The 57,671-nt window shown below is 58.0% G+C and carries 43 protein-coding genes and 5 tRNA genes (2 of these 48 cut by a window edge); 25 read left to right on the top strand and 23 right to left on the bottom strand.

The window, feature by feature from the left end; genetic code table 11:
* From XX99_RS04380 to XX99_RS04355, 6 genes are all read left to right on the top strand, one after another.
* A protein-coding gene (locus XX99_RS04380; RefSeq protein WP_050058179.1) for a M1 family metallopeptidase crosses the window boundary here: on the top strand, positions 1-2,340 show its 3' portion. The gene continues 258 nt to the left of window position 1, outside the view; 2,340 of the gene's 2,598 nt are visible here — the last part of the coding sequence; its start codon lies beyond the left edge, outside the window; its stop codon occupies positions 2,338-2,340.
* Between the two features lie 112 nt (positions 2,341-2,452).
* Complete coding sequence (locus tag XX99_RS04375; RefSeq protein ID WP_156185792.1) at positions 2,453-3,190, top strand: YggS family pyridoxal phosphate-dependent enzyme; 738 nt, start codon at positions 2,453-2,455, stop codon at positions 3,188-3,190.
* 53 nt (positions 3,191-3,243) lie between these two features.
* Positions 3,244-3,549 (top strand): DUF167 domain-containing protein, encoded by a 306-nt coding sequence (locus XX99_RS26535; RefSeq protein ID WP_231581146.1) that lies wholly within the window; start codon positions 3,244-3,246, stop codon positions 3,547-3,549.
* A 37-nt stretch (positions 3,550-3,586) separates the two neighbouring features.
* A complete protein-coding gene (locus XX99_RS04365) occupies positions 3,587-5,020 on the top strand; it encodes a sodium:solute symporter family protein (protein WP_050058176.1) in 1,434 nt (477 codons plus the stop codon).
* Positions 5,021-5,083: 63 nt separating this feature from the next.
* Positions 5,084-5,329, top strand: coding sequence for a type II toxin-antitoxin system ParD family antitoxin (locus tag XX99_RS04360; protein ID WP_197081826.1), 246 nt, complete (start codon positions 5,084-5,086; stop codon positions 5,327-5,329).
* Between the two features lie 5 nt (positions 5,330-5,334).
* The gene (locus tag XX99_RS04355; protein ID WP_050058174.1) at positions 5,335-5,646 is read left to right on the top strand and encodes a type II toxin-antitoxin system RelE/ParE family toxin; all 312 of its coding nucleotides are present in this window, start codon (positions 5,335-5,337) and stop codon (positions 5,644-5,646) included.
* A gap of 36 nt (positions 5,647-5,682) precedes the next feature.
* On the opposite strand, the gene XX99_RS04350 is transcribed toward XX99_RS04355, so the two are convergent.
* The gene (locus XX99_RS04350) at positions 5,683-7,872 is read right to left on the bottom strand and encodes an OPT family oligopeptide transporter (protein WP_050058173.1); all 2,190 of its coding nucleotides are present in this window, start codon (positions 7,870-7,872) and stop codon (positions 5,683-5,685) included.
* A 145-nt stretch (positions 7,873-8,017) separates the two neighbouring features.
* Here XX99_RS04350 and XX99_RS04345 point away from each other — a divergent pair, with 145 nt between their 5' ends.
* The 3 genes from XX99_RS04345 (at position 8,018) to XX99_RS04335 (ending at position 10,715) form a co-directional block, all read left to right on the top strand.
* A complete protein-coding gene (locus XX99_RS04345; RefSeq protein ID WP_050058172.1) occupies positions 8,018-8,935 on the top strand; it encodes an EamA family transporter in 918 nt (305 codons plus the stop codon).
* Positions 8,936-9,081: 146 nt separating this feature from the next.
* Positions 9,082-10,008, top strand: coding sequence for a ComF family protein (locus tag XX99_RS04340; RefSeq protein WP_050058171.1), 927 nt, complete (start codon positions 9,082-9,084; stop codon positions 10,006-10,008).
* Between the two features lie 71 nt (positions 10,009-10,079).
* Positions 10,080-10,715: an HNH endonuclease gene (locus tag XX99_RS04335; protein WP_231581145.1), complete on the top strand. Its 636-nt coding sequence runs from the start codon at positions 10,080-10,082 to the stop codon at positions 10,713-10,715.
* A 349-nt stretch (positions 10,716-11,064) separates the two neighbouring features.
* Here XX99_RS04335 and XX99_RS04330 read toward each other — a convergent pair whose 3' ends face one another.
* Complete coding sequence (locus tag XX99_RS04330) at positions 11,065-12,039, bottom strand: hypothetical protein (RefSeq protein WP_184085148.1); 975 nt, start codon at positions 12,037-12,039, stop codon at positions 11,065-11,067.
* A 161-nt stretch (positions 12,040-12,200) separates the two neighbouring features.
* Between XX99_RS04330 and XX99_RS04325 the strand changes: the two genes are divergently transcribed.
* The 12 genes from XX99_RS04325 to XX99_RS04265 all read left to right on the top strand — a co-directional run bounded on the left by XX99_RS04325 (position 12,201) and on the right by XX99_RS04265 (position 28,742).
* Positions 12,201-14,228 carry a sensor histidine kinase gene (locus XX99_RS04325; RefSeq protein WP_050058170.1) on the top strand — a complete coding sequence of 676 codons (2,028 nt, stop codon included), beginning with the start codon at positions 12,201-12,203 and terminating at the stop codon, positions 14,226-14,228.
* Positions 14,229-14,590: 362 nt separating this feature from the next.
* Positions 14,591-16,651: a dipeptidyl-peptidase 5 gene (locus tag XX99_RS04320; protein ID WP_050058169.1), complete on the top strand. Its 2,061-nt coding sequence runs from the start codon at positions 14,591-14,593 to the stop codon at positions 16,649-16,651.
* 37 nt (positions 16,652-16,688) lie between these two features.
* Entirely contained in the window at positions 16,689-16,919 is a 231-nt protein-coding gene (locus tag XX99_RS04315; protein ID WP_050058168.1) for a ribbon-helix-helix protein, CopG family, read from the top strand.
* The gene (locus tag XX99_RS04310; RefSeq protein WP_184085151.1) at positions 16,916-17,332 is read left to right on the top strand and encodes a type II toxin-antitoxin system VapC family toxin; all 417 of its coding nucleotides are present in this window, start codon (positions 16,916-16,918) and stop codon (positions 17,330-17,332) included. Before XX99_RS04315 ends, XX99_RS04310 begins: the two co-directional genes overlap by 4 nt.
* Positions 17,333-17,336: 4 nt before the next feature.
* Positions 17,337-17,894 (top strand): regulatory protein RecX, encoded by a 558-nt coding sequence (locus XX99_RS04305; RefSeq protein WP_050058166.1) that lies wholly within the window; start codon positions 17,337-17,339, stop codon positions 17,892-17,894.
* A gap of 26 nt (positions 17,895-17,920) precedes the next feature.
* Positions 17,921-20,884, top strand: a complete 2,964-nt coding sequence (gene alaS, locus XX99_RS04300; RefSeq protein ID WP_050058165.1) for an alanine--tRNA ligase — start codon at positions 17,921-17,923, stop codon at positions 20,882-20,884.
* A 225-nt stretch (positions 20,885-21,109) separates the two neighbouring features.
* Positions 21,110-23,620 (top strand): N-acetylmuramoyl-L-alanine amidase, encoded by a 2,511-nt coding sequence (locus XX99_RS04295; protein WP_184085154.1) that lies wholly within the window; start codon positions 21,110-21,112, stop codon positions 23,618-23,620.
* Positions 23,621-23,767: 147 nt separating this feature from the next.
* Positions 23,768-24,838 (top strand): DUF6599 family protein, encoded by a 1,071-nt coding sequence (locus tag XX99_RS04290; protein ID WP_184085157.1) that lies wholly within the window; start codon positions 23,768-23,770, stop codon positions 24,836-24,838.
* A gap of 444 nt (positions 24,839-25,282) precedes the next feature.
* Positions 25,283-25,358, top strand: a tRNA-Thr gene (locus XX99_RS04285).
* 199 nt (positions 25,359-25,557) lie between these two features.
* Positions 25,558-26,484: a tetratricopeptide repeat protein gene (locus tag XX99_RS04280; protein WP_050058163.1), complete on the top strand. Its 927-nt coding sequence runs from the start codon at positions 25,558-25,560 to the stop codon at positions 26,482-26,484.
* Between the two features lie 130 nt (positions 26,485-26,614).
* Positions 26,615-27,790 (top strand): acyl-CoA dehydrogenase, encoded by a 1,176-nt coding sequence (locus XX99_RS04275; RefSeq protein ID WP_050058162.1) that lies wholly within the window; start codon positions 26,615-26,617, stop codon positions 27,788-27,790.
* A 658-nt stretch (positions 27,791-28,448) separates the two neighbouring features.
* Positions 28,449-28,742, top strand: coding sequence for a hypothetical protein (locus XX99_RS04265; RefSeq protein WP_050058160.1), 294 nt, complete (start codon positions 28,449-28,451; stop codon positions 28,740-28,742).
* A 101-nt stretch (positions 28,743-28,843) separates the two neighbouring features.
* Here XX99_RS04265 and XX99_RS04260 read toward each other — a convergent pair whose 3' ends face one another.
* Complete coding sequence (locus XX99_RS04260; RefSeq protein ID WP_050058159.1) at positions 28,844-29,356, bottom strand: hypothetical protein; 513 nt, start codon at positions 29,354-29,356, stop codon at positions 28,844-28,846.
* Positions 29,357-29,824: 468 nt separating this feature from the next.
* Here XX99_RS04260 and XX99_RS04255 point away from each other — a divergent pair, with 468 nt between their 5' ends.
* Positions 29,825-30,619 (top strand): RNA polymerase sigma factor, encoded by a 795-nt coding sequence (locus XX99_RS04255; protein WP_082125247.1) that lies wholly within the window; start codon positions 29,825-29,827, stop codon positions 30,617-30,619.
* Between the two features lie 70 nt (positions 30,620-30,689).
* On the opposite strand, the gene XX99_RS04250 is transcribed toward XX99_RS04255, so the two are convergent.
* The 9 genes from XX99_RS04250 to XX99_RS04205 all read right to left on the bottom strand — a co-directional run bounded on the left by XX99_RS04250 (position 30,690) and on the right by XX99_RS04205 (position 37,421).
* Entirely contained in the window at positions 30,690-32,000 is a 1,311-nt protein-coding gene (locus XX99_RS04250; RefSeq protein WP_050058157.1) for an MFS transporter, read from the bottom strand.
* Positions 32,001-32,203: 203 nt separating this feature from the next.
* Positions 32,204-32,479 carry a zf-HC2 domain-containing protein gene (locus XX99_RS04245; RefSeq protein WP_050058156.1) on the bottom strand — a complete coding sequence of 92 codons (276 nt, stop codon included), beginning with the start codon at positions 32,477-32,479 and terminating at the stop codon, positions 32,204-32,206.
* A gap of 7 nt (positions 32,480-32,486) precedes the next feature.
* Complete coding sequence (locus tag XX99_RS04240; RefSeq protein ID WP_050058155.1) at positions 32,487-33,038, bottom strand: sigma-70 family RNA polymerase sigma factor; 552 nt, start codon at positions 33,036-33,038, stop codon at positions 32,487-32,489.
* Positions 33,039-33,460: 422 nt separating this feature from the next.
* Complete coding sequence (locus tag XX99_RS04230) at positions 33,461-34,024, bottom strand: chorismate mutase (RefSeq protein WP_260315442.1); 564 nt, start codon at positions 34,022-34,024, stop codon at positions 33,461-33,463.
* A gap of 791 nt (positions 34,025-34,815) precedes the next feature.
* Positions 34,816-34,892: transfer RNA gene (locus XX99_RS04225), tRNA-Arg, on the bottom strand.
* A complete protein-coding gene (locus XX99_RS26530) occupies positions 34,883-35,485 on the bottom strand; it encodes a hypothetical protein (protein WP_082125246.1) in 603 nt (200 codons plus the stop codon). The genes XX99_RS04225 and XX99_RS26530 overlap by 10 nt, the downstream gene beginning before the upstream one ends.
* Positions 35,475-36,551 carry a YheT family hydrolase gene (locus tag XX99_RS04215; protein ID WP_050058151.1) on the bottom strand — a complete coding sequence of 359 codons (1,077 nt, stop codon included), beginning with the start codon at positions 36,549-36,551 and terminating at the stop codon, positions 35,475-35,477. The genes XX99_RS26530 and XX99_RS04215 overlap by 11 nt, the downstream gene beginning before the upstream one ends.
* Positions 36,548-37,306, bottom strand: coding sequence for a DUF72 domain-containing protein (locus XX99_RS04210; RefSeq protein ID WP_231581144.1), 759 nt, complete (start codon positions 37,304-37,306; stop codon positions 36,548-36,550). The genes XX99_RS04215 and XX99_RS04210 overlap by 4 nt, the downstream gene beginning before the upstream one ends.
* A gap of 40 nt (positions 37,307-37,346) precedes the next feature.
* Positions 37,347-37,421, bottom strand: a tRNA-His gene (locus tag XX99_RS04205).
* Positions 37,422-37,519: 98 nt separating this feature from the next.
* On the opposite strand from XX99_RS04205, the gene XX99_RS04200 reads away from it, so the two are divergent.
* Together XX99_RS04200 and XX99_RS04195 are read left to right on the top strand one after the other, a co-directional pair.
* Positions 37,520-38,059, top strand: a complete 540-nt coding sequence (locus XX99_RS04200) for a DUF4112 domain-containing protein (protein ID WP_050058150.1) — start codon at positions 37,520-37,522, stop codon at positions 38,057-38,059.
* 85 nt (positions 38,060-38,144) lie between these two features.
* Positions 38,145-38,221, top strand: a tRNA-Pro gene (locus XX99_RS04195).
* 174 nt (positions 38,222-38,395) lie between these two features.
* On the opposite strand, the gene XX99_RS04190 is transcribed toward XX99_RS04195, so the two are convergent.
* On the bottom strand, positions 38,396-39,766 hold the full coding sequence (locus XX99_RS04190; protein ID WP_050058149.1) for a cytochrome P450: 1,371 nt from the start codon (positions 39,764-39,766) through the stop codon (positions 38,396-38,398).
* A 681-nt stretch (positions 39,767-40,447) separates the two neighbouring features.
* Here XX99_RS04190 and XX99_RS04185 point away from each other — a divergent pair.
* A complete protein-coding gene (locus tag XX99_RS04185; protein ID WP_050058148.1) occupies positions 40,448-41,197 on the top strand; it encodes an SDR family NAD(P)-dependent oxidoreductase in 750 nt (249 codons plus the stop codon).
* A gap of 131 nt (positions 41,198-41,328) precedes the next feature.
* Here the strand turns inward: XX99_RS04185 and XX99_RS04180 are convergent, their stop codons facing one another.
* From XX99_RS04180 to XX99_RS04140, 10 genes are all read right to left on the bottom strand, one after another.
* Positions 41,329-44,406 carry a sensor histidine kinase gene (locus XX99_RS04180; protein ID WP_050058147.1) on the bottom strand — a complete coding sequence of 1,026 codons (3,078 nt, stop codon included), beginning with the start codon at positions 44,404-44,406 and terminating at the stop codon, positions 41,329-41,331.
* Positions 44,407-44,831: 425 nt separating this feature from the next.
* Entirely contained in the window at positions 44,832-48,548 is a 3,717-nt protein-coding gene (locus XX99_RS04175; RefSeq protein WP_050058146.1) for an Ig-like domain repeat protein, read from the bottom strand.
* A gap of 291 nt (positions 48,549-48,839) precedes the next feature.
* On the bottom strand, positions 48,840-49,505 hold the full coding sequence (locus tag XX99_RS04170; protein WP_050058145.1) for a response regulator transcription factor: 666 nt from the start codon (positions 49,503-49,505) through the stop codon (positions 48,840-48,842).
* Complete coding sequence (locus XX99_RS04165; protein WP_184085166.1) at positions 49,459-52,344, bottom strand: sensor histidine kinase; 2,886 nt, start codon at positions 52,342-52,344, stop codon at positions 49,459-49,461. Before XX99_RS04165 ends, XX99_RS04170 begins: the two co-directional genes overlap by 47 nt.
* A 198-nt stretch (positions 52,345-52,542) precedes the next feature.
* Positions 52,543-52,617, bottom strand: a tRNA-Ser gene (locus tag XX99_RS04160).
* Complete coding sequence (lgt, locus tag XX99_RS26525) at positions 52,597-53,457, bottom strand: prolipoprotein diacylglyceryl transferase (RefSeq protein WP_156185790.1); 861 nt, start codon at positions 53,455-53,457, stop codon at positions 52,597-52,599. Before lgt ends, XX99_RS04160 begins: the two co-directional genes overlap by 21 nt.
* Positions 53,458-53,624: 167 nt before the next feature.
* On the bottom strand, positions 53,625-54,620 hold the full coding sequence (locus XX99_RS04155; RefSeq protein ID WP_050058143.1) for a zinc-dependent alcohol dehydrogenase family protein: 996 nt from the start codon (positions 54,618-54,620) through the stop codon (positions 53,625-53,627).
* Positions 54,621-55,344: 724 nt separating this feature from the next.
* Positions 55,345-55,752, bottom strand: a complete 408-nt coding sequence (locus tag XX99_RS27070) for an RNA polymerase sigma factor (RefSeq protein ID WP_156185789.1) — start codon at positions 55,750-55,752, stop codon at positions 55,345-55,347.
* Positions 55,753-56,129: 377 nt separating this feature from the next.
* Positions 56,130-56,876 (bottom strand): hypothetical protein, encoded by a 747-nt coding sequence (locus XX99_RS04145; protein WP_184085169.1) that lies wholly within the window; start codon positions 56,874-56,876, stop codon positions 56,130-56,132.
* A gap of 435 nt (positions 56,877-57,311) precedes the next feature.
* Positions 57,312-57,671, bottom strand: partial view of a sigma-70 family RNA polymerase sigma factor gene (locus XX99_RS04140; protein WP_231581142.1) — the 3' portion only. It continues 153 nt past the right edge of the window; the window shows 360 of its 513 coding nt (coding positions 154-513); its start codon lies off the right edge, out of view; its stop codon occupies positions 57,312-57,314.

Below are 57,671 nucleotides of genomic sequence, written 5' to 3'. Positions count from 1 at the left end.
AAAGAAGTCAAAGCGGATGTAACGGAAGACGCGGCCAAGGAGCAGGCCACCTTCAACTTCAATCGCACGCTGCCTGCCGGACGTCTTACCCTCACCATCGCCTACACCGGCATCCTCAACGATCAGCTTCGCGGCTTCTATCTCTCCAAAACGGCGAAGCGCAACTATGCCGTCACGCAATTCGAAGCTACCGACGCACGGCGCGCCTTCCCCTCCTTCGATGAACCCGCCTTCAAGGCAACCTTCGACGTCACGCTCATCGTGGACAAGGGCGACACGGCCATCTCGAATACCAACATCGTCTCCGATACGCCGGGGCCGGTGATCGGTGAGCATGCCATTCGCTTCGCGACCACACCGAAGATGTCGACCTATCTCGTCGCCTTCCTGGTCGGCGACTTCCAGTGCACCTCGGGATCGAGCGATGGCACGCCTATCCGCGCCTGCGCTACGCCGGACAAGGTGCAGTACACGAAGTTCGCTCTCTCCGCGGCTGAATTCGTGCTGCACTATTACGACACCTACTTCGGGATCAAGTATCCGATGCCCAAGCTCGACATGATCGCCCTGCCCGACTTCGAAGCCGGTGCGATGGAGAACTTCGGAGCCATCACCTATCGCGAGACTGATCTGCTCACCGACGAAAAGACCGCATCTCTCGGCGCCAAGAAAACTGTCGGCATAGTAGTTGCCCATGAAATGGCTCATCAGTGGTTCGGCGACATGGTCACCATGCAGTGGTGGAACAATCTCTGGCTCAATGAAGGCTTCGCAACGTGGATGGAGAATCGTCCAGTTGCGGCCTGGCATCCGGAGTGGAACATTCCCGAGGATGTCGCTACTGACCTCAACAACACGCTGAATCTCGATGCGCAGCACACCACCCGCACCATTCGCGCCGAAGCCAATACGCCGGATGAGATCAACGAGATGTTCGACGGCATCACCTACGGCAAAGCCGGAGCCATGCTGCTGATGGTCGAGAATTACGAAGGCGAGGAGACCTTCCGCAAGGGTGTGCACAACTATCTGAGCGCGCACATGTACGGGAATGCCACCGCTGAGGACTTCTGGAACGCGCAGACCGAAGTAAGTCACAAGCCGATCGACAAGATTATGGAAAGCTTTGTCGCTGAGCCTGGCGAGCCGATTCTGCACTTCGAGAATCCGCAGCCAGGCAGCGTCTCCGCCAGCCAGCAGCGCTTCTACCTGAGCCCCAGCATGAAGGCGCAGGGTGCGCAGGCATGGGCGGTGCCGGTGTGCTTTAAAGCAGACGCCAACGGCGCCGACTGCGAAGTCTTCTCTGTCGCCGAGGGTTCGATCAAGACGCCGCAAGCGCCCTTTCTCTTCGCCAACGCCAGAGGCAAGGGCTACTACCGCAGCAGTTATTCCGAAGATGTCTACACCAAGCTGGTGGCGCATGTAGAAGACGGTCTCACTCCGGAAGAGCGCATCTCCCTGCTTGGAGATCAGTGGGCTCAGGTGCGCGCGGACAAAGCATCGGTCGCGTCGTTCCTGCAGCTGGCATCCGCTGTAAAGAGCGACGATAGCTCCGCGGTCGTCGAAACAGCGCTGACCAGCGTGGGCTCCATCAGCAACCAGATCGCAGACACTCAGGAGGAACGACAAGCGCTTGCCGCATGGGTGCGCACCAACTTCAAGCCTGCGTTGGATCGCCTCGGCGCGCCATCGGCCGCCGACTCCCCTGAGAAGCGCGAACTGCGCGCAACCCTTTTCAGATCGGTTGGCAACATCGGCAAAGATCCGGATGTGATCGCGGAAGCGAAAATCATCTCAGCCAGATATCTTGCAGACCAGAGCTCCGTGGATGCAACGCTCGCTCAGCCCGCGCTATCTATCGCCGCAGCCAACGGCGACTCTGCCTTCTTCGACCAGCTTCAGACGATCGCAGAGACCTCTCCAAACCCGGAGCTCCAGGAAAGGGCGCTGAACCTGCTCGCGGCTTTCCAGGACCCAGCGCTCGAGCGGCGGGCCTTTGCCTATACCATCTCCGGGAAGGTGCGGAACCAGGACTCCCCATATCTGTTGGTCGCCATGCTGCGCGGTCCGCAAACCCGCGAGCTCGCGTGGCAGCTCATTCAGCAGAACTGGGACCAGGTGAGCGCACAGGTGACCAAGTGGTCGGGCGCGACCGTGGTCAGCGGTACGAGCAGTTTCTGTTCCGCTGAGAGGCGCGATGAAATCATCGACTTCTACTCCACGCATAAGGTCCACGCCGCAGAACGCGCCTTGTCGCGCGCGAAGGACCAGATGAACGACTGCATCGAGCTGCGCGCCTCGCAAGGGCCGAAGCTGAAGCAGTGGATCGCCGGACAATAGCCAAGCGACGAAACATTCACCAGCGGGCGGGGATTCTCCTCGCCCGTTCTTTTTTGCCTCCACTACTTATTGCACCGCTCGAAGAACATTTGCGCGCTCTAAGATAGAAGTTGTGACCAACTTTCGTGAACGATTGGCAGTCGTGGAAGACCAGATCGACGCTGCCTGCAAGCGCGCGGGACGCCCGCGCGGTGAAGTTCGCCTCATGGCGGTGTCGAAGACCCATCCCGCGAGCGCCATCGTCGAAGCGGCGCAAGCCGGAATCACGCTCTTCGGGGAAAATCGCGTGCAGGAGTTCGAACGCAAGAGTACGGAATTGACCGCCTCCGGTATCGGCATTCGAGCAGCGGCGAGCGAAACCGGCATCGAGGTTCATCTCATCGGCCATCTGCAGTCGAATAAGGCAGCCAAAGCCGCGCAGATATTTTCGGCCGTAGACACCGTCGACTCGATCCGCCTCGCCGAGCGCCTCAACGAGGCCGCGATGCGTCAGAACAGCAAGCTTTCAGCTCTTCTCGAAATCAAACTCAGCGCGGAAGAATCCAAAACCGGCCTTGATCCCGAAGGCGAAGAGCTGCGCGAGCTTCTCGATCACGCTTCCGATTGGGCTCACCTCAAAATCCGCGGACTGATGACTGTGCCTCCGCTCGACGACAACCTCGAGACCGCACGCCAATGCTTCCGGCAATTGCGCGAACTGCGCGATGCGCTCGCTCACAGACATACCGGGCTCAATCTCTCTGAGCTTTCTATGGGCATGTCCGGCGACTTCGAGACCGGCATCGAAGAAGGCTCGACCCTGATCCGCATCGGCACTGCGCTCTTCGGTAAACGGGAGGTTCGCGCCTGAGCCTTGCGCTCGCGATTCAGGATAGCCACGATTTAGACGGCCGCGACGGCGCGGTGTTTGCCGTTCGTGTCGCTCCGCGAGCTGGCAGAACGGCGATCACCGGAACCATGGGCGAGGGAGCGAATATGGTCCTCAAGATCGCGCTGGCCTCGCCTCCCGTCGATGGACGCGCCAATGAAGCCCTGATCGCTTACCTTGCCGGCATCCTCGATGTCAGCCGCGCAGATGTAGCCATCACGACTGGAGAGCGGTCGAAGAACAAACGAATCCGCATCCGAGGGCGAAGCGCCGAGCAAGTAAGACATGCGCTCGAAGAACATCTCGTCTTGCGTCTGCGGCTCTGTTGTCATTCCATGTAGACTTTCTTTTCTGTCATCCGCAGATTTTGGGAGTCGAATGTCACCACTCTACGCAGTCGTCCTGGGCGTGATCGTTGTTGTCCTCCTCGCCGTTTCACTCACGCGCGCGCGCACCGTCAAGACCAAGGCCGATTTCCTCGTCGCCGGGCGCTCGCTTCCCGCCTTCGTGCTGGTCTTCACGCTGCTCTCGTCGTGGATAGGCTCGGGATCTCTGCTGGCCGGCGCAGAAAACGCCTATCGGCATGGCTTCGCCGCGCTCTGGCAGGGCGGAGGAGGATGGGCCGGGCTGCTGCTGATTTACTTCATCGCGCCGCGCGCCCGCCGCTTCGCGCAGTTCACCATCCCCGATCTTCTCGAGGCGCGCTATAACCAGGTGGCGCGCGTGCTCGGCGTCATCGCCGTGCTCTTCGCCTATACGGCGATCACCAGCTACCAGCTCATCGGCGGGGGAGACATCCTGCACCTGCTGTTTCCCGCGGTCATCAGCGCCACGCTGGGCAAATACATCCTCGCCGTTTTCGTGATTCTCCTCACAGCCATCGCGGGCATGTCCTCAGTGGCGTATATGGATGTCGTCATCGGCCTGCTCGCCACCTTCACCATGCTCATCGCGCTTCCGGTGCTAACCCACGCCGCCGGCGGATGGAGCGCGGTGACGCATACGCTGCCTGCGTCTCACTTCCACGTGCTGGGTGACTTTTCCTTCGTTCAGGCCATGGAGCTCTTTCTGCCTACGTGCCTACTCATGCTCGGCAATCAGTCGATGTATCAGAAATTCTTCTCCGCCAAATCCGAGCGCGATGCACGCGTGGCCGTGGTCGGATGGATCATCGGAACGGTCGTCCTGGAGAGCGTCATCGTCGCACTGGCAGTGGTGGGATCGGCGCTCTTTCCCACCGGAGAGGTCGCGCAGCATCCGCGCGAAATCCTCGCCTACAGCGCGCTCCACGGCATGCCCGCATTGCTCGGCGCACTGCTCATGGGAGCCATCTTCGCCAAGGTCATCTCCACCGCGAACAACTATCTCTTCTCACCGGCAACCAATCTGATCGAAGACGTCTTCGTGCGCTACATCGCACCCAACGCGTCGAACAAACGCATCCTGATCGTTTCGCGCTTGATGGTCGTGCTGCTCGGCATCTGGGCGCTCTATCAGGCGCTGGGCACCGAATCGGTGCTGCAGAAGGCTCTGTATGCTTACACCATCTACTCCGCCGCGCTCACCCCGGTCATCCTCGCCGCTTTCTACTGGCGCAGAGCCAACGCCGCAGGAGCGGTCAGCGCCATCGCCGCCGGGACGTTCGTCACCGTCTTCTGGGACAGCGCGTTCGTCCATCAACATTTGCCGGCTATGATTGCCGAACGCGACGCGATCCTGCCGGCGCTGCTGGCGGCGCTATTGTGCCTGATCGGAGTGAGCCTGCTCACCAAACCGCCGAGACCGGAGCAGCTGGCGCAGTTCGGCAACTGATGGCAAAATTTGGCAATTTATGCCATCATCTTTGGAAGTTCAACGGAGACTGCTATGCCAACCATGAACATTTCTCTGCCCGACGTACTCAAAAATTTCGTGGAAGAGCAGGTGAGTTCGGGCAAGTATTCGAGTGCTTCGGAATATGTGCGCGAGCTGGTTCGTGCGGAACAGAAGAATCACGAGAGGGAAAAAATCGAGCTGAAGCTGCTGGAAGGACTGCATTCCGGCGAGCCTGTGGAGCTTAATCCTGACATGTGGGACGGTTTGCGCCGGAGGCTTCGTACGCGCGCAAAGAAGGCCGTCTAGCTATCATGCATCCGGCGCGATTCCGTCCTTCTGCGTGGCAGGATATTTCAGAGACGATTGAGTATCTGGAGACGCAGGGCGGGGGCGATCTGGCCGAGAGATTCCTGGATGCGGTGATGGCGAGCATGCATGCGCTCGAGAAAATGCCGCGCATGGGCGCACCCTGTCACTTCCAGCGCGCAGAACTTCACGATTTCCGGCGCTGGCCTGTGAAAGATTTTGAGCGCTGGCTGATCTTCTATCGTCTCGAAGCTGCGCACATCGATGTTGTGCGGGTTTTACACTCGGCTCTCGATATTTCCGAAATATTTGGCTGAACCTACGGTTCTGCGAAGCCCACGGCTCTTCGATCCTTACTTCAGCGGCTTCCGCGCAAAGTAATAAAGTGAAAACGCCAGGAGCGCGAACATCACCACCGAAAGCGGCTGGCGATAAAGCAGCTCATACGGAGCCGAGCCCGCAGCGAACCATAGACGCACCTCGTGTCCGCTGGCCGCGTCGTAAAGCTTCAGCGCCACGCCGAGCAGGCCCATGATGCCTCCGGCTGCAATCAGTCCACTGGCATAGAGCGATCCGGGAGAGACTTCGCTCTCCGTCTCCGACGCATCGCCACCGGCTTTGGCGACTGCACGGTCGACCATCCAGCGCATGATGCCTCCGCAGAAGATGGCCAGCGTGGTTCCAATGGACAGATACGCGCCCACGGCGAAGGACAGCGATCGCACGCCGAGCAGTTCGACCGCGATCACCAGGAAGACTCCAAGCAGCACCAGCCCCCACGGCAGTTTGCGCGTGAGAATGCCGTTGATCACCGTGGCCATCAGCCGGCCTTGCGGCGCTGCGGCCTTCTCGCTGCCGATGCCCTGCGACCATTGAATCTCGATCTTGCCCGTGGACGGGTTGTAGAGATATTTTCCGTCGGCGAGAGTGGAAGAGCCGAGCGCATTGAGCAGCACATACTTACCGCCGTCCACAAAGGTCGTGGACCTATCAGGATGGGTGAGCATGAAGCGCTGCCGCGTGAAATGCTGCTGCTGCACCTGTACGCCGCTGATCGGAGCACTCAGATCGTAGGCGATAGGCGCTTTCATCGGAGTGAACTCCTCCAATCCTTTGTTCATCGCGTTCAGCGTTAGCCCGATGGAGAAGACGGAGACAGCAACGCCGACCATCACCGCGATCTGCTGCTTCCACGGAGTCGCGCCGACCAGAAACCCTGTCTTTAAATCCTGCGATGTATCGCCGGCATTGGCGGCCGCGATGCAGACCACTCCGCCGATGGTGATGGCCAGCGCTCCGAAGGCGGGAGCGGTCCAGCCCTTCACGAGAAAGATCGCCGCGGTCGCCATCAGCGTGGCGATGGTCATACCCGAGATCGGATTCGCCGAGCTTCCGATGAGCCCGACAATTCTCGAGGACACAGTTACAAATAGAAATCCGAAGACCACCACCAGCAATGATGCGGCCAGGTTCGCGAGCCATCCCACCTGCGCGCCGGGCACCGGCTTGAAGGTGAGGAAGAGGAACATCAGCAGCACCAGCAGCACGCTGCCGCCCAGCACAATTCCCATGGGCAGATCGTGCTCGGTCCGCTTCGTTGCCGATGTCGAAACATTCTTGCCGATGGTCTTTACGCCCGCAGCCAGCGCGCCGAAGATCGTCGGCAGTGTCTTGAGCAGGGTGATAAGACCGGATGCAGCAACCGCACCTGCGCCCATGGGACGCACGTAGGTTCGCCACAGATCGCTGGGCGTCATCTGCGCAATTGGAACCGTGCCCGGATAGATCGGGCTGGCGAAATGCGCTCCGAAGAAGTGAATTGCCGGCATCAACACAAACCAGCTGAAGACGCCCCCCGCGAAGAGCACTCCGGCAACGCGCGGTCCGATGATGTAGCCCACGCCGAGATATTCCGGAGTCGCCTCCGCGCGCAACGCTGAGCCAGGCAACCACTTCGGCTCATAATTCGGCGTTCCCGGCCATGCGCCGAGCAGGTTTTCATTCTGGAAGAGTGTGTAGACCGCGCCGATGCCCAGCCCGAAGAAGACTCTGCTTGCGAAAGAGCCTCCGCGCTCGCCGGCGATCAGCACATCGGCGCAGGCTGTGCCTTCCGGATAAGTGAGGTTCTCATGCTCTTCGACGATCAACTGCCGCCGCAGCGGAATCATGAACAGCACGCCGAGCCATCCGCCCAGCAGCGCCAGAATGAAGATGCGCGAGTATTCCAGATCGAAGCCCAGGAAGATCAGCGCGGGCAGCGTAAAGATGACACCCGCGGCGATCGACTGCCCGGCGTTGCCCGTGGTCTGGACGATATTGTTTTCGAGGATCGAGGCGCGCCCCAGCGCCCGCAGCACGCTGATCGAGAGCACGGAGATGGGAATCGACGCCGCCACCGTCAGCCCGGCGCGAAGACCTACATAGACGGTGACCGCGCCGAAGAGCACTCCGAAGAGGCAGCCCAGCAGGACCGCGCGCACGGTGAACTCACGCCGGGATTCAGCGGCGGGAACAAAGGGCTGAAAATCTTGCAGACTAGCCAAACAGTGCCTCCGAAGAGCGAACGATTCCTGCGGACGCGTCCGGTCCTCAGGGCGAAGGGTGAGTGTAACAGCGCAGCCAATCTCGACAGAAGCCGTCCGGAACGGTAGACCACGAACAGCTTTTACCCTGCGATATTCTCGGGAGATGCAAGCCCGCCGGATTCTCGCCTACTTCGCTATCTACATTCTCTGGGGTGGATCTTTTTTGGGCATCCGCGAAGTGGTTTCCGTTACGCCGCCCTTTTCCGCGGCCGCGATTCGCTTCTTTCTCGCCGGGCTCATCCTCCTCACCTACGCGCAGCTCAGGGGGCTCGGCTCCATCACCCGCCGGCAGTGGCTGGGCGCGGCGCTTCTCGGCCTCATCATGTTCGCCTGCGAGTATGCCTGCCTTTTCTGGGCCGAGCAGCGCATCTCCTCGGGCATTGCTTCGGTGATCTCCGCGACTATTCCCGTCTGGATCTTCGCCGGCGAAGTCTTTCTGCTGCGCACGCAGAGGATTACCGCGAAATCGCTGGCGGGGATCGCGCTGGGCTTTCTCGGGGTGGTCATCCTCACCTGGCAATCGACACGTGCAGGCCAGGTCGGCTCCGCCTTCGCTATGGTCATCGCCCTCGTCGGAAGTTTTTGCTGGTCGGGTGGAACGTTATTGTCCCGCAGGCTCGTCCTGCCTGCTTCGCGCGTAACCAGCGCCGGCTGGCAGATGGCGACCGGCGGCTTTCTGCTCTTTCTCCTCGCCTCAGTCACTCGCGAAGGACATCGCCTGCCCGCCGCCTTTGCGCACTGGAGCCCACGCGTCATCGTCGCCATGGCCTATCTCATTCTGGCGGCATCCCTACTCGCGTTCACCGCCTACGTCTGGCTGCTCGGCCACGAGCCCATGGGACGCGTTGCGAGCTACGCGTATGTGAATCCCGTCGTAGCTCTTGCGCTGGGAGCGTGGCTGGGCAACGAACACCTGACCTTACTCCAGGTTCTCGGGTCGGTGCTGGTCCTGGCCGGAGTTTTCGCCACGCTGACCGGCAAAACATCGCTGCCTCCGGTTCCCATAACGTCAACCAATTAGGGCCCGTACTCCCTCCGCCACCCCAGTCGCAACTGGAAGTGCGCAGCCAATCGTCGTATACTCACAGGCAACGGCGGGTTTTCCACAGCTTGTGAACCCCGTCGGGAGCGAGGTGCGCCTTCAGCAGTCAAAATGACCGGCTGACGATGGATCTTCCCCAAAGCCAGACCAACGCCTGGCGAGCAGTGGTTCGCGTGCTGCGAAGTACCCAGCCTGCTCACAATCTTTTGCATAGTGTCACCTCAGTTCTTTTTCCCGCCGACTGCCAGGTCTGCGGCGAACCCCTCTGCGGATACTCTCGCGTTCCTGTCTGCGCCTCCTGCTGGAAAAGTATTCCCGAACAAGCCCGTCCGCTCTGCTCACGCTGCGGAGAGAGCCTCGGCATCTGCGATTTCGGCGAGGCGACACCGGCTGTAGAAGAAACCCAGTGCCGCCCCTGCCGGATGGCGCCGCCCGCGTTTGCCCGCGCGGTGGCCTGCGGCCCTTACAGCGGAAGCATGCGTCCTCTGCTTCACCTGCTCAAATACGACAGCCTGGAGCCGATCGCCGCGCAGCTGGGCAAGGTCATCGCAGCGGAACTGGCGTGTCATCCCGATCTGCCTGTTGCGCCTGTCGTTGTGCCTGTACCGCTCTTCCGCGAGCGGGAGAAACAGCGCGGCTTTAATCAATCCGAACTTCTGGCCCGCGCGGCGATCCGCGCCATGCGCCAACGCAAGCCCGGCTGGGGAGGGCGGCTGGCCGCAAGAGTCCTGCAGAGAAGTCGTGCAACCCAAAGCCAGGCAGGCCTGAGCCTGTCTGAGCGCCGTCGCAATCTGCGCGGCGCTTTTTTTGTCTCCGATGCCGAGACGATACACGGGCGGGATGTGCTTCTCATCGACGACATTTACACCACCGGCGCGACCGCGCGGGCATGCTCCTCGGCGCTGAAGCGTGCCGGAGCGGCAAAGATCTGGGTCGCCACCGTGGCCAGAGCGCAGCGTCACGAGGCAAAGATTCGCTATGAGTTCGCCGGCCGGGAATCGCCGCAGGAGATGAGCCGGGATGTCGCTCGGTGGAATAGCACGGTGCAGTAGCGGAAGCAACGCCGGAAGTCTGGAAAACAGAATCCGGAAAAACGGGGGAGAGGATGTCGCTCGGAAAAGCTATGATTCATGCTCGCAAGCAAAAATCGCTCGCCAAATGCCACACGTTGTCGCATGAGAGCCGCGGGTCTTATGATTCGCGCGCCGAGGAAGCCGAGACAGCGGAACCGCGCTCCCGCCCCGCCATGCAGACCCCGGTGCTCGTTCTCAACGCCTCGTACGAGCCGATCAACATCTGCGGCGCGCGCCGCGCCCTGGTGCTGGTCCTCAAAGGCGTAGCCCGCACAGAAGAGGAGCAGGGAGCCGTTCTGCACGCGGCTCGCGTGCGCATGCCCATGCCCTCGGTGATCCGCCTGCTCGAATACCGGCGCATTCCGCACCAGACCCGCGCCCTTTCGCGCAAGAACATCCTGCTGCGCGACCGCAACACCTGCCAGTACTGCGCCATCGTGCTGCACTCTTCCGAGCTCACGCTGGATCACGTCCAGCCCCGCTCTCGCGGCGGTCTTTCCACATGGGAGAATCTGGTCGCCTGCTGCCACTCCTGCAACCGGCGCAAGGGCAATCAGCTGCTCCACGAGCTGCATGACATGAAGCTGCTGCGCGAGCCGCGGCCGTTCTCGCTGCATACGAGCCGCCACATCATGCGCATGATCGGCCACTCCGACCAGAAATGGCGGAAGTACCTCTACTACTGAGTTGGTGCCATGCGGTCTTAGTGCGGTCAGCCGCTATTTCCAAAGCATGTTACGCCCCCCGTTCTCATAACGAGTACAAGTGTTCTTGCTATGAGAACGGTCTCCGAATCGCTTGGCGATCAGCTTGCATTTCTGCATGGCTGAGGCAAAATCATCCTGGATTATTGAAACCGTCTCAGTGCGATGGCTTTCGTCCTCACCGCTCCGTCGTGAGAGGCAGGCTCATTGGATCGATAGGAACCACGCAGCCCTCGCCCGCTTCATGCAGGTTGCACCCTGGCAGCAGACGGCCGAACAGTGGTCTTATGGCAATGCCGATCAATGCAGGCGCACCTGCCGGGAGTATCCCTTACTGCGGCTTCGCCTGCTGCGGAGGAGCTTGAGTTGGGGGCGCCTGAACTGGAGCTGCCTGGGCCGGTGCTTGCTGTGCAGGCTGCTGATCGGTTCCGCCATTGCCATTGCTGATATCCTGCCCCTGAAAGAGCACGCGGATCGTCGAGCTGAAGCGCTTGTAATTGGTGTACTTCAGCGTTTCGCGGATGTGGACATCTTCGCTGAGAGCTCCGTTTTGCGCGGAGAAGTGCAGAATGCCGTCGCCCTTGGTGTAGACCGGAAACCAGTATTTGCCGTCGATCTGCTGGCGGTAAGTCGTAAAGGGAGGGGAAAGATCTTCGTGTCCTTTGCGCGTATCGTCCGGAACATTTTTCCCGTTGGTCACGACGATCTGCATGTCGTGCTGATCCACCCAGAGGCGCCCCTGAAAATAGCGCTTGTTCTTTTCAATCACCTTGGGGCGCACATCGAAAACATACGTGCCTACCTCGTCGACATCCTGCTTGCCGACATAACTCAGCACATATTGCCCAACATCCTCTTTGGTAAGCACGAAGGGCAGGCGCTGCTCGATGTCCTGAAAATCAGCCGGGCTCATCTGAATGCGCTCCAGGCTGCTGGCAGGCGCGAGAACCACATGCTCGAAACGTTTGCCTTCAGGATCGAAAGAGATATCGGTGACCTGGAAATATTGACCATCGACTTTTCCGTCGTCGTTGATAGTCTCTACTTTCACGCTGCGCTCGTAGGTATAATTCGCCATCGCCTGGCGAAAAAGACTTTCCTTAGCGGTGAACTGGTCAATAATCTGTTGGGCAGGGACCGGCGGCGCGGAAGTATCAAGCGCTCCGAATCCCTGATCGAGAGGCATCGAGGTATACGAGACCTGGGCGCGCGCCGGAAATGTGCAGATCGCGAAAAGAAGTCCAGAGATGCTGACCGAAAGAATGGCTTTCGGTATTCGCACGCGGAGGGAATGGAAGGAAGGCACGCGAGACTCCTCGAGTCATATCTTAGTTCATAGACGCAAGGAGGAAGAAAAAGCCGCGCCGAGCGACTCAGGTCATCGGCATAACCGACTTAAGTTAAAGACAAACGATCGATAGCACTCTCGTAATCACTCCTGCAGTACACTTGAGCTTTCCCGATTCTATGGAAGATTACTATCGGGTCCCGACTTTGGTGCTGCTCGGCCTGCTGGTGGCCGTGTTTGCGGCCCTCTATGCGCGGTCCCGAACTCAGCGCCGTCTGCTTTGGCTCATTGGCTGGACCCTGGTCACGGCCCGACTCGCAATTCTCACAACAATTCCCGAACACAATATCGCCGGACGGGTAGCTGCCGAGTCTGCGAGAATGATGGCCGCGATCATGTTTCTCGGCGCGCTTTCGCCGGTTACCTTCGGCAACCGCATCAAAATTCCCTACGTCATCCCTTTTTCCATTCCACTTCTGTTCTTCGCCATCTCGACTGGCCTTGATCCCGCCCCCTCCGGCTTCTTGCATTTTCTGAATTTGCTGGCGGTCGTCGCCGCCATTGCCATCGCTCTCGACTGGGGCCGGCGCCGTCATCTGCTGCCCATCTGGTTCACAGTCACATGGCCCATACTGATCGGCTTTCCCTGCCTGTACCTTGCTTACATCGACAGTAATGAGATGCTCCTCCGGCTGACGCACAGCGGAGTCAGCGTCGTGACCGCCCTGCTGGTGCTTGCGGCTTACCGCCGCATGAGCCCCGGCGTCATCTTCACCGCATCCGGATTTCTTATCTGGAGCCTGCCCCTTCTTCTTGGCTTTTTTGCTTCAGGGGACGACCCAATCTGGGTTCCGGCGCTCCGCATTCTCAATCTCATGAAGGTCATGACCGCCGTGGGCATGATCGTGCTGGTTCTCGAAGACGAGGCCCGGGAGAATGAGGCCGCCCAGAAACGCGACCGCCGCGCCCGCGCCGAAATGGAGGAATACTCCAAGCTTGATCTCTCCGTCGAGCCCCATCACGACTTCGGCATCCATTACAAAGATGTCTGCCACGCCATCTCGGCGGCGTCTCCTTACCGGCAGGCCGTCATTCTTCTGCTGGATGTCGAACACCACCTGCGCGTGGCTGCCAGCTGTGGGATCAACGCAGCACTGGCGGCTGCGCTCGATTCCTTTTCTATTCACCTGCCCATCGAGGAATTGGATCGCCCCCGTTCGAAATTCCGCGATGTGGGAACTGCAAATATCCGGAGGGTGGATCTCCGGCGCTGGATCCAGACCGGCGATGAACTGGAACTACAGAATTTCACCGACGTTTCAGTCATTCCCATCGCCGCCCGCACTGGCGCACTGCAGGGAATCCTGATGCTGGCTGCGCTGAAGGACGAAGAATCGCTGCTTCCTGAAGATCTGCTCCCGCTGGAGCTCCTGGTGGCCCGAGTCGCCGCCGCCCGCGAAAATGGACTTCTGCTGAGGCGAGTAACGCGGTCGGAAAAGCTGGCCGGCATCGGGCAGCTTGCCGGTGGTGTCGCCCATGAGTTGAACAATCCACTCACCGTGGTGATGGGCTATGCCGAGCTGATCCAGGAGATATCGAGCGAAGAGAGAATTCGCCGCGACGCCTCCATCATCCGCAGCGAATCGCACCGGATGAAGCAGATCATCGAGAGCCTGGCGCGCTTCTGGAAGCCGTCCCCCAGTCCCGTCTCATCGATTGCCGTGCCCGAGCTGCTCGCCGAGGTGGAGTCCATGCGCCGGGGAGAATACGAGCGCAGAAAGATTCGCTTCGACGTAGTGTTCTCGGCGGAGCTGCCGCGCATTCACGCCAATAGCGACCAGATGCGCCAGGTCCTTTTGCAGATCCTGGATAACGCCTCTTCCTCCACCGACGAAACGCAGGCCGAGCTCGAAAAGAGGATTCGCCTGGAAGCGAAGCGAACCGACGATCGCCTGCAAATCGTAATTTCGAACAGCGGTCCCGGCTTTTCGAATCCCGATAAGATCTTCGATCCGTTCTTTACCGTGAAGCCGCCGGGCGAGGCTCCAGGCCTGGCTCTCAGCCTCTGCTACTCCATCATTCGTGAACAGGGCGGCGACATGAGCGCGTCGAATCTGCACCCCTGCGGAGCCGCCGTCGTCGTCGATCTCCCGATCGAAAGATCGCAAAATGGCGTAGCACCGCCCTCCTCTCCGCTGCCCGCATAGAACTGATTTGCTCGTGTCAACTTTGGCTTCGTATCCGGAATGGTTCCGTCTCAGCATTAGCTTCGTACCAGGGCATGACTTCAGTCATGCCATAAATGGCGCATAGCAAGAGAGCTTCAGCCCCTGAGAGACGTCTGCCCGCATTCGGATTTACCCAACCACCGCGAGTATTTTCCGCAACGCTGCAGCCCTTGAGTACCATAGGGCGCAGAGGACGACACCCGCCATCGCGCGGCACCGGACAAACCATGTTGAAAGCGAAAGACAGAATACGAGAACACGCGAGATATCTTCTCGTCGGAGTGTGTATAGCCACTGGAGCGTGCACAGCCGGCCTTGCTCAGACCGGTGCGCATCGGCCCATGACCTTTGATGACATGATGAAGATGCGCCGCCTCGGCGATATCGCCGTCTCTCCCGATGGCCGCTGGGTCATGTATTCCGCCACCGATGTGGATCTGACCAAGAACACGAGAGCCTCGCATCTCTGGATCGTGCCATCTACGGGCGGCGAGTCCCACGCGCTGCTGGCGTGGTCGGCCGGTGAGAGCCGCGGCCGCTTCGCTCCCGATGGAAAGCGCGTTCTCTTCGAGAGCACCCGCGAAGGCGGTCAGCAGATCTGGCTCGCCGACTTCGAGGCGGAGCAAGGTACGCTGGGCAGAGCAAGCAAGCTCACCTCGCTGAGCACCGAAGCCGATGGCGCGACCTGGTCGCCGGACAGCAAGCAGATTCTCTTCGCCTCCTCCGTCTATCCCGACTGCAGCGACGACAGCTGCAATCGAAGCCGCGAGGAAGAGAAGGCGCAATCGAAAGTGAAAGCGCAGGTCTTCACCCATCTGCTCTACCGGCACTGGACTGCCTTTACCGGCGACAAACGCAGCCATCTGTTTTTGATAAGCGCCGACGGTGGAACTCCGCGCGATCTGACTCCGGGCAATGTGCATGACGTGCCGCCCTTCTCGCTCGGCGGTCCCGACGGTTACGCCTTCTCCCCAGACAGCAAAGAGATCGCCTTCGAGGAGAATCTCGATCCCGTTCCGGCCATCAGCACCAACTCCGACATCTTCACGCTGCGTCTCGACGATCCCAATGCGAAACCGGTGAAGATTTCGACCGCTGCGGGTGGCGACCACTCTCCGGCATATTCGCCCGACGGCAAATACCTCGCATGGCGCTCGCAGGCGCGTGGGGGATATGAGAGCGACCGCTTCCGCCTCGTGATTTACGACCGCTCTTCGAAACAGATCAAGGAGCTACTCCCGAATTTCGATCGCTGGATCGATGAGATTGCGTGGGGGCCAGATGCGACGAAGATTTATTTCTCTGCCGGTGATGCGGGACGCGAGCCGGTCTTTTCCGTCAATCTCGATGGAAAAGATTTGGGCGAGCTCACCGAAGAAGGCGAGTACGGCGACTTGCATGTGACACCCGATGGCAAGCGAATCATCGCATCGAAGATGACCGTGCGCACGCCGTCGGAAATTGAGGCTCTCGACACGGAAAAGATTCTGAAGTTCGTCGACACCGTCAACGTGCGTGCCAAATCGGCTCCCGTAGAACCCACCTTCGTCGCGGCCGGGCATAGCATTCTTGCCGGGCAGCCGCTCACGCATCTGAACGATGCCCTCTTGAGCCAGCTCGACCTGCCTAAGATGGAGTCCTTCTGGTTCCCGTCGATCGGCCGCGTCCGCGTGCAGGGTTTCCTCATCAAGCCGCCGAACTTCGATGCGTCGAAGAAATATCCGGTGAAGTTCCTCATTCACGGCGGTCCGGAAGGCGCGTGGGGCGATAGCTGGAGCTATCGCTGGAACGCCGAGCTTCTCGCCGCCAATGGTTATGTCGTCGTCATGATCAATCCGCGCGGCTCGGTTGGCTACGGGCAGGCCTTCGTCGATGGAGTGAATGGCGACTGGGGCGGCAAGCCGTACATCGACCTGATGCGCGGCCTCGACTACGCCGAGATCCACTATCCGTTCATCGACAAGTCGCGTGAGTGCGCGCTCGGCGCGAGCTACGGCGGCTACATGGCTGACTGGATCCTTGGCCACAGCCAGCGCTTCCGCTGCATCGTGACCCACGACGGCATGTTCAATCCCGAGTCGGCATACGGCACCACCGAGGAGCTCTGGTTCAACGAGTGGGAGTTCAAGGGAACGCCGTGGTCCAATCGCGCTCTCTACCGTCGCTGGTCGCCCATGCTGGCGGAGACAAACTTCAAGACGCCGACGCTCGTCGTCCACTCGCAGCTCGACTACCGCCTCGATGTCTCGGAGGGATACCAGCTCTTCACCACGCTGCAGCGCATGGGCGTGCCGTCGAAGATGCTCTACTTCCCCGACGAAGGGCACTGGATAATGAAGCCGCAGAACTCCCAGCTCTGGTACAAGACCGTAAACGACTGGGTCGACCAGTGGACGAAGTAAATGTAATACAAATGCGAATTGGTATTACAATATCCATATGAAGACCGTCGTGCAGGCAAGGCTGGATGAGGATACCCGAAAGGACTTGGACCGGCTGGTTAGGAATCTCGGCCTCAGCGCCTCGGAAATTGTGCGGGAGGGTATTCGTCTGGTGAAGGAACAACATGCTAAGCCCCGACCCAAAAAGATTGTGGGACTGGGCCAATTTGATTCCGGCATCACCGATTTAGGCTCAAACAAGAAGCATCTGGAAGGATATGGGCGTTGACCCCTGTCCTACTGGACGCGGGGGTGATCGTTGCACTCCTCGACCGCAGAGAGAGGTTTCACGCCGAATGCGTCGATGTTGTCACGTCGCTTCAGCAGCCGCTGCTGACATGTGAATCGGTAATCAGCGAGGCGTGCTACCTGCTTCGACGATTGAACGGCACATCGGCGGCGGTACTGGCAAATGTTGAGAATGGAGCTTTTCGCATTGCATTCGATTTGTCCCGGTCTTCAGGAGTGGTCGGCGGCCTGATGCACAAGTACCGCAATGTCCCTGCCTCTCTCGCTGATGTTTGCCTCATCCACATGGCCGACGAATTCAACACCGGCGACATTCTTACCTTGGATAGCGATTTCCTCACCTACCGCTGGCGCAAGAACCGTCCATTCAATATGCTGATCCCCACGAAATAGCATCATGCCCTTCGCGCGCCCAAAAAAGAACGCCGATCCGCTCGACGAACCAGCCCTGCACGAATTTGCCGTCAAGGCGCTCGGGCGGAGGATGCGCACCGTCGCAGAACTCACGCGCCTGATGAAGCAGAAAGTTGAGCGAGAGCCCAGCGGCCAAACCAAGATCGACGCGGTACTCGCGCGCCTCAAGGAGTATGGCTACCTTAACGACGCCGACTACGCCGCCAACTACACCAGAATGCGCCAGGAGAACGCCAGCCTGGGCAAACGCCGCGTGCAGCAGGATCTCGCCGTCAAGGGCGTGCAGTCAGAACTGATCAAAACCACGCTTGAGGCCGCCTACCAGGATGTGAACGAAGAAGCGCTCGCGCGGCGTCACCTGGAACGCAAAGGCGTGAAGCAGCCGGCCAACGACAAAGAGGCAGCGCGCGTGATGCGCATGCTAGTTCGTGCGGGATTTTCAACCGGCGTGATCTTTAAAATCCTGAAAAGCTGGAAGGTCGAAGACGAAGCACTCGCCGCTCTCGAAAACATAGAAGAGACGCATGGCGACGGCGAGTAATCCCCTCTCTCCTATAAACTTGAGTTATGCAATATCGTTCAGGCTCCGACATTCGCGAGACCTTTCTGCGTTTTTTTGAGACGAAGGGGCACCGCCGCGTGCACAGCTCTTCGCTCGTGCCTGCCAATGACCCGACGCTGCTCTTCACCAACGCGGGCATGAACCAGTTCAAGGACGTCTTCCTCGGCCTCGAGCACCGCGACTACTCGCGCGCCACCACCTCGCAGAAATGCGTGCGCGCCGGCGGCAAGCACAACGACCTCGAGAACGTCGGCTTCACCCGCCGCCACCACACCTTCTTCGAAATGCTGGGCAACTTCAGCTTCGGCGACTACTTCAAGCCGGACGCCATCGCCTATGCCTGGGAATTCATAACCTCGGCGTCTTGGCTTTGTATACCTACCGACAAGCTCTACGTCACCATCTTTAAAGGTGAAAATGGCGTCCCTCGTGACGAGGAAGCCTACAACCTGTGGCTCGCTCAGGGCGTGCCCGCCGAGCGCATCCACGAATACGGCAGCAAGGATAACTTCTGGCAGATGGGCGACACCGGCCCCTGCGGGCCTTGTTCTGAAATTTTCTACGACATGGGCATCGAAGCCGCAGAGACGCCCGGAGTCGACAAACCCTTCGGCCAGGACGACGCGCGCTACGTCGAGATATGGAACCTGGTCTTCATGCAGTTCGACCGCGATGCGCAAGGCACGCTGCACCTTTTGCCCAAGCCGTCCATTGATACTGGTGCGGGACTTGAGCGCATGGCCGCCGTGCTGCAGGGTGTTCATTCAAATTTTGAAACAGATTTATTTACACCACTGATTAAGCGGGCTGCGGAGCTGTGCGGCATACGAAATACATATTTTGTCGGCGACGGACAAGGCGCAGCCCCTAGGGCCATACCGCCCGGAGAAGTCGAAAAAATTAATCTAGCTCATCTGATTCAGAACGCCTCTCTGCGTATCATTTCAGACCACGCTCGTGCCGCGACATTTCTAATCTCTGATGGGGTGCTACCTGCGAACGAAGGGCGCGGCTATGTGCTTCGTAAGATCCTGCGGCGGGGGATTCGTCACGGACGTTTGCTGGGACAAGATAAGCCCTTTATGCGGGATATGGTTTACGTTGTCCGCGATGAGATGGAGGGGGCCTTCCCTGAATTGGTCGAGAGCGCCGATAGAGTTGCGAGAGTTATCGAAGCCGAAGAGCGTCAATTTGGACGAGTTATCGAAGCTGGTTCGCAACAATTAGATACAGCGCTATCCGAGGCAGCTTATGGTCACTTTTTCAGAGTTGCATCGCAGTATTCCCAAAATCAACCGGCTCCTCGTCCCAATGCAGCTATCGAAGCATTGGCGCGCCAGTATGCAGGATTCTTTACTCGACGGCAAGAAAAGCTTGGCACTGCTAGTGAATTAGCATGGGCGGGGCTTTTCGACCCAAAAGCCGTAAGGGATCTTGTGCAACTGCTGGATTCCAGTAAACCGGTCCTGTCAGGTACAACTGCCTTCCACCTCTACGAAACATTCGGCCTACCACTCGACTTCATGATGGACGCTGCTCGCGATCAGGGCATCCACTTCGATCTCGAGGGCTTCGAGCAAGCACGCGCCGAAGAGCAGGCACGCGCGCGCGCCTCATGGAAGGGTGGTGCGAAATCGTCCGCCAGCCCCGCTTTCCGCGAGCTGCCGAAGACCGACTTCGAAGGCTACATGCACCTGCGCGTCGATGGAGCCGAGGTTCTCGCCCTTATTAAGGATGGCGTGGGCGTTCCGATAGCCAATCCCGGCGATGCTGTCGACGTTGTCCTCAATCAGACCAGCTTTTATGCCGATTCCGGCGGACAGGTGGGCGATATTGGCTGGCTCTGCTCCGACGATCACAACTCCGTGATTGCTGACGTGAGCGGATGCACCAAGCCGGTGCAGGGTGTCTTCGCCCACAAGTCGATCCTGCGCCAGCCCCTGAAGCTGGGCGATAAAGTCGATGCCGTCGTCGATGCCGATTACCGCAATGCTACGCGCCGCAATCACACGGCCACGCACCTGCTGCACGCCGCGTTGCGCGAGGTTCTGGGCACGCACGTGAAGCAGGCCGGCTCGCTCAACGATCCCAACCGGCTGCGCTTCGACTTCTCGCACTTCACGCAGATCGCCGACGAAGAGCTGCAGGATGTGGAGAACATCATTAATAAGGAAGTGCTCGGCAACACCAAGGTCGAGACCATCGTCGACGTGCCCATCGATGTTGCCGTCAACGAGTATCACGCCATGGCTCTCTTCGGCGAGAAGTACGGCGAAAAGGTACGCGTGGTGAAGATCGGCGATTTCTCGACCGAATTATGCGGCGGCACGCACACCGGCGCGACCGGTGAGATCGGCGTCGTGAAGCTGGTGAGCGAGGGATCGGTTTCGTCCGGTGTGCGCCGCGTCGAGGCCATCACCGGCCTGGGCGCGTTGAACGAATTCCGTCGCGACTTCGAAGTGGCGCAGCTGGCCGCGCAGCTCGCTCCGAGTGTCGAGTCCACGCCCGCCGAAGCTCTGCGTGCGCGCCTCGCTGCGCAGGACGAAGAGTTGAAGAAGCTGCGCCGCGAGCTCGATCAGGCGCGGATGAAATCCGCCTCGAGCTCCCTCTCGGGTGCAGCCGATCAGGCCGTTGAAGTGAAGGGTGTAAAAGTTCTCGCGCAGCGCGTCGATGCTCTCGACCGCGGACAGATGCGCACGCTCGTCGATAATCTGCGCAATAAGCTCGGCTCGGGAGTGGTCGTTCTCGGCTCGGCCGACAGCGAAGGCAAAGTGGCGCTGATCGTCGGCGTCACCAAAGACCTCACGAGCAAGGTGCAGGCCGGCAAGGTGGTGGGACAGATCGCCAAACTCGTCGGCGGCTCCGGTGGAGGCCGTCCTGACATGGCCGAAGCAGGCGGCAAAGATACAGCCCAGCTCGATGCGGCGTTAAAGACTTCGCCGCAGATCGTAGGCGAATTGCTCGCATAAAGATGAGCGAAATCCCATGTCCCAGACGCGGGACATGGGATTTCCGGCGTTCATTCGCGATGAATTCCTTCAGCTGCTCTAAGCGTTGCAGTTGAAATCCCACGGAAGTGACACAACAACAGGTTCCGATCTGGGTTCCACCGATTGATGCTGGTTTTGCGCTGAACTTATAATCGGAGTGTCTCTTGTCTCCTTATGCCGGCTACTTTCCCCTCCGCAGGGCGTATGCGCCTGCTTTCGATAGCCGGCTGCTTCCTTCTTCTGGCTCTCGGTAGCGCCGTCGTTCATGCTGCGCCGCCGCGCGGAGCCCTCGCCCTATTTCCCTACGAAAAAGCGCAGCGCATGCGCGAGGCTCTGGAAGGCCGTCCCGAACACCAGCGCACGCGCCGCGAATATGAGCGCGTGATCGAAGCCTATCGTGTCGTTTATCACGGCGATCCCGCGTCTGCGCGAGCCGACGCTTCAATTGCCGCGGTTGCCGATCTGCTCGCCGAAGAGGGCCGCGTCTTTCAGGATGACAAATCGCTGCGCGATGCCGTCGGCCAGTATGAATTCCTGCGCAAGGAGTATCCCGGCAGCCGCTATCGCTTCAGCGCGCTGCTGACTATCGGCGAAATTTATCTTCGCGATCTCAACGATCGCGAGAGTGCGCGCGCCACCTTCCAGCAGTTCCTCAAGCTCTATCCGCAGAGCCCTCTCGCCAACGAGGCGCGGCTGGAGCTGAGCAACCTGCGTCATCCCAAGCGCAACGCTCCGCAACGCTTTGCGTCCACGATAGACAGCGCCAACCCGCCTACCGAGCCGTCCGTTGCAAAATCCGACGCCGACTCCACTCCTGCAACAGCACGCCGGCGCAACAACGTGCTCACTGCCGCGGTTCAATCGCAGGCAGCGCAAAGTACATCCGGTACGACTGCTTCTGGCCCCGCGAAAAATACGGAACGGGCGAATACCCCGATTGGTCTGCAGGAGAGCGATCTGCCGCCGCCATCGGCGACACCGGCGAAGGCGGCCGACGCAGTTCCCAGCCGCCTGAGTGACGCGGCCTTGAACGCGCCGCCTCCGCCGCGTCGCGGCAAGCTGCCGCTGGTCACCGGCATCCGGCACTGGTCCACTCCGGTGTACACGCGCGTGGCCATCGATCTGCAGGATGAGGTGCAGTACGAAGCGGTGCGCGTGCCCAATCCCGACCGCATTTTCTTCGACCTGCACGGCGCGCGTCTGTCACCGGAGCTGATCGGCAAATCGGTGGAAGTGATCGACGACGGATTCCTGAAGCAGATCCGGACAGCTCAATTCTCGAATGATGTAACGCGCATCGTTCTCGACGTGAGCGACGTCAGTGAATATTCGGCCTTCTTTCTCCCCAATCCTTCGCGCCTCATCATCGATGTGCATGGCCGCAAGTCCCACGCTGCTCCGGTCGAGGTGGCCGCAGCACCGAAAGTGGAGTCCCCGAAGGCAGAAACACCCCAGCCGGCAGCCGCCAAGAAAGAAGACCGAACCTCGCGAACGACTGTGCCGGCCAAGCCAACCATCGGCATCGGACCCGAGCTTGCCGCAGTCGACAATCTCGGCACGCCGCTCGCTGCGCAGCCAGAAATCACTCCGGCGCGCAAGCACGTCGTGAATCTGGCGCCGCCGGATCACTCTGCAGATCATTCCGCTCGAACCGATCCCTCCTTCGGGGTTGTCGGAGATCGGGCTGCAGGAGATCACGCGACGCCGCAAGCCGCACCCACGGCTCTGGCTGATGTAGCAACTCTCGGCAGTCAGCCCAACCGCGTCAAAGCCACCAGGCATCCCACCACCGCGCCGGTCGCGCAGTCGGTCGCCGGAACCACTCCCGCGCCGCAGCCCGAAGACCTTGTAGCCGCGAACACCCCACCGCCCGCTGCACCCAAAACGCGATCGAAACGCAATACAGCCAGCAATGACGCACCTCCCGTAGACCTCAGCGCATCGGAAGTCCATCCCGCGCAGCCAACCGCCGATGGCCAGCGCTCGCTGGTGCGAACCCTCGGACTGAAGATCAATCGCATCGTCGTCGATGCCGGCCACGGCGGCCATGACTCCGGAACCCTAGGGCCAGGCGGCATCGAAGAAAAAGATGTCGTCCTCGACGTGGCCTTACGGCTGGGCGCGTTGCTCAAGCAGAAGCTCGGCGCCGACGTGATCTACACGCGCGATGACGACACCTTTATACCTCTCGAGACGAGAACGGCTATCGCCAACAAGGCGCAGGCCGATCTCTTCATCTCCATTCACGCGAACTCCAGCCCCGATGCCAGCGCGCGCGGCGTCGAGACCTACTACCTGAACTTCACCACCTCGGCCGATGCCCTCGAAGTGGCGGCGCGGGAGAACGCGGTCTCCGACCAGTCCATCCATCAGCTCTCCGACCTCGTGAAGAAGATCGCCTTGCAGGACAAGATCAACGAGTCGCGCGAGTTCGCCTCCGATGTCGAGCAAAGCCTGTACGGCGGATTGGAAGACGGAAATCCCGGCCTCAAAGATCGAGGAATTAAGAAGGCTCCGTTCGTGGTGCTGATCGGCGCAAACATGCCGTCTATCCTGGCGGAGATCTCTTTCCTCACCAATCCCGACGATGCCCACGAGCTGCGCGATTCGAAGTATCGCGAGCGCATTGCGGACTCCATCTACCGCGGCGTCGCGCGCTACGTCGGCAGCCTGAGCGGCGTTCGCATCGCCGATGCCTCGCACGGCACAAATTAATTTCGCCGACAGCTGATCATGACGATGTGTCTGGCTTTGCCGCTGGAGTTTCCTGCTCTCCACGCAGCCATTTCCCGCCGGTGATAGTCTCTCTCTGTAATGGTTTCTTTTGCGCGTTCGGCCGCCGTTTTGTGTCTTGGGCTTTTTGTGGCTGCACCCTTCGCGCGCCCGCAGTCACCGGCTGCGACATTTGCGCCGCTCTTGCCGCCCGCTTTTTCCGGATGGACTGCCGCCGCGTCCCCGCAGACCGGTTCCGACCCGGCCGCTGCTGACGCCGCGAATGCTTCGGTCCTGAAGGAGTACGGCCTGAAGGACTTCGCCACGGCAGAATATGGGCATGGCAGCACCAAGCTGAAGATCAAGGCCATGCACTTTGCCGATGCCACCGGAGCTTACGGGGCTTTCACCTTCTATCGCAAAGCCGAGATGCACCCGGATGATGTTGGCAAGGGTGGCGCAGTCGACAGCCATGAGGCTATCTTCTGGACCGGCACCACGCTCATCGATGCCACCGGAGATCACATCGGCGCAGAGGAGAGAGCCGCGCTGCAGTCGCTCGCCTTCACGCTGCCGCAAAATGCCGGCCCCGAAGGCGTGCCGCCGTCGCTGCCACAATATCTTCCTCAAGAGTTATTGGACAAGGCAACCGTGCACTACGCCATCGGACCGGATGCCTATGCGAAGGCCGGTGGAGTTCTACCCGCCGAGGTCATTGACTTCAGCCGCGACGCCGAGGCCGTCACCGCCCGCTATCAGACTCGCGATGGCAATGGAATCCTGACCGTCCTCGAATATCCCACGCCACAGATTGCCGGCGACCGCCTGAAGGCCATCGATGTCATCCTCAAGGGAACTCTGCCGCCGTCCCTGCAAGGCGGCAACGCCGCTGCGCTGGGCGTGAAGCGCAGCGGGACGCTGGTAGTAATCACCAGCGGTGGTTTCTCCGCTGCGGAGTCGGAGGAGCTGCGCAACGCAGTAAAGTCCCAGGCGACGCTCACCTGGAATCATCCCGAAGGCTATGGCAATCCAGTAGGAAGGGAAGTAAAGAAGACTGCGCGGCTCCTTCTCGGCATTACGTATCTCACCGGCATTCTCGGAGGGGGTGCCTTGCTCCTGGGACTGTTTCTCGGTGGCGGAAGAGCACTGATCCGCGTCCTGCGAGGAAAGCCGCCCTCCACAATGAACGACGACGACTTCATCAGCCTCAAGCTCAGATAGGCAACGACGCCTTCCCGGGTTTTGCATCGGATTTAGTGCAGAATCGAAGGTAAATATAACCAAAAAGGAGAGTTGCCAAAATATTCTACGCTGGTTACGGGAAGAAAAGGCGAAAATTTGGCGAATCATCCCTCATGACGCCATGCCGGTAACAAGCTGAATTCAAAAGAAATATCGGCGGCAGGATTTTGCCTTGACACCCCCTGCCCCCGACCATAGTATTTCGCCAGAAAGTTCTGATGGCTTTGCCTCCGTTGGAACTATTCTCCCTAAAGAAAAGGCTGCCCTGTTGCCGGGCGGCCTTTTCGTTCTTTAATTCCTCTCCTCAGAGCCCCCTCAGGCGTCCTCTGAGCCCCTTCTGAGGCTCGCCGGGGGAGCTAAGCGGCCCACGGAGGGGCGGTTGCTTTACGGCTTGCCACGCGGACGATAAAATCCAAAAAGAAGGCCGACGTAGCTCAGTTGGTAGAGCAGCCGATTCGTAATCGGCAGGTCACCGGTTCAAGTCCGGTCGTCGGCTCCAGAGAATGCGGTTCAACCGTACGGCCCCGTTCGGGGCAGAATCGAGGCCCAATCTCGATTTTCAGTCCGATCAAAATCTGCACCAAATTCGGTACCCATTTATCCACGCAAATTTCATCTTCCGCTCTTGTGCCCGCAGCGGAAGCCCCTGATAATCGCCTCAGAAGTGAGCGACGGTCCTTTTGCGAGTACACAACACTGTGACCCGGTATAGCCGTCAAGATGCTCTGCGCATCCTCCGCATCCAGCCCAAACATCTGCGGGCCTGGGAGCACGCCGGACTGCTTCCCTTCTCCGACAGCTACAGCTTCCAGGATCTGGTCCAGTTGCGGAAATTACGCGACCTGCGCGCCACCCGCCTCTCCGCAGCCAGCATCCGCGCGGGCGTCGACGCCATGCAGGCCGTCTCCGGCATGGCCAATCCGCTGGTCGAGACCGGTGCCGTGCGAAGCGGCTCGCATCTGGCCTTCCGCCATTCGGGTGCCTGGATGGAGCCCATCAGCCGCCAGTTCGTCTTCGATTTCGACGGGAAACGCCGGCTCATCGAGGTGGAAACCAGCCAGTTCACCCCAGCCCAACGGGACGGCCGCATCTCTGCCCTCTTTGTTGAAGCAGTGCGCTGCGAAGAAGCCTCGCGCACCGCTGAGGCGATCAAGCTCTACGAGTCGATCCTTGACCTCGATGCCGGCCACGCGCCGTCCGCCATCAATCTGGGAACCATCTTCTACAACCAGCGCCAGTTCCTCAAATCGGAGCAGCTCTACCGCAGGGCGACCGAGGCCGATCCTGGATACGCTCTGGCCTTCTTCGACCTGGGCAATGTGCTCGACGAATTGCAACGGCTCGACGAGGCGATTGCCGCCTATCGTACCGCCCTCCAGATCGTGCCCAAGTATGCCGACGCCCATTACAACCTGGCTCTGGCCTACGAGCGCAAGAACGAGCGCCGCAAAGCTCTGAAGCACTGGATGGCCTACCTCAAGCTCGATGCTGTCGGACCCTGGGCCAACCACGCCCGTGGGCAGGCAAAGAAGATTCTGGAGCGGGAAAAGTTATCCATTGTCTGGCGCCGGGCGAAATGTTGCACTACAGTTCCTGGCCGCAACGACCGGTGCTGCAAAGCTTAGCCTCCGGCTCGGACGCCACACTCCTGCTTGCTCTCTCGCTGCTCAGTTTGCCGCTTCCCTCCAAGGTGCTAAACTCAACGGTTTTCTACCCTTTGTTTTCACTCGTTGTTTTTACTCGTTGAGGAACCGCATGACGTTGGACGCACTGACACCACCCCTCCCCCTGACCCAATTGAACGAAGAGGAGCAGCTTTTTCGCTCCGCCGTGCACGACTTCGCCCGCCAGAGCATCGGCCCGCTCGTGCGCCAGATGGACGACGAGCAGCAATTTTCTTCCTCGCTCATTGAGGAGCTGTTTTCTTTGGGGCTGATGGGCATCGAAGTTCCCGAGGAGTATGGCGGAGCCGGCGGCACCTTCTTCCAGGCGGTCCTGGCCGTCGAGGAGATCTCGGCTGTCGATCCCTCGGTCGGGGTTCTGGTCGATGTGCAGAATACGCTGTGCGTCAACGCCCTGCTCAAATGGGGAACCGCGGAACAGAAGAAAAATTACCTGTCGCGGCTGGCCGGCGGAATGGTCGCCGCTTACGCGCTGAGCGAAGCCAGCTCCGGCTCGGACGCCTTCGCTCTCCAGACCCGCGCCGTTCGCGAGAGAGACGAGTATGTCCTCAACGGCCGCAAGCTCTGGATCAGCAACTCTCGCGAAGCCGGACTCTTCATCGTCTTCGCCACCCTCGATCCGGCCGCTGGATACAAGGGCATCACCGCCTTCCTCGTCGACCGGGATGCGCCCGGCTTCACGGTGGGTAAGAAGGAAGACAAGCTCGGCATCCGAGCCTCTTCGACCTGCGAGTTGATCTTCGACGACTGCCGCGTTCCGGCTGCGAACCTCCTCGGCGTCGAGGGCAAAGGATACAAGATCGCCATCGAAACGCTGAACGAAGGCCGCATCGGCATCGGGGCGCAGATGCTGGGGCTGGCTCAGGGCGCGTGGAATCACGCGGCAAAGTATGCTTTGGAGCGGAAACAGTTCGGCAAGCCCATCGCCGAGTTTCAGGCGGTGCAATTTTCCATCGCAGAGATGGCGACCGAGATCGAAGCCGCGCGCCTCCTCGTCTACAACGCGGCGCGACTCAAGGATGCCAAGCTGGACTTCGTCCGCGAAGCCGCGATGGCGAAGTATTTTTCGTCGATGGTGGCCGAGCGCGTGGCCAGTCTGGCCGTCGAGATCCACGGCGGCTACGGCTTCGTCAAAGACTATCCGGTCGAGAAGTATTATCGTGACGCCAAGATCGGAAAGATCTACGAGGGAACTTCCAACATGCAGTTGGCGACGATTGCGAAGCTCGTCTTGCGAAACCTGGCCTAGGCGATAACGCGAATCTTCCGATCCGCTAAGCACCCGGACAAACTTGTCATCCCGACCGAAGCGTCGCGAAGTGGAGACACCTGCAGTTTCTTCGCGCCATCACAACTGCAGCGCCCGCCGCTATTTCACTCACCCTCACCCGGCTGCGAGCTTGAATTGGCACCCGGAAGAAAAGCTGGCCCAATTGGTTTGATATGCCCGGGCTCCGATTTTCCCGGCCACTCCCGAACCTTGCCTTTCGTTTCTGTCTCTTTCTTCTTCGTCTCGCTCTCCGGAATCTGGTTTTCGCCCGAAGGATCCGTCGATTCTCCCTGTATGCCTGAAGCTGCGTTCATGTTGTCCATAACTGCTCCTTCTCAACTGCTTTACAACCTGCTCGTCCGGGTAGATGAGATGCCCGGAGGGCTCCGAGATGTCTCCACACATGACCCGATGGCTCCTGGTTTATTCCCTGGCACATGCCGGAGTTTCTCCTCAACCCGAAGAAAGTTCTCACTCTTAGAAAGGTTGCTTGGCCTAACTCCAGTCCCATCATCATTTTTGTTTGGATATACTCGTGCAGATAATTTTGCCGGCATAGACGCAGCACCTCTGGAGTGGCTTGCATCCTAAGTCAGCGAGGGAACGGGTGGCAATAGAGGAGAAACGGAGCCCGCACATGAAAAAACCGATCGTCACCATCGAAAACTGGGCAGTAGTTCGAACTGGTTCCTACCTTGCCTATCAGGAATTGGAGCCGGGGAACATCCTGGTTGGCCGCGTCTTCGGGCACGCCAAGCTGTCCGATGCGAAATCCATCTTTACGTCTCCCATCGTCAGCGTCGATCTCGACAAGCGGCAGGTGGAGACGAAAAATACAATTTATTCTCTCGGCAAGCCAAGTGAAGACTATTGCGACAGCCGGGAATATAAAGAGTGGAACCCGCAGCAGGACACGCAGGAAGTCGCCTGAACTCCACCTGTATCGGGGACAGTGGACGAGACAGAAATTGAATTCATTCCGCGGCCTGAAGCTCCACACGGACCACAACCATTAACTAACCACGGCCGCACCTAATCTTGGCGCCGTAACACCAGAATCGCTAATGCCGCGCCCTGCGGAGTAGTCGAGCGGTCTCGGATGGTCATCGTTCTACCATCTCTGGAAATCGTCACTACATCAAGTTTTGTCTCACCGTGCCCAAGATCGCTCAGGCGAATCAGCGCGTTCTTCTTCCACCGATAGGCATCGGATCCCTCCGTACCGATCAGAGGTTTCATAGAGCCGTCAATTTGCCCTGCCCATGAAAATGTCAGTGTCTGTCCATGGATGGTTGCGTCTGAAGTCCACGCCAACGCCGTGGTGGTGACCTGCGTGAAGGTTAGAGTCCAGGCGTCGAACTGTTCGTAGGGATCAGAACCGAGCGAAGACTTCTTGAGATCAAGCACCCACTTACCGATGAGAATTTCCGGGTGATGCCCATTAAACTGCTCCGCACCCGCTGCCCGAGCGGTTCCCTGAACGGAGAATATCGTGAGCAAGCAGACCGCTGCCCCAATCGCGCATATCTTCAAAGTCTTTATCATCGTCAGCTAGCTGCTCCTCTACAAAATCGGATCCTATGCCGAATTGCCACATTCATCATCGCATCCAGAGTGCCACAACATAAATGACCTCGATTCGCATCAGTTGCAGCAATACGTCATTGTAGCTTTAGAAAATCTCTTCGCATCGTAGACGGCAGGAGCAGCTCTCTGCGGACGGCGAATCCGCTATGGATGTCCCTCACTGGCGAGAGTTCATCACGACTCGTCGATATCTCGACAGAGAATGCGGTGGATATCGCCCCACGACGATGGGCAACGCTCGATTGTTGCGTCCCTCTCGATGTGAGACGACGTTTGTTGTGGCAGGAACCCGCCAGTGGCGGCGAACAGTCATAAATCTGTCACACGAGACTTCATAGATCTTCGCGCCTGAAAGTCTTGTTGCCTACACCTCATGAAGACTTACGCATTCATTACCTCGTCATTCGTTGATGAATCGCTTTTGGCATGTTGCTTGCTATTGGCCTAGCGGACACTTGCTTACTCGATTTTTCTGTAACGCCTTTTCACTCTCCAGCTTTGCAAGCGTCGCTAACCGCAACTGCTTGCTCAATTACCAGTAGTGAGGCCAAAAGTATGTATGACGTGGGGCTGTTGCACCCCTCCAATCGGTCGCAAGAGCATCGCCAGGCCGACGATGATTCCCTCGTGATTGCCGCTCAGTCCGGATGCGAATCGGCATTCGGAGAGTTGTGCCTGCGTAACGCAGGACGTGTCTTCCGATCTATATCGCGAGTAACCAGAGATCACGCCGACGCAGAAGACGCGCTTCAGGATTCGCTGATACGAGCTTTTGTTCACATTCGGCAGTTCAACAGAGCGTCGAGCTTTTCAAGCTGGCTGACTCGAATCGGAATCAATTCCGCGCTCATGGTCCTGCGGAAAAAGCGCAGGAGCGGCGAAACGCCACTTTGTTCTGTAGATAGCGATGAAAACATGAGGCAGCTATTGGATGTTGCCGACCCCGCCGCAAATCCTGAGGAAGATTGCCTCTTCAAGGACAGCAGGCGAATCATGGACTACGCGATTCGCCGGCTGCCCTTGCAACTTCGCATCGTGGCGGAGTTGAGGCTGGTTAGAAACTTTTCCATGCAAGAGATCGCTGCAACCTTGAATATCTCGGTTCCTGCCGCCAAGTCGCGTCTACTTAGGGCAAAGCGTCGAATTGCAAGAACGCTTCAAAGGCACACGACGTCAAAGCACGCAGGAAAGCACATAAGCGATAAAGCTAAGGCCGGATGAGCATCAAGCGAAGAGGGGAGCTTCGGCCAGTTCAATATGAGCGGACGTGCGATTGAAACATCGGCCCTGCTTATCTGGTTGTTTCCGCCTTCGCAGAGCGAGTGAGGTAGTTCATCGGCGCGACCAGAACTGCGCAGATCCCAGCTAGAGCGGCCGCTGCGACATAGTAGGCAGGCCCCACGCGGCTGATATGCGCCACCGATAAGACGATCAGAGGAGTTACCCCTCCGAAGACCGCGTATCCGAGGTTATAGGAGAAAGAAACGCCGCTGAAGCGGACAGCATCAGGAAATACTCGGACCAACATGATGGGAGTAGCAACGGCTCCGCCTGCGCCGATCCCGGTGAGTATGGAAAGCGGCAGAAGCAGTGAAGGCATTTTCCCAGCGGTCATATAAAGGGCGCATGTCGACGCAATCAGCAGCAACAGGGAAAGTACGGTGACGCGCCGAATCCCAAAGCGATCAGTCGCAGCACCGGCCGCGACACTGGCAATGCAAAGCGCCACGGTAGCAGCCAGGTTCGCGATTTGCGTCTGGAGTGGAGCAAGAGCAAATAGCTTTTGCAGAAGAGTCGGAGTCATCAAGACAACCACCACAATGGTGGCTGTCACCATCCAAGTGCCAGCGAGCGAGACCGCGATGGCTTTGCCGTGCGATTGGATAACCGTCCGCAAGGGTAGCTGCCGGGAAAGCCCCGCCCGCCGCTTCATCTCTTCAAAAACAGGCGTCTCCTCGAGCCAGCGTCGCAGCCACATGGCGATGAATCCGAAAGCCCCTCCCGCAAGGAAAGGGATGCGCCAGGCCCCCGCGAGCATCTGCGGCGGCGTGAAAGCGATGCTCATGCCTGTCGCCACCAGGGAGCCGAGCAGGATACCTAAACTCAATCCGGAGGTCAGCAGACCCACTGCAAATCCGACTCTATCGCGTCGCGCGTGCTCTGCGACGAAGACCCATGCGCCTGGCGCCTCGCCGCCGATCGCCGCTCCCTGCAGCACTCGCAGCAGCAGAAGCAGCAACGGAGCCGCGGTTCCAATGGACCGATAAGTCGGTAAGCATCCGATGAGCAAAGTGGGGATGGCCATCATCAACACACTGAGCATGAAGATGCGTTTGCGTCCGTACTTGTCGCCAAAATGCGCCATCACCACGCCGCCCAAAGGACGCGCCAGATAGCCCACAGCAAAGATGCCGAAGGTCTGGGCTTGCCGCACCCAATCCGGTTGGCCGGCAGCGAAGAATAATTTCCCGATCACTGCGGTGAAAAAAACAAAGATGATGAAATCGTAGAATTCCAGCGCTCCGCCAATCGACGCAAGCCCAAGCGTGCGCAGGTCGGTGCCCGTCAAGGAATGAGAGGACCGGATATTGGTGTTTTGCATGAAAGCTTTCTCTTTTTCTTTTGCTCAGAATTTCGGTCGATTCCCATCCGCCCTTGTGTGCACGAATGGTGCTTCTTCAATAGGCGCAGAGCAAGTCTTTCGCTAATGTCTTGGATGAAATTAACCTGCTGTAGCTTCCAGAATCATCATCGGAGTCGCCGTCTTAGGCGGAATGATTTGCGTGGCATGCTGCAGCCGTTTCCTCACAACCGATCGACACGCAGACCCGCTTCATGCGCGATGACGTCATGAAACGCTTCTGCGGCATGCGTGATCCGCAGGCGCAGAGCATCGGGGGAGAGATACAACGGCCGTGATCGATGCAGAAGAGCGGATAACTTCTCTTCTGCCTCAAGCCGCGCCCGGCAGTCTTTACATTTCTCCAGATGAGCAAGAAAGTCTTCCAGGTCGGAGCCGCTGAGCTCTCTGTCCAAATAAAACTGGGTTGCCGCTCTGTAACGATCGCAACCTTTCATCATGTTCCTTTCACTCCAGGTGAATCGCCCTGGCCGCCGCGGTGGAAAGCATCTCCCGAAGCTTCGCACGAGCCCTCGCCAGGCGCGACATCACTGTAACAACTGAATCCTCTAACACGCACGCAATTTCCTGATAGGAAAAATCCTCATATTCCCGCAGAAAGACAATCTCGCGAAGGTCTGACGGCAGCTCATGAAACGCCCATCGCACCTGCTCTGCCTCCACCTTGCTCGCATAAATATCACGGGAGCACATAGAGGGCTCGACAATACAATTGGCGGCTCCATCAACCACCTCAGTCCCAGCCATTTGAGGATCCTTTCGCGGCTCCCTCAACTGGTTAAGCCAGGCACCCCTCAGAATAGTAAAGAGCCAGCCCTTCATATTGCCGCACGGCCACGGCTGCCCCATCACCCGTAGGGCGTGAACATATGTTTTCTCTACTAAGCCCTCTGCTTCTGCAGGATTTCCGGTCAAAACCAACGCGTAGCTGTATAGCCGGTCGAGATACTCGATACTGATCGCTCCGACGCGACCATCTTCGCCGTGGCGCCATGACATATCTATCTACTCCTTATGAAACACTGGATCAGCCGAACTATTCCTCGGGCTGGAGGAATTGTTCCGGTCAGGCTTATGCATAGTTTGAATTACTTTGAAGCCATTGAAGAAATGACCCTGCTCTACTACGGATCGCGGCAAGTTGCTCAGTTGCAGGCACCCTGTACCGGCTCTCCTCTCGAGAGGCTTTTCCATACGGCAGGCTCCGCGCATTGGAAGAAATCAAGCTTGCACCGGCGATACATCGCAGTGAAGATTAAAGAATCGTAATCTAAGAAACTTCGTCAGCTTGTTGCCGCCACGCAAATCAAAATCACAGGTCTGAGCCTAGAAGGCGAGTGAGACCGTCTAGCCGGTCCCACTCCAAAGCTATCGCATCAAATTCCGAAATAAAGTATGACCGAAACAGCGACTATCGCAAGCTATCGAATGCAGGCGGATCCCATTGCGCGATCTAATGCTGCACCTTCTCGTGAATCTGTTTTCAAGTTGCGGGAATCCAGGTATTCCGCCACCGCTTTGGCAACGTCGGACGGACAAGTTTTGGCTGAACGTGCTGCGGCACTCTGCTTCAGTTCTTCAATGAGCTGCTTTTCAATCTCGTCTAACTGTGGACGTATCTCTTTTACTAGATTCGCACCAGCTTGCTCTGGAGCTTGGCCCTGGCGTTGCCATTCAGCCAGAAGAGAATATTGGATAAGCTTGTTGGCCTCTATCTGCGCCTTGAAGAACCGTTCCACCTGAGCGGATTCGAGCCCTGCATTTGTGCCATCTTTCACGGCCTTCTGAATAACCTCGACCTCCCGCGAGGCATCCTCAACGCTGGCGCCGCTGTACCACTTTGCCAGCGCTACCTTCTCCGCGATCTGCAATCTCTGTGCTGAGGTCTGCACCAGTGACCGTATCGAATCCGTTGCAGCACTCGCAGTCTTCATACCCCAAATCAATGTGGCAAAGAGAACTAATACTCCGTCACGCCTCCGCATAAACCTCACTCGGTACATCCATCGACATCTGAACTCCTTCTACTTCATCAAGTCTTTAGACCTTCGCGATAGATGCCGCTCCTAAGTGCAACGGCAGTTGTCGTCATCAAGTGTGACATTTAAAGCAATCGTTCTGCCATAAATCGAGCGCCCTTCAAATTGAACGGCAATAATCGTTAAGACGTTCTTCGCCAATAGAAAACGATAGGGAGAGCTGCGGCAGAGTTAGCTTCGAAACTGACGAAGGGGTGATTGATGTCCGTCACTGACGGTTTCCCGTCGCGAAAATTATCGCGTGCGTGAGACGCAAAAGAGAAGGCGGCTTCTATAGCCGCTGTCGTTCGTTTTTCTGCAGCAACGAGAGAAGGAATAGCTCAGTCTAAAACTCCCGGCATTTCATAGATAAAAATGCCAAGGCATCCTACTTATTCCGGACAACAACAGCGAAAATTTTCTTGAATCCGCTATGGAATATAGCGGCTCATCTGGATGGGCAATGCAAGATTGGTAGCAATGATGGAAGCGGCTCCGAGGCAGATCGCACGCGTCACGGAAATAAAAAGGCTGCCTGAACGGCAAAGCATTCACCACAGAGGGCACGGAGAGCACAGAGGTCTTCGAGTATGCGCTCGAGTCCTTGCCGAAGATGCTCGGGACAAAAACTCTGTGTCCTCCGTGTTCTCTGTGGTGAATACTCTTGAGCGCTGTGCATCGGAGCTTCTTCACGGAAAATCGCCGTCTCGCGAGGTTACCCGGGCAGGGAGATTTGCAAATTGCCCCGGTGATTTTCATGGTGGGCGAGGCGGGAATCGAACCCACAACCCCCGGCTTAGAAGGCCGGTGCTCTATCCGATTGAGCTACTCGCCCGAGTGAGCAGATGGCGTGGAGCGATCGCCATCCTTCTCTATTGTCCTTATTGTAGCCAGAACTGCAAGCTCGAGCACGCGCTCCCAGGCCGGCAATGCTGCGGCCGCATTCCCGCCACAACCCGCAGCATAGAACGTGATTCCATATCCCTCGCGGCCACCCGCTCTCGCCGCGCGTATCACCAGATCGACTCGTCCGTTGTCGAGTGCAATGCCACGCAACTCGGCCACGATCTGTTGGGCCTGACGCTCGTTCCATTCGAACGACTCGAATCTCGCCTTATCGATCTCAATGCAGTCGATGTACGACGCAACGCCACAGACCGCATCGCCCGGCATTGCCGCAAATTCGTACGGATCGATCTCGCCGGCAGCCACATTCCACACATCGCTCTTCGATGTGAATAATCGCGTTCCTTCGCTGTTAAGGGCAACCAGAGCGCGCGCCATCGCCGGATACCGGACCGCTTCCGGAATCGCCTGTACCGCGTCTTCAAACACTTCAGTTGTGCCACGCAGATCGATGAAGCCATCCCACGAGGCATCGATCTCCGGCAGCTCAGAACCTATCTCCGCCGCCCAATCAGCTTCCATGCGTGGGCCTCGGCGCGTGGGCCAGCAGAAATCCAAGCAGCGTCTTCTCCGCCCAATAGCCGTCGTCAGCGATCGCTGGCGACAAAAAAGCGCAGTGTCCTCCATGCTGCGTCTCGGCGAAGTTCACATGCGGATTCTCGACCAGCGCCTGCCGCGTCTCCGGCAGCATGACAATGAAGGGATCGTCGAGCGAATGCACAATCAGCGTAGGAACCCGGAAGTCTTCTGCATATTGCGAACTCGCAACGGTGAAGTAGTAATCGTCAGCGTCTCGGAAATTGCCGTAGCGCGCCACGATATGTTCGTCGAACAGTCGCATGCTGCGAATCTTTTCGATCCCATCGGCAGTATAAATTTTCGGAAAAAGCGCGATTTTGTGTCGCACCCGAGTCAGCATCCTCCGCAGAAAATGCTGCTCATAGATACGGTTTTGCAGCCGGTGCAGCGCCGCGGAAGAAGGCGCGAGATCCATCAGTGGCGACACGCCGGCTATCGCTTTCAGTTGCGGCGGTGGGCTCGAAGCTACTTCTCCCGCATACTTCAGCACCAGGTTTCCACCCATGGAATAACCAAGCAGAGCAATCGCCCGCAGCTCTTGCGTCGCAATCAGCCTGGCCACCACCGCGGCCACGTCTTCAGAGCGCCCGGAGTGGTAAATCGTAGGAGATTCGCGATCAGTGCCGCCGCAGCTGCGCATATTCATGCGCACCACGTTAAAACCCGCTGCCAGCGCCCGCACCGTGTTGCCCAACACGTACTGCGATTGCGACGAACCTTCGAGGCCATGCACAATGACCACCGTCAACCGGTCTCTCCGGACTTCAAGCGGCTGCCAGTGGCAATGGCAGAGCACCTGGGTGGGCCCGTACTCGCCCACCGGACCCTCCACCTCGACCCACAGCGGCTCAGGCTCAGGAAGAGCTGATTTCCGGCTAAGATAATTTCCCGCCAACGTCTGCAGATGTCCGCTGCGAAGAAAACGCCGTGGAACAAAATCGCTGAGCCAAGACTCAGCCGAAAACGAATCTACTTCGGAGGTCGCAGCGTCGATCGCCTTGCCATTCATGCCGTCTGCAGCCTTTCCAAAACGCTCGCCGCGCGTAGCGCACCGGTCGGTTCTTCTTCGTGCTTGAAGTAGGCGAAGACGTCGCCGTCGCCTGCCTGCGAGCGAAGATTTGCTGTTACCTTTTCCAGCTCACGCTTCGCATACTCGGACTTGCGCAGGCGGTAGCAGGAGAATACTGCGGTTCGCACATCGGGCGTGGTCAACTCGTCGCTCTCCGCAACGCAGAGCGCCGCGCCATGCTTCTCCAGCAGCGCATACGTTTCGCCGGCAAACCACGACTCATGGCGAAATTCGAACGCCATCCGGACCTTTGCTCCCAACCCCGCAGCGCGAGCGTCCTTGAGGAAAGCACCAAGCCGCCCAGTATCGGACTTCATGTTGGGAGGAAGCTGGAAAAGAATCGAGCCGAACCGCTTCGCATCGAGAACCGGCGCGATGGAGTGAATAAACGCGTCGAGCGCCTCACCGCAGTTTTTCAGGCGCGACAGATGCGTGATGCGCTGCGGAGCCTTGAAGGAAAATCGAAAGCCGTGGCCCGTTGCGTCCAACCAGCCTTGGATCGTGCTCTCACTCGGCAAGCTGCGAAAGGTGTAATTCACCTCGACGGAGTTGAGCTTCGACGCGTAGTATTCGAGAAATTTCTTCGCAGATAGCTTGGCGGGATAAAAATCCGGCTTCCAGCTGCTGTAGGCCCACCCCGAACAGCCAACGTAAATTCCACCGGCCTTCGTTATGTGCTTTGCTTGTGCAGCCACTGGGTTCTGGTGCCGGAATCCGCGGAAGATGACGTTCGATTGGGGCGGCTAGTGGGGATCGAACCCACGACACCCGGTGCCACAGACCGGTGTTCTGCCACTGAACTATAGCCGCCGTACGCTTCAAGAATTGTAGCATTTACAGCAGGCAAAGGGCATGGCGCGGCCGACCCGCCGAGCGCATCCTAAAGCAGTGAGATAGAAAGTTCGATCATGCCGCACCCAGCCAATCCCGAGATCCTGCCGCCCAAACCCGCTTCCGGATCCGCACCTTTGCGCGACCGCGCCGCCTTCGGCCGGAACCTCTTCGCGGATGAAAATCTCGATCTGCTGGCACATATTCTCGACGACTGGTTTCGCATTCCAGGAACCTCCATTCGCTTCGGCATCGATGGCATCATCGGATTGATTCCAGGCCTCGGCGATATCCTCGCCGGGCTCGCGTCGTGCATCATCGTCGTCGCCGCATGGTTCCGCGGAGTGCCTTATGTTGCGCTGGTGCGCATGGTCGTGAACCTCGCCATCGACGTGCTCATCGGAGCGATTCCGATTCTCGGCGATGCTTTCGACATCGCGTGGAAAGCCAATCGCCGCAACTACGCACTCATGACCAGGCACCTGCGCCAGCCACGCCGCCACACCTGGAAAGATTACGTATTTCTAGGCGCGATTGTGCTGACCCTGGCAGCTATTTTCGCCATCCCCGCGCTGGTCGTTCTATGGATTCTCGCGCGGCTGGTACAGCATCTTTAGAACTTCACAGTTCGGGAGGCTCCATGCGCCTGCGATACAATTTCTCAGGCAGCAAAATTTCCGCCCGGAGATTTGCTGTCCCCGTCGGGGCGTAGCGCAGCCTGGTAGCGCATCTGCTTTGGGAGCAGAGGGCCGGGGGTTCGAATCCCTCCGCCCCGACCATCTAGACCTATTTCCCCTCAATACTTTTGACTGAGTATGGGAGGGGTGATACGAACTTTGCCGTGGGAAGGTCCTATGCAGGCAACGCATCGCGCGCGACAATGTCGCCGCTCCCTGTAAGGTCGCACCAACTGCAGAACATTGGCTCCGAGGTCCAGCATTGCTGGAATTGCTTTAAGAGCGGTTTTCCAAGGTCATTTTCATGCCGTATCGCGCCCTGAGTGAAATGAGGCCCTGCGGTTCTACGACATGATGTGGAGCCAGACGCAGCCGGAAGCGCTGGGCGAGCGTTGCGAGGATGAGTACCATCTCCGTCATCACAAAAGTGGAACCGATACAAACCCGCGGACCAATTCCGAAGGGCAGATACGCGAAGAGGGATCGTTCGCTGCTGCGGTCGGCTGAAAACCGCTCAGGATCAAATCGTTCCGGATGCTTCCACAACCTCCAATGTCTGTGCAGCACCCACGGAACGATGGAGACCGTGGCGCCTTTCGGAATTTTTATGCCGCAAAGCTCGTCATCCTGCAAAGCTCCGCGCCAGGGCAGTGTATGAGTCGGCGGATAGAGCCGAAGCGCCTCTTCCAGAACCATGCGTGTATATCGGAGCTTGGGGATATCCGCGAACTCAGGGGCTCTCCCGTTGAGCAGTTCGTCCAGCTCGGCGTGGAGCCTGGCCTCCTGCGTGGGATGTTGCGACAGCAGATACCACGTCCACATAAGCGCCAATGCGGCGGTTTCGTGTCCCGTCCCAAGAATAGTAATGATCTGATCGTGGATTGCGCGGGTATCTAGCCCACCTCCGGTATTGGGATCTTTCTGCTGTAAAAGCCGCTCAAAGAAAGGATTCTGCGAGGATACCTTTTCCTTCGCGGAACTCTCGATAACGCGGTCAATCGCTGATTCGATCCGCCTGAACACGCGACGGCGCCTGTAGCGGCGGTAGATTTTCCATACCACGTCGAGCATGGGAACAAAGTCGATAGGATCTAAAATCGCCTCTCCTCCCTTGTGCTCCGATACAAGCTGCATTACTTGATCGAGCTCCGCAAAGTTGGAAGGAGACAGGATTCGAGAGATGATCCCCATTGTCAGGTTTGCCATTTCAGTGTGGATATCGACAATTGTGTTCCGGGGAAACGTACTCCATCGAGTAGACATCCTCGAGGCAGCGTCGACAATCACCGGCGAGTGCTCTTTGATAGAGCCATAATCGAAGGAAGATGCCATGGTACGGCGACGCTGGCGCCACTCAGCCTCGTCGGGCCGCGGGAAATTCCGTGCGGAGCCGGTAGTTGTGCCACGCTGTTCGACTAAGCCCTTAACATAATTGCCGGCGTTATCAATCAGCACACGCCTAATAGCATCCGGGTCGCTAACTAGGAAGGTGTGAAGCCGCCAGTACTTTATTTCCACGATCGGTTGCCGAAAGGCATCTTCATGGAAACCCGCCAGAGCATTGTCGTGCATCGTCCTGAGGTATTTGAAAAACGGCAGTGGCTCCCGGGGTGGAACTGGAGCGGAGAGAATCGGCGCCTTCCGCATGCAGCTTGGGTCAATCGTTCTCATAATATTCATCTTTTTCTGTCAATATTCAGATCATCGTGCGCGATAATCTCGGAACGGCGTGCAACACGCTCAGCCCCCGCGAACAAAAATATTGAGGCGAAACCATGCGTTTCTCAGCATTCTGGCGACATAGAACTTCACCAGCAGCTGAAGCACCCAGCAAGCAGCGGGAATAAGATCAAGACACTCTCGAATGCGCATACATCGCCGAACACATGCGATGTGTGTCTTTGCTCGCAACGGTTTCCATCGCTGATGCATAGCGCTTTGAAAGATGACGACTCGATGCCATTGAGAAAACGCCCCGGCACTTCATCGCCAGACCGCACAAGTCCGTGCATGTATGAGAACTGAGGACCGAGACTTTTATTCTTGGTGGAGCGCACAATTTTTCTGAGGGCGGCACAATCACCGCACTCTGCAATTACGGCAACTGGCAATGCCGATGGCAGCACAGTTGGAGGCATCTCCGGCTGGAGTGCCAGAGATCATGCGGTCCGCCTCTGTCAAATTCAGAAGCAGCTGCGTCGTTATTAAAGCTCGCAATACAATCCCTGAATCGATCGCAACCCGGCGTGAATCAAAAGGATTATGATACGGTATGTACCGTATCGTATAAAATGAAAGACTCTAACGAAATCGAGGGAGGAAACGATCATGGGCAAGCTTACGGGAAAAGTCGCACTGGTAACTGGCGCATCGAAGGGCATAGGCGCGGCCATTGCAGAATCGCTTGGCGCGGCGGGTGCTGCCGTCGCGGTGAACTACGCTTCGGATAAGACAGGAGCCGAGCGCGTCGTGGAGAAAATCAAGCAAGCAGGCGGCAAGTCGTTTGCCGTGCAAGGCAGCGTTGCGAAGAACGAAGATGTGGAGCGCATCTTTGCTGAGACCGGAAAGGCTCTGGGCAAGGTGAATGTGCTGGTCAACAATGCCGGCGTGTATAAGTTCGCCGCAATCGAGGCGTTCTCTGACGAGGATTTCGATTGGATGTTCAACACCAACGTTCGCGGCCTGTTGCGCACCACGCAGGAAGCGGTGAAGCACTTTGGCGAGACCGGCGGCAGCATCATCAACATCGGTTCGGTTGTAAGCCATATCCATCCGGCGTACAGCGCAATCTATACGGCAACAAAGGGTGCGGTGGATTCGATCACCGGCGTGTTGGCTCGCGAACTGGGACCTCGCAGCATCCGGGTGAATTCCATCAATCCGGGCTTGGTCATGACGGAAGGCATAAAGACCATCGGGATGCATGAGGGAGAGTTCTACGAAAAGATCAAGGCGGACACTCCGCTTGGTCGCGTTGGCTCGCCGGATGATTATGGCTCGGTGGCTGTGTTCCTCGCTTCAGATGACTCGCACTGGGTGACGGGCGAGGCGCTGAAGGTTGCAGGCGGTAATCGCTAAGGCCTTAGACGAAGGCATTCCAGGGCGGGCAAACATTCGCCTGCCCTGGAATTTTCATGCCGCGGGGAAACGGTTCGAAGGGCATCAGACTAAAAAGCAGATGGCCCCATCCGAATCGCCGCTGGAATCCATCATCGAAGTTCATCTACGCCAACTTCCTTCGCCTCCCGGGTGGAATGAGCCCTGATCCGCCTAAAAATATCTCGCAGGGAAGACCCTCCTCCGCGGAAGACACTTCGACCTGGAACAGCGAGTGAAACTTCGGTTCCGGACGCGGTGAATGTAACGATGCTCAGCTTCGCGCCGATGCGCGCCGCCCGTTCCCGCATTCCTTGCAGTCCGAAGTGTCCCTTTTTTCCCGCCTCTGCAATCGCCGGTTCCATGCCATTGCCGTTGTCCTTGACGCGCAGAAGAAGATCCTGCCCATAGACCAGTTCCACCAGCAGCCGGCTTCCTTTCGAATGGATGCTTGCGTTGCGAATGGCTTCATATCCGATGCGGTAGATTTCGTCTCGAACGATCGGGTGCATCGGCCGCGATGTGCCGTTGACCGAAAACTCAACTTCCATGGAACCATGAATGAGACAGGTCTTCGTCGCATCGCGCAGGCTTGATGCAAGATCGTTCGCCTCGAGCGTCGAGGCGCGCAGCGAACGGAGCGCGGTCCGGCCCTCCTCCATTGCCTTCCCCAGCCATCCCGATACCCGCTCCATTGCGCGGCGCATGGCGGCCAGATCGACTGATTCATCGAGCGCATCGTCGGCTACCATCTTGCTGCCTTGAATCGTTTGCAGCAGCGTATCGTGCAGTTCTCGCGCAAGCCTGGTTCTCTCCGCTAACCGCTCATCGAAGCGTGCACTCATGATGGCCGCAATCTTTCGGATGCGCATCTGGTAGATGAGCCAGCCCAGCAAAAAAACAGTCGCCGCGCTCAAAACTAGGAAGAGCTTGGTTTGATACCATGCCGGCGCAACGCTGAAGTCCAGAGTCGCTCCGGTCTCGTTCCACAGCCCGTCGTTATTGCACGCGATGACATGAAACCGGTAGTTTCCGGGAGACAGGTTCATATAAAACGCCTGCCGCCGGATGCCCGCCTCCTGCCATCGCGAGTCGTGCCCCTCCAGCCGGTATCGGAAGCGGACCTTCTTCGGATCGACAAAGCTGAGCGCGGTGTAATCGATTCGCAGATCGCGCGTCAGTGCCGGCAGGCGAAGATTCTCGATTGCAGAATAATTCTCGCGATCCGCGACCACTTCTTCGATATGAACCGGCGGTAGAATCTCATTTCTTCGCACGTGCGATAGGTCGACCATTTGCAGAAGCCGTTTGTTAACGAACCACAGCCGTCCATCCGGCGTCATCGTAGCCTGCGGCTTCAGGTCGGTCAGCCCCGGCTGCACTCCGTCGAAAACATCCAGCAGCGTGTTTTTGACTAAGGTGTCCGGGTGCGCGCGCCAAAGGTCTAGCTGCGACTTGTTGATCGAAACCAGCCCGCATTTCGTATAAAGCCAGATGGAGCCCTGCTTGTCTTCCACCAGGGCGAAGATGCCATCGCAGGGAAGTCCGTTGCGCACGCCCAGGTTGGTGCGCACTCCATCCTTCCATCGGATCAACTCGTCGACGTTCGTGCCCCAGACCGAGCCGTCAGAATCGACCAACAGGTCGCGAATCTGGCGGTTATGTCCAGCTTCATGGGAAGGAATGGTCTGCGTCTTGCCATCCTTATAGAAGACAAGATCGCCATTTACCAGTCCCAGCACGGCAGATCCATCCGCGGTGGCCGTGAGGATGTAAGAGGTCGAGACCTGCTGTGAGGAGTATTCTTCTTGAACTTTGAAATCCCGTATCCGGTCGAGGTTAGGGCCGGCCCGCACCCACATATTTCCGAGCCCATCTTCGGCAATCGAAAAGATGATGCCCAGCGGACTGCCATCGGTGTGGGAGATGACGCGGAAGACGCCCTGCTGGTAGACCCAGAGATTGTTGTCGATACCCACCCATAACTGTCCGCTGCGATCTTCATAAAATGTCGAGACATGCCGTCCGGGCAGGCCATGCGTGGAGCGCAGCGCCGACACTTGATTCCCGCGTAGGGACTCCAGCGATTCATAGTTGTTGATGATCCATAAGGTCCCGTCGTGCGCTCCGAGCACCGCCATCGCACTATCCGCCGACAAGCCTTCGCGCATCGAGTAAGTCGTCACTAGCGTGTCGCGAAAATTGTCGATACCTGCCGATGTCGCGACCCACACCGTGCCTTCTTTGTCCTGAAAAAAACTTGCCACGTCATCGCTCGACAAGCCATCGGTGCGGTCGAAGTGATCGATCACGTCGCCGCGCACGCGAAAGATCCCATGATGCGCCGTCCCGATCCACGGAGAGTTCTCCCGGTCGATGAACACTGCCGTGACATCGGAGTTCTCGACGCCGATACCCGGATAATCGATGGGCTTCCAATCCGATCCCTCAAAATGCTGGAGCTGCAGAAACTTTCCGGATACATCAATCGCCGCCCAGGCCGATCCATCCGGCGCGGCCGCAAGCGCCTTGAACAGCGGAAAGCCTTCAGGCCTTCCCGTCACATTCGGAAAATAGACGCGCCCCGATCCCGGCTTCCACAGGCATAGCTCGGAGTAGCCTCCGATCCACAACTCATCGTGGCCTCCATTCGCCAACTGCAGGGCATTGGGAAAGGGAATTTTCTGGTCTCCCGCGAAGCAACGAAGCTGCTCGTTTTTGATACGGCAGACCGGGCCCATTTTGTCCGGCATATGCGTGCGCGCCAGCCAGATGCTTCCTTCGCCGTCCTCGGCCATAGCCTCGATGCGCCCGCTCAGCTCCGGGTAATTGGTCAGTCGTCCGTTCTTCCAATGCGAGATGCTGAATCCGGTACCGATCCACAGACTGCCGTCTCGCGCCCCGAGCAGGGAAAAGATCCGCGGATCGAGCAGCTGCTGGCCGGCGGGTGGAACCCAGGGCACGAAGCGCACGCCATCGAAGCCGATCAATCCTGTTCCGGTGCCGATCCACAGATAGCCGTCGAGCGTCTGGGCCAGCACCGCCGGGCTGCCGTTGAAGTCTCCATCTCCCGCTCGCCAGGCGCTATGCCGGTATTGGGAAATCTGCCGCGCAGGGTCCAGGGCCAGGATGGAGTGCATGCCTGAGAGGAAGAAAACGACGAGGATCGCCAAGCGCCGGAATGCCGTCATTGCTCCCTTTTTCCCAGAAAGAGTTCAATGCTGCCCTCGCGAAGCGGGGGCTTTTTTGTATCGGTGCATTATCTCATTGGGATCTTCGGCCGTCGCTAGAGCCTGCATTGGGGATGGCGCTGGGGCGGGAGAGTGCCAGCTTACGCGGCCAAATGATAGCAGCTACCCATTGGCCCTGAAAATCTGAATACGAGAAAATCCGACACGAGAAACCCGAACCTGAGAACCCTGAAATGGATGCACGGGAGTTCCTGTCTGAGGTTGATGTTCTGCCGCGATCCGTTCTGAGTTCGCTCCAAAAAAAATTCCGGGTAATTGCGCTTGAGTTTCCTAAGCGCAACTACCCGGCGAATTTCCAGTGCGACGTTGAAGAGGAAGCGACGAAGACTAAGGCTCGATCACCTCAGCCTTCATCGCCAGAATGCTTAGCTCCCGCCTTTCATGACCACAATAGAAACCGGCCGCGAAGCAACGGACTTCCAGTTGGCATCTCCGGAGTAAACCGCGGTGATCAGATGGTTTCCTTGCGGCAGGGTGAGCGCCAGAGTGGAGATAAGAGATCCCCCGTTCCCACCGATCACCACCTGGGGAACACTCACCGGCCGTGCCGCGCCTCCATTTGGAGAGTCATAAAACTGAATGCTGCCGGTCGGCGCCGGTACTGTGGTCGACGAGAGCGGGCTGAGCAGGAAAGCTGTCACGCTGGTTTCGGAACCAACGGTAAGGCTTTGTGCTCCAGCCTGCAATGCGAGTTGAGGTGTGGCCTGATACACCGTGACCGGCACCGGCACGCAGTTGACGCCGATGTAGTTGGCATCTCCGTCGTACACCGCATACACGTTCTGCGCTCCAACCGTATCCCACTCGACGACGCCGCTGGCAACTCCGCCGGAGAGCAGCAGCTGGCCGCTGATAGGACCGTTGTTCGAGTACAGCTGTACATACCCGATCGGAATCGCGGTGCTGTTCTTGGCCGCAGCATTCACCGTGATCGTAAACTCCGACTGCTGCCCGAGCGTGAAGTACTTCGTTCCCAGGTGAAGGCCGATGTCCACAGCCTTACGCCCAGCCGCGCTTTCCGTAATGACTTCCTGCTCCTCTTGCCAGCCTCCATTGGTGTAGTTGGCATCGCCGGCATAACTCACGATCAGGTTATAAGCGCCCGCAGGTGCGTTGAATGGAATGGCTACAGTTGCGTTTTTGCCGATCGTGCCCGTTCCCAGAGCGGCACCCGTATCGGAGCGGCTAAGCGTCACGGAACCGGTGGGAGGAACAGCTGGGTCGGCTTCGAAGGAGACGTATCCGGTGATGAGAGTCCCCGCAATTGGCGTGGTGTTGCTGGCTGATGTTGACCAGTACGTAGTGCCCTTGGTGATGGTGAAGGGCAGGGTCGTGGTGCTGGCGTGGAAGCTGTCATCTCCCGAGTACGCCGCGGTGAAGGTGTAGGTGCCGGGCGCGTAATCGCAGGGCGTCTGCGGTCCGCACTGCACATAGATCAGCCCCGTATTCGATAACGGATACGTGCCGATCGTCTTTCCACCCGTCGACAAGGTGATCGAGCCGGTTGCCTGGGTCGATCCGGATACGCCGGCCACCTGGAATTGCAGCCAGAACGAATTCCCCAGAGCCGTGTTGTTGAGCTGCACGACCGGCCGCCTGCCGAGGATATAGAAGCGGCTATACGCGAAGCTGGTGCCGGTGACCGTGCTGTTTTCCGGTGCGACAGTAACCGAGACTGGCGTGGAAGTGCTGCTGCCATACGTGGTATCGCCGGAGTAGTTCGCAGTCACAGTGTAGTGACCGCCAGGCAGGTTGATGCTCGAAGTGCTGTAGGCGCCGGCGCTCAATGGAGCCGTCGCGACCGCGTTTGCCGAGGTGGCAGAGATCAGGACCTCTCCCGAAGGAGTGCCGTGGCCGGATGCGGCGCTGACCTTACCGCTCAACGTGATCGGAGCGCCATGCTGGAAGACCGTTTGTGAAAGGTTCAGAGTGGTTGTCGAAGGCGATGTCTTTCGTACATTCCACGAGTTGATGAGATTGGCTGCGTCGACCGAGCCCAGACCGGAGCCGAGGTCGTAGCCAACCGTCGCGGAATGGCCGTCGGTAAAGCTGCTGGGCGGAAAGATTGCCGGCGGAAGGCTCTCTCCCACCAGCACCGGCGAATCCGTGCCCTGGCAATCCTGGTTGCCCTGAAAGCAGGGAACAGCGTTCGATCCGAGTGTCACGTCATGGAAGACGCACGCGTTCTTCTGCGTTGGATTGGTGAGTGCGCTCGAGTTGCAGCTGCTGGTCTGCTGCGCGCTCGCGAGCTGGTAGAGCTGGTAGTTCACCACGCCCTGGAACTGGCCATGCTTCTGCTCGACCAGCGCCATGATTCCGGCCATCGAGGGAGAGGCCGCCGAAGTGCCGCCCACAATTGTGGCCTGATCCAATGTGATCGAGCCATCTGGGTTTGTCGTCCACTGGCAGCTTCCTTCGTAGCAAAGGATGTATCCGTCATGCTCGGAGGCTGCGGCCAGCGCCACGTCCGGCAGATCGCGCACACCGTCGTGCGGAACGCCGGTACCCGTCTGCCACGAGGGCTTCGCATATCCCGTCGAACAATATTCGTTTCCGGAATCGTCCGTCGTGCGGCTCGCGCAGGAGCTGGCCCCCCCGCCGCCTGCATATGAGTAGAGATAGTAAGGAGGGAAGTAGCAGTTGGTGAAGCTGGGCGCAACATTCTCGGCGCACGACTCATTCCATACCGCCTCGGGAATATAGCCGATGGCCGAAGCAAGATTCTTGCTGTTGTTCAGGTTCCAATAGCTGTTCACGTTCGCGTCGTTGAATTCGGTCCCGCCCACGGCTACGTTGTAAGCAGTCGAGGCCAGGCCGTTGACGCCGAAACCATACGTCGTCGATTCGTTGCTGGGAGTGTTGCAGCCACTCGCGCCCGCATCTCCCGAAGAGACCAGTACGGTGATGCCTTCGGCAGCCGCCTGTTGCCACAGCAGGTGGTAGAACGAGATCTGCGAATCCGACATGTCCGCCTCGCAAAGCCCGAAGCTTACCGTCATGATCGGAGCGAGTGCTCTGTCGACGATGTAGGTAGAAGCCAGATCCACACCGTCAGTCGTGGAGGTGCTGGCGCCGATCACATAATCGATCTTCGCTTTCGGAGCCACCGCGCCGGACCATTCAATATCGAGCGAAGCCTCCAGGCTGTCACCGTCGATCACTCCGGGATCGGTGGTTGCATAGATAACATTCGGATCGTTAAACGGCAGTCCCGCAATGGTGCGAAACCCCTCCACGTCCGACATGCTGATGTCAGAGCGACCCACCACCGCAATCGAAACTCCTGAGCCGTCGATGCCGCTGCTGACCACGCTTTGCGTGTCATAGATATTGGCGAAATCGCCCGGCATAAGATACGTCTCGATCTGGGTTCCCGCCGAAGTGAGCGCAGGCGATGTTGGAGTTCCAACGCTGCCGGCAACCCGCGCCAGCCTTCCGCTCGTATTACGCGCAACCTTCGCCGGGACCGTGTGCTGGGGGCTCGAAAGAAAGTTGTTCATGCTCACTACGCCGGTAACCGCGGGAGCCAGCGCCGCGGGAATCGAAAGGCTCGTGGCGTTAGCGTATTTCTTCGCGCCATTCAGGGAGTATTCATGGATCGCCGTCTGAAATGTGCTTTCTACCTGACCCGCATTCCCGCTGAAACGGATCCAGCTCTTGCCCTGAGAAACCTCTTCGACACTGAGGCCGTTCGTCGAAAGCCAGTTGCTAATCGCTTGAAGATCCTGATCGCTGGCTCCGAATTGCGTCGCGTATTGCGCCGGGCTCAGCCACTTGTGAAAGCTCGCCGAGTTGGGATTGTGAAGGTCTTCCACGTATTTTTTCAACGCTGCCTGCTGAGTAACCGAGGGACGCAGCGTCAGCAGCATGTCCTTCATCGCCAGCCCGGAATCAGCCCGGCCAAGATCGCTCGCCGTTTTGGTCAATGGATGCACCGTACCTCCCAGCACCGCTCGCTGGCTGGGATCGACGGCCTGATTGATCTTCGGTACGACCTGCGCGTGAGAGAGAGGAGCAAGCATGAGCAGCGCGCCAGTCACGGATGTGGCGAGCTGCAAAGCACAAAGGCGGGGAAATTTCATAGGCGGACCTCCGAAATGAAACGTGGGGTGGATGGCACGAATCCCATGCTCTGCTGCGCGACCTGTAGCTGGGTAGACGGTGCGGAGTACACAACTCGGAAAATTTTCGAAAGCTTAACACCCTCGGGGAAGGAGAACGAAAAGAACTGAGGGATAGTTTTCAAACTACCCGAAAGGGTAGCTCGAAAACTATTCGGAAACTACCCATAGACGCACTTCCGCTTCTGCGGAATGTACAAAACGCACTTCAACAACAGGCCCTATAAACAGAAGTAATTTACGAGATAACTTCTACGCGTCGAGAAGGCCGCGCTGGATGGCGATGACTACTGCCTGGGTGCGGTCATTGGCCTGAAGCTTTACCAGAATCTTCTTGACGTGCATCTTCACCGTGTTCTCGGTCACGAAGATAAGATCGGCGATTTCTTTATTACTTTTACCCTTGGAGATCAGCCCCAGAACTTCAATCTCCCGGTCGCTGAGCTTCTGAGATGAGATATATTGGGTCAACTTCTCCGCTGTCTCCGGAGAGAGGCAGCTGCCGCCTGCCCGGACATGCCGTATCTGGTTCGCGAGCGTAACGCCATCGATGCCCTTGAGAAGATAACCTCGCACGCCAAGGCTGATCGCGTTGTAGATGGATGCGTCGCCCTGCGCCGAGCTCAGGATGATAATACGAGCCTGCGGATCTGTAGCCAGAATGCTGCGAACTACGTCGAATCCGCTCTGGTCAGGCAGGCGCAGATCCAGCAGCATCACATCCGGGCGATGGATCGCATACATCTCGATCGCTTCTCTTCCATTCGTAGCCAGAGCTACGACTTTGATGTTGTGCCGCTCCAGAATGCCGGCCAATCCCTCGCGCACCATCGGATGATCGTCGACGATCACTACTTCGATAGGAGCTATCTCAGTCGCTTCCTTCGTTGCTGCCAGCCCTGAATCTTCGTAAACCATTTTTCCGCCAGAGGGACTTGTGTGTCTTCACGCGCAGTATAACGTTAGTGCCTTCTCCAACCGCGCTCTCGATTGTAAGTGAGGCGCCGATGCGCTGCGCGTGCGCCTGCATTCCGCGTAATCCAAAGTGGCCGGCGCGGCCCCGCGTCAATACTTCGTTCGACATCCCCTGCCCGTCATCGGCGATTTCAACCTCGAGGATCTGCGGCAAAAAGCGTACTTCCACGGTTACGTATTCAGCGTTGGCATGCCGGAAAGCATTTGCCAATGCCTCCCTGCAGATGCGGTAGACCTCGTCGCGAACCAGGGGATGCACCTCGCGCGACTCTCCCGTCGACGTCAGATCGAACACCGGCAGCGGGCCGGACCGGAACTCCGCCTCCGAGTGCCGCAATACATCCACCAGGCTGTATTGCGAAACGGCTGTCGAATGAAGATTCGAAACCATGTTGCGGCTGCGGGCAATCGTCTCGCGCATGCGCTCGGTAAGTTTAGTCAGCGATGTCTTCGATTTCTCCGGCTGATCGGCGATCTCGAATCCGAGTATCTCCAGCTGCAACGTCGCTCCGATCAGATCCTGAATCACCGTGTCGTGAATCTGGTGTGCAATCCGCTCCCGCTCCGCAACGCGCTCCTGGAAGCGCATGCTCAGCCGTTCCGCTCTTCGCCCGGTGAATCGCCGTGTAACTTCGACAATAACTCCAACCGTAACAAATATAGCTGCAACTAGAAACCACTTAGTCTGCCAGAAGAAAGGTCGCAACTCGATTTCCACCTGCGCCGGAGATGGACTCGATCCACCTTCACGGTTTGTTGCCATTACCTGGAACTTATATCTTCCCGGACGGAGGCCAGTATAAGAGACTTCGAGCGCCGTGCCTGCATCGACCCAATCGCGATCCCACCCGATCAGGCGATAGCGAAAGCGCGTTTGCTCCGGAGCCAGAGTCGCGGGAGAAGTGTAAGTGAAAGTAATTCGATGCTGCCCCGGACTCACTGCCAGATCGCTAGGCAGGTGATGCTGATCGTCCACGGCAATGCCATCCAGAACCGCTTGCGCCGGCCGCTCCCTCTCCAGATGCGGATCGACGACCGCCGGCCCTTTGATGGTCGCGAACCACAGCCGCCCGTCGCGCGCGCGTATTGCGGAGACGCCGTTCAGCGGCAGCACATACCGGCTCTTCAGACCATCGGCCTCGGTGAACAGCGTCGCATCGATGCGCGCGACTTTGCCATCCGCATATGCTTTCCATTGTTCGCGATCGATGCGCGCGATGGCGCTCGCTGTCGCAACCCACAAGTTATCCGCGTCGTCGCTCAGCAGATCCAGCACCATGTTGCCGGGCAATCCTTCCTTCTGCGTCAGCAGCCGTCCCACCACGCTCGCTCCGCTCCGCAGCAATAAGCCGTTGAAGGTACCGACTGCGAGCCCATCCCTCGGCCATGCCATGCAGAGAACCGGAGCACCAACATGGAAATCCCGTTCAAAGCGGCTGCCATTCCAACGCTCCAGGCCTTCCGCGCCGCCAATCCACAATTGGCCGTGGCCATCTATGGCGAGAGACGATATCTGTCTTTCACTCAAACCATCTTTCGCTCCGAACTCTGTGATCGTTCCATCGCGAAGGCGATAAACGCCGCGATTTCCCACGTAAAACCAAACGCTGCCGTCGCCCGCTGCAACCGGCATGCTCACATAGCCATGAGGAATCCGCGGCATTTTCGTAAACCGGTCTCCGCGCTTTTCAAAGATTCCATAATCTGCAATCGCAACGGACAGCTTAGATCCGCTCTCGAAAAAACCTCGCACCTGTCCCGGAGGCAGCCCTTGAACTTTATCGAATCGCTCCTGGCGGCCGTCGCGCCATCGGACGACGCCGCCTTCCAAAGTTCCCGTCCAGATCGAGCCGTCCTTCTGCTCGAAGATGGAAACCGTCTGGCTAAGTTGTCCTCCCGGCCTGTTGGCGACCGTGTAGCTCGTGAAAATTCCCTGGTGAAGGCGCTGCAGGCCCGCGATGGTTCCCAGCCAGAAGTCTCCATTGCGATCTTCGAGAACCATGCGAACATCGTTGCTGGCCATGCCATCCGCTTCGGTAAGCCTCTCGATCTCGGTGCCCGTTTTGCGAGTAACGCCATGCAGTCCGCCGCTCGCCATCCAAAGCCGGTGCTGGCTATCGACCGTAATGCTGACGAAGTTATCCAATCCGGGATTCGAAACCGGCACGAACCCGTTCCCTGCGAAATGAAATAAACCATGCCCGTCTCCCGCCCATACCTCGCCGAAGCGGTCGGCATATACAAAGTGGCAATCGGGAAGCTCATACTTTCCGGCCAGCGCTCCGTGGTTCATCCGGAAGATAGTTTGGTGGTTGGCAATCCAAAGCGACCCATCGCGGCTCTCCGCCATGTCGCTCACTCGTCCAACGCCATCGGGTAGCCGCCCCGGAACGAGCTTGTCTCGATCCGTGCGCATCAGCTTGCCTTCGAAGAAGAGCCACACCTCGCCGCTGTTCGAACGCGCAACTGTCTCCACCCGGTAATGTGCGCGCCCGTCAAAGAGAATGGATTCGAAACGATGATGTTCGTAGTGAAAGAGGCTGGAAGACGTCACGATCCAGAGTCCGTCGCCGCCATCCTTCACCAGGCCGCCAATAAAGCCCTGCAGCTCAGGCGGACCATCCTGGCTGAATCCGCGGAAGTGAAGGCCATCAAAGCGCACCAGACCGTTCATCGTTCCAACCCAGAGGAATCCATCGGAAGTCTGTGCGAGCGACGTGATGAAGTTCTGCGGCAGCCCCTGCTCGGTCGTCCACGTCGTGAGCACTTGATCGCGCAGCAAACTCGAAGCCGCAAGCGCAGGAGCTTCCAACGAAATAAGGATGAGGACAAAAAGCAGCAGAAAGCTTCTACATCGAAAACGCTCTCGGACCTTCCGCCCGAGTTGGATGATTCCGCCCATACTTAAACGTAGTATTCAACGGAATGCACCAGCTTCGGCCAAAAATCTCGACTTTATGGCCGCCCGATCCAAGATGATTGGCGGCGCGGACCGGACTCGAACCGGCGCATCAAGGCCGAGTAAGCCCATCCCTTACCCCTTGGGTACCGCGCCGTGTTTGAATTGTCGAATGAAAAGGATGATCCCGAAAGCGATCATGGGAATCGTCAGCAGCTGCCCCTTGCTCATCCATCCCCAATACACCGGCTGCCCTAGATCCGGTTCTCGCCAGAACTCATCAATGAATCGGCCCACCCCGTAAGCAACGCATACAGCAGCAGTCGTCAGTCCAGGCCGCTTAGTTTTGGCATAGGTCCACTGGGCGATAAAGAAGACCATCAGCCCTTCGATAAGAGCGGCGTAGATCTGGCTTGGATGACGGGGAACATTCACGCCGCCGATAAGCGGCGCCTCAGGAAAGATCACCGCCCAGACAACCGTCGTTGGGCGTCCCCATAGCTCCCCGTTGATGAAGTTGGCGATGCGCCCGAGAGCGATTCCGAGCGGTCCCACAGCAGCAGCAGCGTCAAGAAGCCGCAGGGGATCGATTCGAAAACGGGTCGCGAAGAGCCAAAGCGCAAGCACCAGGCCAAGGATGCCGCCATGGCTCGCCATTCCCCCATGCCAGACAGCGAAGACCTCGAGTGGATCGTGCATCACATCGTGAAGGTCGTAGAAGATGCAGTAACCCACTCTGCCTCCCACGATGACTCCAGCCGAAAGGTAGAGCATGAGTGTTGGAACTTGATCGGCAGATAGAGGCAATCGGCCTCGCCTCGCCCAGCGGGAAAACATCCATGCCGCAATAAGGAAGCCGGCCACGTAGGAAGCCCCATACCAGCGGATGCCAAAGCCTCCGTAAAAGTGAACGATCCAGGGATTGAGGTTATCGACCCAATAATGCCTCTGAATTGAGAAAAAGATCGTGTCCTTTATTGATGGTTTCGCCGGCATGATGAGCATTAATCGCTAAATATAATTCATTATCATTATAAACGCAGGAGAATATATACATTTCCCCTCGCGCAGCCCGCTCATTCCGTGAGGAAGCACATCCACATTCCCCGGAAGGCGACGACCCGCGGCGCCTTCCCTGAAAGGACAGATGCTAATGGGTCTGTCTACTTGCCGACAGTCACAACGACCTTGCCGATCTGATTGTTCGATTCCAAATATTGGTACGCCTGCACGACCTGCTCAAACGGAAAGGTCTTAGCGACCTTCGGTCTGAACTGCTTGCTTGCCAGCTTCTCGAACACGTAGCTCTTCGCTCTGGTAAGTCGTTCGGGATCGAGCATAATCTCCACCAGCCAATAGCCCCGGATGTTGAGCCCTTTGACTATTGATTGAAAGAGCGGGTAGGGCGTCCTGTCTTTCGATAGCGCTCCGTACTCGAATATGGTCGCGCCCTGAGCCGCGGCTTCCACCAGTTGATCGAGCATCGGTCCCCCGATCGGATCGAACACGATACGAGCACCCACTCCGCTCGTGATCTCCTTCACCCGTTCAACGAGATTCTCCTCGTCGGTTACGATCACGTGATCGGCGCCCAGCTTGAGCAATTCATCATATTTCGCGCGCGAACGAGTCGTAGCGATAGCAACGCCGCCTTCCGCTTTCACGGTCTCAATCGCTGCCAATCCTGCGCTGCTTGAAGCCGCAGTAATGATGACAAACTCCCCCTTCTTGAGCTTCCCAAACTCGATGAGGGCTCCGTAGGCCGTCAGATACTGCATCCAGATCGAAGTGGCTTCGACAGGAGACAGGTGATCCGGATATTCCGCCAGCGCATGCACTGGAACCACTACCTCCTCACCAAGTACGCCATACTGATTCAGCGAGAACGCCGGCATTGTCGACAGCTTCCTGCCGATCATGCTCTTGTCCACATCGGCGCCGACGGCAGTAACCACTCCGGCCGCTTCGTATCCGAGTTTGGCGGGAAGCTGCGTGGGCTCCAGATATTGGCCGTGCATAAACATCGATTCTGCGCGATTCAGCCCAATCGCCTGCACCCGCAGTACGGCCTCTCCCTTGCCGGGACCTGTTGCAGGGGCTTCTTCAATTCTTAGGACCTCAGGTCCACCTGTCTCATAAAAGCGCACTCTCTTTGCCATGCTATGACTTCCCTTCTGATACGTGTTGCTCAATGAAATGCGTCGCTAGAACTACGACAGACATCGCGGAACGCATGCTCTTAAGAGCACAAAATCGACCAGTCGGATTCTTTTTAAAATATAACCGTTCAGCCATTCCCTGGCCGGCAATTTTGAATATGCCCATTTTGTTCCATGGCTACCGAAGCCTATTCATTCTCTTCAACGAATACACTCGCGAGACACAGAAGCTCGATGCAGAGAAAATCTATGTTATTTGCAGGAAATGTCCGCGAAGCGCATTAGGAGTTCTCAGCCAGAATGTGGCACCGGCCTTGCGACTACTCAAAGGTCGTGTGGTCATCAGCGATCTGGCAACCCATCCTATGCGACTTATTACAAGGACAAGCACCTTACCACTTCACCCAACGAGGACGTTTGTCTATAAGAAGCAGCGCAAGATCAATCCAATTGCCGCCAGCGTATGAGTGTATCCAGTCACACTGCCTAACAGCCCCTGAAATGGCGACTCACTCTTGCCGTCTCTTGCAGGTTCGTGGGAGGAAGAAACTTCCTGAGGGAGCTCATGCAAACTTTCATCTCGTCTCAAGGTAAATGTTCTTGCTAGGGTTGAATTCGCACCAGATCCCACATCCGCCTCCGCCCACAACGTTTGCAGCTAAAACACATCACGCGGCAGTGCTATTCCTTCTCTAAGTCAATAACTGCCTCTGCTTGCAATTCTTTAATGACAAGCGGAGGCCAGGGCCTCACGGAATCTCCCGCTTCGGCGATATGCGACTAAGAATGCTTCGTCGATTAAAGCTCTGACCAGCCAGTGACGAAAATCCGCCTCATGTGCGAACAGTTGCCGATTTTGCGCGACCGTCAACAAACAATCCTCGACAACTTTTTCTGCCGCTTGATCTTCCCCGAGAATTCGGAATGCTAAAAAATGAAGCAGCTCCCGATAGCGTCCAGCTCCGAAATCCGAAGCCTGCCCGCGCGCACGCGAAACCTCCGAACGCTCGCATTTTAGGATTTCTCGTGTGTTCCGGGATGTGACTGAACTACCGCTGGTTTGTCTGCGAGCATTCTGCTCAAGATCTTGTCGCCAGACTTCGATTGGATTTTGGTGTTCATTTACGCTCATTGAGATATCCCTTCTTACTTGCTCAGAATGTCAAAATAGGTGCAATAACAGTCGCATCGATCCGGCCCTTCGTAGCACGCTGCCGCCTTGGCTTGGAGCCGAATTTTGAGCATGCATAACATGCTTGTCCGGCCAATGCGGTTATGCCAGATCGTCTGAGTTTTCTGAGGACCTCTTCGGTTATTCGCGCCGGCGGATAAGTTCCATCCGCTCACCACTCAGCTTTTATCCATCAGGTGAAATTCGCGTTTGCGATCGACTTGACCAAACGCAATTTTCTACACTCGCAGACAAAACACCGCCTCGAGTCCGTTTATTCCACAATCAGTAGACGACGGCCTCTGAGGCAGGCGCGCGAATTTCCAGAAGGCAATTAACTAATGGGTTGAGGCGAAGTTGCCATGATCGGCCATGTTCTGGTGGCACACCAGGCAGGACTCCTTCGCTGATCCAGGGATGTCCGAGACTAGAGCGTATGCAAGCCCATGGTTATTCCAGGTGATCACATTGAGCTCTCCTCTCTTGTGATAGTGAAATATCAAACTGCCCGCCCGCACCTCATCGCCGCCCCCGACCTCAGTGGATTGCGACGACGCGACCAGGAGACTTATCTTGCCCGCGCCCGTGGTCTCATAAGTTATCAGCGCCGCGTGGCTCGACTTATAGGGAACGACTCGGGCGCCGACCAGAAGATAACTTACCTGGCTGCCTGATCCGGAATTGGATGTCGGCAGCCGCACCACAAATGGCACCCTGCCTGTAAACCATGCAGCTATAACTTCAGGTGAGCTCGAATGAATTTCCAGCGGGTAGCCACCGTTTAAATAACTACGATAGGAAGATATAGCCGTGTCCTCGTAGCTCGCAGCTTTGACCCGTCGCATTCCATTCGGGATCAACACGAAGCAGAGAATAATCGCGACCGCTGCGGACGCGATTCTCCAACCGCAACCGGAACGCACACCAGCGATCCACTTGTCTTTCGATGTCGCCAGAATGCGCTGGAAAAAGCTATCCGCACGTCGATTCACATTCGAATGTTGCGCCAGCATGTCGGATATTCGAGCGCGGAGCTCGGAGGGCGCGGAATATAAGGGACGCGCCTGCCGCAGGATACGCGACAACTCTTGCTCCTCGTACAACCGCTCCTGGCAATCGGAGCAATTTTGCATGTGGGCTTCAAAATGTTCTAACTCCCTGCCATGCAGTTGCTCCTCGAGGTAGCGTAATATTTTGCCGCTATTTTCATCGTAGAAATGCATTTACTGGCCTCAGTTCTCAAAAGTTGCACAGAGAGGGGAAAGGGGTGGGAAAGCAGTGCACGTTTTATTTGTTTTTGGGTTGCACTACTACCGGTCACGGCACGATGGGGGATCGATGCCGGCCGCCGGCATGGGCCGCGCTGTTTGGCAACGGAATAGGCCGGGGTGGGTGACTTGTGGCGCATATCGGTTCGTCTTGTCAAACAAAGATTTCGACGAAATATTCCCGCTGCGCCAAAAAAATAGGCGCACGGCGGCCAAATGTCTAAAAAGGCAGCATCGTTTTCAGGTCAGGGATTACTTGCCCGAGGATCGGCTTGAGAGCTTTTCTCCGTCCGCGCTCGGTTCGGCGGGGAAATAATCGGTAGTGGAAAGGAGACTCCGCAGCTTCGAGCGCGCTCTTGCTAAACGCGACATCACGGTGCCGGGCGGACACTCCAGGACATCCGCAATCTCCTGATAAGAGAGTTCCTCATATTCGCGCAGGAGGATGATCTCGCGAGATGCGACGGGCAACCTCTCAATCGCTTGCCGAACCCACTCCCGCTCCATTTTTCCGACGTAAGAGTCATGGGGATTCTGGGAGGGCTCCTGCACCAGATCTGCAATGCTCTCATCCGTATCGAGTTCAGCGAAATTCGAGGCCGAGCGCTTCTG

It is taken from the genome of Silvibacterium bohemicum (genome assembly GCF_001006305.1).
GTDB lineage: Bacteria > Acidobacteriota > Terriglobia > Terriglobales > Acidobacteriaceae > Silvibacterium > Silvibacterium bohemicum.
Note: the sequence above shows the minus strand (reverse complement) of the source record. Positions and strands in the feature narration are given on the sequence as shown.

Excerpts from the sequence above, each read along its gene's own strand:
- XX99_RS04320 (WP_050058169.1), top strand. The coding sequence starts at position 14,591 with ATGACCTTTGATGACATGATGAAGATGCGCCGCCTCGGCGATATCGCC.
- XX99_RS04340 (WP_050058171.1), top strand. The coding sequence starts at position 9,082 with ATGGATCTTCCCCAAAGCCAGACCAACGCCTGGCGAGCAGTGGTTCGC.
- XX99_RS04185 (WP_050058148.1), top strand. The coding sequence starts at position 40,448 with ATGGGCAAGCTTACGGGAAAAGTCGCACTGGTAACTGGCGCATCGAAG.
- XX99_RS04175 (WP_050058146.1), bottom strand. The coding sequence starts at position 48,548 with ATGAAATTTCCCCGCCTTTGTGCTTTGCAGCTCGCCACATCCGTGACT.
- XX99_RS04265 (WP_050058160.1), top strand. The coding sequence starts at position 28,449 with ATGAAAAAACCGATCGTCACCATCGAAAACTGGGCAGTAGTTCGAACT.
- XX99_RS04215 (WP_050058151.1), bottom strand. The coding sequence starts at position 36,551 with ATGAATGGCAAGGCGATCGACGCTGCGACCTCCGAAGTAGATTCGTTT.
- XX99_RS04295 (WP_184085154.1), top strand. The coding sequence starts at position 21,110 with ATGCGCCTGCTTTCGATAGCCGGCTGCTTCCTTCTTCTGGCTCTCGGT.
- XX99_RS04250 (WP_050058157.1), bottom strand. The coding sequence starts at position 32,000 with ATGCAAAACACCAATATCCGGTCCTCTCATTCCTTGACGGGCACCGAC.
- XX99_RS04260 (WP_050058159.1), bottom strand. The coding sequence starts at position 29,356 with ATGATAAAGACTTTGAAGATATGCGCGATTGGGGCAGCGGTCTGCTTG.
- XX99_RS04365 (WP_050058176.1), top strand. The coding sequence starts at position 3,587 with ATGTCACCACTCTACGCAGTCGTCCTGGGCGTGATCGTTGTTGTCCTC.
- XX99_RS04200 (WP_050058150.1), top strand. The coding sequence starts at position 37,520 with ATGCCGCACCCAGCCAATCCCGAGATCCTGCCGCCCAAACCCGCTTCC.
- XX99_RS04155 (WP_050058143.1), bottom strand. The coding sequence starts at position 54,620 with ATGGCAAAGAGAGTGCGCTTTTATGAGACAGGTGGACCTGAGGTCCTA.
- XX99_RS04255 (WP_082125247.1), top strand. The coding sequence starts at position 29,825 with ATGTTGCTTGCTATTGGCCTAGCGGACACTTGCTTACTCGATTTTTCT.
- XX99_RS04170 (WP_050058145.1), bottom strand. The coding sequence starts at position 49,505 with ATGGTTTACGAAGATTCAGGGCTGGCAGCAACGAAGGAAGCGACTGAG.
- XX99_RS04190 (WP_050058149.1), bottom strand. The coding sequence starts at position 39,766 with ATGCGGAAGGCGCCGATTCTCTCCGCTCCAGTTCCACCCCGGGAGCCA.
- XX99_RS26530 (WP_082125246.1), bottom strand. The coding sequence starts at position 35,485 with ATGGAAGCTGATTGGGCGGCGGAGATAGGTTCTGAGCTGCCGGAGATC.
- XX99_RS04180 (WP_050058147.1), bottom strand. The coding sequence starts at position 44,406 with ATGACGGCATTCCGGCGCTTGGCGATCCTCGTCGTTTTCTTCCTCTCA.
- XX99_RS04315 (WP_050058168.1), top strand. The coding sequence starts at position 16,689 with ATGAAGACCGTCGTGCAGGCAAGGCTGGATGAGGATACCCGAAAGGAC.
- XX99_RS04325 (WP_050058170.1), top strand. The coding sequence starts at position 12,201 with ATGGAAGATTACTATCGGGTCCCGACTTTGGTGCTGCTCGGCCTGCTG.
- XX99_RS04240 (WP_050058155.1), bottom strand. The coding sequence starts at position 33,038 with ATGTCATGGCGCCACGGCGAAGATGGTCGCGTCGGAGCGATCAGTATC.
- XX99_RS27070 (WP_156185789.1), bottom strand. The coding sequence starts at position 55,752 with ATGAGCGTAAATGAACACCAAAATCCAATCGAAGTCTGGCGACAAGAT.
- XX99_RS04360 (WP_197081826.1), top strand. The coding sequence starts at position 5,084 with ATGAACATTTCTCTGCCCGACGTACTCAAAAATTTCGTGGAAGAGCAG.
- XX99_RS04230 (WP_260315442.1), bottom strand. The coding sequence starts at position 34,024 with ATGCGGAGGCGTGACGGAGTATTAGTTCTCTTTGCCACATTGATTTGG.
- alaS (WP_050058165.1), top strand. The coding sequence starts at position 17,921 with ATGCAATATCGTTCAGGCTCCGACATTCGCGAGACCTTTCTGCGTTTT.
- XX99_RS04335 (WP_231581145.1), top strand. The coding sequence starts at position 10,080 with ATGATTCATGCTCGCAAGCAAAAATCGCTCGCCAAATGCCACACGTTG.
- XX99_RS04305 (WP_050058166.1), top strand. The coding sequence starts at position 17,337 with ATGCCCTTCGCGCGCCCAAAAAAGAACGCCGATCCGCTCGACGAACCA.
- XX99_RS04275 (WP_050058162.1), top strand. The coding sequence starts at position 26,615 with ATGACGTTGGACGCACTGACACCACCCCTCCCCCTGACCCAATTGAAC.
- XX99_RS04345 (WP_050058172.1), top strand. The coding sequence starts at position 8,018 with ATGCAAGCCCGCCGGATTCTCGCCTACTTCGCTATCTACATTCTCTGG.
- lgt (WP_156185790.1), bottom strand. The coding sequence starts at position 53,457 with ATGCCGGCGAAACCATCAATAAAGGACACGATCTTTTTCTCAATTCAG.
- XX99_RS04245 (WP_050058156.1), bottom strand. The coding sequence starts at position 32,479 with ATGATGAAAGGTTGCGATCGTTACAGAGCGGCAACCCAGTTTTATTTG.
- XX99_RS04355 (WP_050058174.1), top strand. The coding sequence starts at position 5,335 with ATGCATCCGGCGCGATTCCGTCCTTCTGCGTGGCAGGATATTTCAGAG.